The following is a 56,438-nucleotide window of genomic DNA, read 5'->3' on the forward strand; positions in this document are numbered from 1 at the left end:
ACACCCACTCAACACGCGGGCCGGTGCTCACTCAGCACTTGCCATGGTGATGCGGGAGGTCAGCGCTGGATGGTTTCCAGCACGGCACGCAGTCGCGGGGTGTCGGCGGCGGTCCAGCCCGGTGGCGCGGCCACGGCGGCCCAGGCGTCGGCGAAGAGCGTCCGGTAGTTGTGCCCGTGGCCTTGCGCGACGTCCTGCGCGTACGGCATGTCCGCGGTGATCTGCCAGAAAGTGAACAACGGCAACCAGCTCAGGTCTGGTGAAACGTCCGGCGCCCTCGGCTCGACCAGCCAGTCCGGCCGGTTAACGGCGATCTCGGGGTCCCAGAACACCACCGGGTCCGAGCCGTGCTGCAGGTACACCATCCGGGGCCACTGCCACCTCGCGTCGGGCGACCACAGGTCCCGTGCGGTGGACGCGAAACGCACTGTGCGGCCGGAGTCGTACACCGGCAGCCACTGCGGGGTTCCGGGGTCGCGGTGTCGCACCAGGAATTGATGCAGCGGGCTGGCCGACGGCGGCCCTGCCAGTACAACACCGTCGGTGCGGCTACGGACGTCGGCGAGGTTGTCGAAGGCGGCCTCGATGCCGAACGCGCCCAGGCTCGTCCCGGTCACAAGCAGCTTGGGCCGCTGGTCCTCGGGCAGCGCCGCCCATGCCCGGTGGACCTGGTCGAACAGCTCCCTACCGGTCTGCTGCGCCCGCTCCCGGTCGGTGACGAAGGAGAACCAGCTCGGCAGGAACGAGTACTGCATGCTGACCACGGCGGTGTCGCCGTTGTACATGTACTCGAGCGCCTGCACCGCCGCGGGGTCCACGGTGCCGCTGCCGCTGGCCTGCGCCACGACGAGCACCTTCCGGTCGAAGCCGCCGGCCCTGCGTAGGTCGCGCACCGCCAGTGCGGCACGGGCCGCGGTGTTAGGGGCCGAGTTGAGCCCGGCGTAGACCCGCACCGGCCGCTGGGCTGCTGCCCCGGAGAACGCCGACAGCCGCGCGATGCTCGGTGCGCTGGCGACGAAGCTCTTGCCGTGACGGCCCAGCGAGTCCCACGAGATCAGTGAGGCCGGGCTGCCGGAACGTTGCTGTGCCAATGGCCGGGAGACGGCCGCCTCGCTTACGGGGCGGTCAGGTGCGCCGAACGCGTCGCTCGACGCGTTCACCAACGCTCGCCACAGCAGGCCGTTGGCGAGAGCGGCCACCAGCACGAACACGACGGCGACGGCCAACGTCCTGGCGACGCGCGGCCGCATCCGGGGGGTGAGTCTGGCGGTAAGCGCGCGTACCAGCCAGCGCAGCAGCCGAAACGCCGTGATGATCACCAGCAGTACGGCGGTGGCCACCGCGAGCATCGGCAGCCACGCGTAGGGGTCGGGTGGCGGCATGCCCATCAGCAGGTGGAGCCTGCGCTGCCAGTCCTGCCCCAGCCACAGTGTCGAGGCCAGCACCGGGATGCCCAGTACGGCCAGCAGTATCCACCAGACGCGACGGGCCTTCGCAGAGGGGGACGTGCCTGCCAGCGTCCGCACGAGCCAGGCCAGCGACACGCCGACCCCGTAGCCCACGGCCGCCGTGATCCCGGTGAACGCACCCTGCGGCGCCCAGCCTCGTGGCAGCAGTGAGGGTGTGAACGAGACGCTCGCGAACGCGACGGTTGCGATGAGTCCGGCAAGGCTGTAGCGGGGCGGCCACAGCGCCCGCAGCCGCCGGGCCGCGCGCGAACCCAGGCGTTTCCAAACCGGCCGCTTCGCCTGCCGCCGGACGGTTACCGACCCCACCACGCCGCCATCATGGCAGCTCATGGGCAGTACGGGGTGCTGAGCGCGACGCGCGTCGCCTCTCCTGATCGGGTGGGGCGCTCAGGCAGCCAGTTGCCAGGCCACGAGACCGAACAGCACACCGAGCGAGTTGGTGGCCCAGTGCATTCCGGCGCTGGCGAGCACACTGCCACTACGTCTGCGCAGTTCGCCGGCCACGATGCCGCCTGCGGCGGTGAAGGCCACCGTCCCCGCCACCACCAGCACGGTGGTCCACGGGCTCTGGCTGGACACGACGTCGCTCAGCCCCTGGTTTGCGCCCGTGACCTGCAGCGACGGCAGCACGTGCCAAAGCCCGAACAGCGCGGAGGAGGTCAGCAGCACCCGCCACGCGGTCATGTGCCGGGAAAGCATGCCCCACAGCACCGAACGGAAGGCCACTTCCTCCAGCAGGATCGTGCCGAGCGGGATCAGCACGAACGCCGTCAGCAATGCCTGCGACACACCGGAGTGGTACCTGGCGTCGAGGAACAGCGACCGGGTCATCGGCAGCGACACGCCGACGACGTAGATGCCGACCACGATGGCGATGGCGGACAGTCCCCACAGCGCACCCGAGCGCAACCGGTCCCTGCCGAGCCCGAGCTGCGTCCAGCTGAGCCCGTGCCTTCGGGCGAAGAGCAGCAGCCCTGCCGCCGCGACGACGCTCACCGAGACCCCTGCCCAGGGCAGCAGGTTCTTGGCCAGGTTGAGCACCACGAGCGCGGCTATCACCACGGCCGTTCCGAGCAGGGCGACCTTGCGGGGCACGGGGCGGACATGCGCGTGTTTACCGGTCAGGTGCGCCAGTACCGACTTCACTCCAGCCATCGCAATCCAGTATGCGTCGCGGCCATGGTCGGGTGCCCTGCTCACACCGTGGCAAGGGCCACGAGCGGGTGTGGAATACCGCGGCGGCACGAGCCATGCGCCGGATGCGTGACACGAGGCCCTGGATTGGCGCCGTTTTCGTCGCCGATGCGCTCCAGCCCGATGCCAGACCGATCCACACCTGGCGCCAGCAGGGACGAGCGGGGCCTCCGCGACGGGGAGGGCCTCGTGTTTCGACCGCCGCCCCGATCCCGGCGAGCACATCGCCTTCGGAGCGGGCGTGCGCAGCTGCCCGGACGCTGCGCTCGCCAGCACCAGCGATTTCGCGGTTTCCGGCCGATCGTTGATGTCGAACTGGGCGGAGCGCCCCGCGGCACACCCCGTACCGCGGGGCGCTGGACCGCACGTTGCGGCGGCGGATCGCCGCGATGGAAGCGCCGCTGGCCGAGCACGCCCGGCGGGAACTGGAGCCGATGCCGCGGCGCCGGGAAGGCGACGTGGCGCAGGAGTTCGGCGCCCGGTTCCCGGCGTGGGTCATGGTGGAATGGCTCAACCTCTCCCTGAGGTCGCCCTGTGCCTGCCCGCACGGCGGCGTGGGGCTAGCGCACGACGCGCAGCCACAGATCCGTCGAGTGCGGGGTGTGCGTGAGGCTCAGCCGTTCCAGCCGCACCCTGGTGCCTCCTGGATGGTCGAACAGCCGCACGCCGTCGCCGAGCAGCACCGGCGCGACGAGTACCAGCAACTCGTCGAGTTCGTCGGCCGCGAGGCACTGTGCGGCGACACCGGCTCCGATGACGTTGACGTAGCCTTCCCCCGCCGCGGCCTTCGCCTTGGCGAGGCCAGTGTTCAGGTCACCGACGAACGTGGTGCCTGGCACGGGGTTGCCAGGTGGGTTGTGGGTCAGCACGAACTGCTGGCCGCTCCAGCCCCCTCCGAACGGCTTGCCCTCCTTCGGGGTCCCCCGGTGCGGGTCGTCGCCTCGGAAGCTGCGATGGCCCACGAGCAGCGACCCGATCCTGGCCATGAACCCTTCCACCGTCGGGTTGGGGCCGAGATGCTCGCTGAGCCAGGACATGTCGCCGCCGGGGCCCGCGATGAAGCCGTCCAACGACATCGTGCACGAATACAGCACCTTCGCCATGACACCTACCTCCCGCCAAGGTTCGCGCCTATTTCGGGTAGACCCCGCAAGGGGGGAGAACTCATCGTCGCGCGGAATTGTCGGTCCGAACTGGCAGCATCCGATCCGAGGCGACGGCACGGCAGGAAGGCGGTAGGCAAATGGCTGGCGGTTACGATCTGGCACCGGCGACCGAGGAGTTGGCCCGGCTGGTGCGGGGTGTGCGCGACGACCAGCTCGGCGGGCCCACCCCGTGCGAGCACATGAACGTGGGCGACCTGCTCGGCCATATCGACGGTCTGGCTCTCGCGTTCACCGGGGCGGCACGCGAGAAACCAGGCCACGTCGACGACCTACCACAGCCGCCGCGGCCGCCGTCTGCGGGGCTCGGCGAGGACTGGCGCACCCGCGTTGCGCAACGGTTGCGTGACCTCGCATCGGCATGGCGCGAGGAATCGGCGTGGTCGGGCGAGACCGAGGCGGGCGGTGTCACGATGCCCGGCGAGGTCGCCGGTGTGGTAGCGCTGGACGAGGTGATCGTGCACGGCTGGGATCTCGCGGTCGCCACCGGGCAGGACTTCCACTGCGAACCGGCCCTGCTCGCGGTGGCGCTTGAGTTCGTACGCTCGAGTGTGGCCGAACACCCCGACGGCAGTCCCGGGCTGTTCGGGCCACCCGCTGCGGTACCGGACAACGCGCCGACACTCGCGCGCCTCATCGCGCTGACCGGCCGCGACCCGTCCTGGCACAGCCGCGGATAACGGCACGTGCGGCTCGCGGTGGGTCAGCGTGCGGGCGGTTGAGCGGCGGTGGAGGCTCCCCGACCGTCGGGCCCCGGCCGTGCGCCTACCGTCAGCAGTGCGATGTCGATGTACCTGTGGGCCACGTCGGCTGGCGAGAGCGGCCCGTCGGGGCGGTACCACCTGGCGATCGACTGACACATCCCGAGCACGGCCCGCGCGGTCTCCTCGGGGACGGTGGCGGTGAACACGCCGTGTCGCACACCCGCCTGCACGATCCCGAGCAGCAGGTCCTCGATTTCCTTGCGCCGGGCCGCGTACCGCCTGCGGTTGCGCGTGGAGAGGTGCCTCAACTCCAGGTCGAGCGTTGACAGTTGCGGGCGCTGCGTGGTGTGCAGAACGATCGCCTCGACCACGTTGACGAACTGCTCCTGGGGCCGTTCGCCGCCCGCGGCGGCCGCCGCCCGCACCCGCCAGGCCACGTCGCCGGTGCCGAGTTCGAGCAGGGCGGTGAACACGCCCTCCTTGTTCTCGTGGTGGTAGTACAGCGCGGGCACGGTCAGCCCGACCCTGCGGGCGATGTCGCGCACCGTCGTGCCGTGGAAGCCGTGCTCGTAGAACGCGTCCAGCGCACCCGCCAGGATGGGGGTGAGGTCCAGCGGCTCGTAGTGCCGCCAGTCGACCTCACTCACCGTGTCGTCGCCTCGCGCCATCTCGCACCTACCGAACGTACTGCCGGGCGACCACGACCATACCCGGCGGGCGCGACCACCAAGTCATCGCGCCCGCCGGCCGAGCCGTCGCACCCGATCAGCGCGGCGCCATCCGGATGGCTCCGTCCAACCGGATCGTCTCGCCGTTGAGCATGGGGTTCTCGACGATGTGCAGGGCGAGCGCGGCGAACTCCGCGGGGTCACCGAGCCGGGACGGGTGGGGCACCTGCGCGCCGAGGGAGGCGATCGCCTCGTCCGGCAGGGTGGCGAACAACGGGGTGTGGAACAGTCCCGGTGCGATCGTGACCACCCTGATCCGCAGTGTGGCCAGGTCACGGGCGATCGGCAACGTCATGCCGACGATGCCGCCCTTGGATGCGGAGTAGGCGGCCTGCCCGATCTGCCCGTCGAACGCGGCGACCGAAGCGGTGTTGACGACGACACCGCGTTCCTCCCCCTCCGGCTCGGCCCTGGCCATGCGCTCGGCGGCCAGCCGGATGACGTTGAAGGTGCCGATCAGGTTGACGTGCACGACCTTGGTGAAGTCGGCCAGCGGGAAGGCACCCGACTTGCCGACGGTCTTGAAGGCGTTGCCGATGCCCGCGCAGTTCACCACCGCGCGCAGCGTGCCGAGCCGCTCCGCGGCGTCCAGCGCCGCCGCCACCTGTGCCTCGTCGGTGACGTCGGCAGGTGCGAACACGACACCGTCTCCGAGTTCGTCGGCGATGGTCGCGCCCTGCGACGACGGCAGGTCGACCACGACGATCTTCGCGCCTTTGCCGTGCAGTTCCCGCACGGTCGCGAGGCCGAGACCCGACGCGCCACCGGTGACCAGGGCGACCCCGTTGCTGATGTCCATCCCGCTCGTTCCTTCCTGGCTCAGCGCACCGCTGCCGCGAGCCGGTCGTTGATCAGCTCGCGTGCGCCGGTGACGATTCGGTCGATCAACTCCGCGACGGTCGGGATGTCGTGAATGATTCCCTGCACCTGACCCGCGGTCCAGATCCCGAGTTCGAGGTCGCCCACTTCGAGCACCTTGCGCCCGCGGGTGCCCGCGACGAGATCGCGCACATCCTCGAACGTGCCGCCCGCGGCCAACCGGGACACCACTTTGGTGCTGACCGTGTTGCGCGCGACGCGTGCGGTGTTGCGCAGCTGCCGAAAGATCAGTTCGGTGTCGCGCTCGGTGGCTTCGACGAGCCTGCGCTTGACGTTGTCGTGTACGGGAGCTTCCACGGTCGCGACGAACCGGGTTCCCATGTTGATCCCGTCCGCCCCCAGAGCCAGGGCCGCCACCAGTCCGCGTGCGTCACCGAAGCCCCCGGAGGCGATCAACGGGATGTTGATCCGTTCGGCCGCGGCGGGGACGAGCACGAGGCCGGGAACGTCGTCCTCGCCGGGGTGACCCGCGCACTCGAACCCGTCGATGGAGATGCCGTCCACGCCCAGTTCCTGCGCCTTCACGGCGTGCCGGACGCTGGTGCACTTGTGCAGCACCTTGACCCCGCCCTCGGCGAAGGCGGGCAGGTGCTCGGCGGGGTTGAAGCCGGCGGTCTCCACCACCGGCACGCCCGACTCGATGATCGCGTCGCGGTACTCGGCGTACGGCGGCGGGTTGATGGAGGGCAGGATCGTCAGGTTCACGCCGAACGGCTTGTCGGTCATGTCCCTGCATCGGGCGATCTCCGCGACCAGGTCCTCGGGCGAAGGCTGGGTGAGCGCGGTGATGAAGCCGAGGCCACCCGCGTTGGCGACAGCGGCCACCAACTCGGCCCTGCCAACCCACTGCATCCCGCCTTGGACGATCGGGTAATCGACCCCGAAGACCTCACAGAACCTGGTGCGCACCATACGCCTCGGGCACCTTCCTCTCGCAACGGCCAGCCCGAGACTAGCTATTTATCGAGCGCTAGGTATGTGGCCTGGGTCTCACCGTTGCGTGGTGGGCGGAGGCGGGTGGTGCAGCTGCGCGGTGCGGCGGGCGGAGCGACCTTACGGTCCCGCCGCTCATCGGTCACGGGTATCACCCGTCGTACCTCGCGTGCCCGTCCGGCGTCGGCGGGCGATGCGGCTTTCAGTGCCGGCTTCAGTGCCGGCTTCAGTGCCGGCTTCAGTGCCGGCTTCAGTGCCGGCTTCAGTGCCTGCTTTCAGTGCCTGCTTTCAGTGCCGGCTTCAGTGCCTGCTTTCAGTGCCGCGGCCCCTCGTCGTCGGAGGTTGGTGGCCGTGACGACCCGGTGAACCGGGTCGCGGAGTCGGCTCGGTCGGTGGTTCGCTCCTCGGCGCTCGGCGCGTCATCGAAGATGTCCGGCACCGGAATGCCGTACGGTGCCGTCTCCTCGTTGCGTGTGTCCTTCATGGATCGCTCCCTTCTTCGGTAACTGTTCGGATTCCCTGTCGGACACGCCCCAAACGAGCGGCGCCGGGTGCTGCTCGTCGCTTGTCAGAGTTCCGTAAGCAGCCACCCTCTTGTGACCCGGACGGGGGTTGGCTTGGCTGGTGACACAACCGAGCCAACGGAAGGTGTGCGATGAGTGTCCGGGTCGGACAACCGGTCGGCACGGGGCTGCCGTCACGAGTGCTCACTGCCGTGGTGCGGGTGGGTGTGGCGCTGCTGTGGGTGCAGAACGCGGCGTGGAAGGTGCCACCGGACTTCGGTGAGGACAGCAACGGCGGGCTCTACCACTTCACCCGGTTCGCCGTCGATCGACCGGTATGGGGACCCTACGCCTGGTTCGCCGAACACGTCGTGCTGCCCAACTTCGCCTTGTTCGGTTGGGTGACCCTTGTCGTGGAGGCGGGGCTGGGGGCGTTCCTCCTGGTGGGCCTCGCGACCCGGCTGTGGGCGGCGATCGGGGTCGGTCAGTCCGTTGTGATCACGCTGTCCGTGCTCAACGCACCGCACGAGTGGCACTGGTCCTACTACCTGATGATCCTGGCCCACCTCGCGCTGTTCGCCACCGCCGCTGGCCGCTGCTTCGGGGTGGACGCCGTGTTGCGCCCCGCGCTCGGCGAAAGCAGCGCGGCGCGAATGCTGAGGAGGCTGACATGACGCTGCGCCCAGCGGAGAAGGCGGCTGCGACGCTGGGAGTCGCGGCGCTGCTGAGCGCGTTGTTCGCGCTGTCCCCCGGCTCACACCTGCCCTACGACTTCGTACAGGTACGTGGTCGGGCACTGGTGCTGCTCGTCGTGGCCGGCGCGGTGGCGGTGGCGGGCGGACTGCTCGCCATCCGCGCCGTGGTGGTGGCGGCGGGCGCGGCGTTCCTCGCCGCGGCGATCGCACAACTGGTGCAACTGGGCGGTAACACGAACTGGCTCGAAGGCAACGGTTCCACCTGCTCCCTGCTGCTGGGACTGGGCGCCGGGTTGTTGGTGGTCGGCCTGGTTCCCAGCCGCGCGCCCGACGAATCCCGCTGAACGACGATCCGAAGCAACACACACGAGGAGCGCTGTGAACGCCGCGACCGAGAAGCTTTTCCCGCTGCTGGAACCGGTGCTGGCACTGGCACGCAGGCATGCCTCCGAGGTCGACGGCGAGGCGCGTTTCCCCACCGAGTCGGTGCTGGCACTGCGGGAATCGGGGCTGCTGGGGCTCACCGTGCCGGCCGAGTCCGGCGGGCTCGGCTGCGGGCCACTCGAGTTCGCCGAGGTGGTCAGCGCGCTTGCGGCCGAGTGCGGCTCCACCGCGATGATCTACCTGATGCACGTCAGCGCCACCATGCCGCTGGCGCGGGCCGCGCCTGCCGCCATGCCCGGACTGCTGTCCGATGTGGCCACCGGCAAGGTGCTGGCCTCGCTCGCCCTGTCGGAGCGTGGTTCGCGGTCACACTTCTGGGCACCGGTTTCTCGTGCGGTGGCCAAGGGTGGCATGTTACGGGTGCGCGCCGAGAAGAGCTGGGTGACCTCTGCCGGGCACGCCGACATCTACGTGGCCTCCACACTGACCGAGGGTGCCGACACCGTCGACCTGGTGACGATCCCGGCGACGACTCCTGGCGTCACCGTGTCGGGTGATTGGCATGGGCTCGGCCTGCGCGGCAACGCGTCGGCGCCCGTCACGCTGGACGTGGAACTGCCCAGTACCGCACGCCTCGGCGGGGCGGGTGGCGGGTTCGAGCTGCTGATGGAAACCGTGCTGCCGTGGTTCAACCTCGGCAACGCGGCCGTGTCGACAGGACTGGCACGTGCGGCCACCGACGCCGCGATAACGCACGCCACCGCGGCGACCTTCGAGCACCTCGAGCAAAGCCTTTCCGCACTGCCGACCATCCGTGCCCAGCTGGCGCGGATGTCGATCGAGGTCACCGGCATGCGAGCGATGCTGCGGCAGACCGCTGATGCGCTGGCACGGCAAGGCGAGGACACGATGCTGCACGTACTCGGCAGCAAAGCCGCCGCCAACGACGCCGCGCTGCGGGTGACCGACGCGGCGATGCGGGTGTGCGGCGGCGCCGCCTTCTCCCAGCACCTCGGCATCGACCGCTACTTCCGCGACGCCAGGGCTGGACACGTGATGGCTCCCACGGCCGACGCGCTCTACGACTTCTACGGCAAGGCCGTGACCGGCCAGCCACTCTTCTGACCCGGGAAAGGGGATCGACACCGTGAACGAGCCGCTTGTCGTCGGCGCTGTCGCCTACACATCGAACGTCGTCACGATCTGGGAGGGGTTGCGCGACTACTTCGCGGCGAGCCCCGCCCCCATGGATTTCGTGCTGTTCTCCAACTACGCGAGCCAGGTACGGGCGTTGCTGGACGGCACGATCGACGTCGCCTGGAACACCAATCTGGCCTGGGTGCGCACGGTCGGCCGCACCGAGGGCGCGTGCAGGGCGCTGGCGATGCGCGACACCGACGCGGTGTTCCAGAGTCTGTTCGTCGCCAGACCGGGCAGCGGGCTCGCCGGGTTGGCCGACCTCAACGGCAGGCGGCTGGCGCTCGGTTCTCGCGACTCGGCCCAGGCTGCGATCCTGCCGGTGCACTACCTGTCCGAGGCCGGTCTCGACGTGCGGGACGTCGAACTGCTGCGCAACGACAGTGACGTGGGCAAACACGGCGACACCGGCCGCAGCGAGCTGGACGCGTTGCGCGCCGTGCTCGACGACCGTGCCGACGCCGCGGTGGTCGGCGGCAACACCTGGGAGGCGATCGGGCGCGAGCGACTGATGCCCGGCGCGTTCGAGGTGTTCTGGGAATCTCCCACCTACTCGCACTGCAACTTCACGGCACTGCCCCACGTCGGTGAGGAGCGCACCCGACCGTGGGTGGAGTGGTTGTTCGCGATGGACTGGGACAACCCGGATCACCGGCCGATCCTGGAGCTGGAAGGGCTGCGCCGGTGGATACCGCCTCGGTTGGAGGGTTACGAGTCGCTGTTCGCGGCCGTGCGCGCGCAGGGAGTGCCACAGTGGTGGTGATCCTTGACCTGGTGCAGCGCATCGGCGCGGTGGCCGAAGGCGACACCGTCACGGTGCCACTCGACCCGGCGCAGGCCGGCACCGTCGCGGCGTGGTGCGCGCACACGGGCAACGAGTTGCTCGGCATCAGCGGTGGCGTCGCCACCGTGCGCCGCGGCCGGGCGCCGGACCCCATCGCCGAGCTGGCTCCGCAGCGACGGCCAGGGGTGCGGTTGTGGCTCTACACCAACTTCGACTGCAACCTGTCCTGCGACTACTGCTGCGTCCGGTCCTCGCCGCGAGCTCCGAGGCGGGAACTGGGAGCCGACCGGGTGCGCAGGCTGGCGAGTGAGGCGGCGAACGCGGGCGTGAGCGAACTGCTGCTCACCGGAGGTGAGCCGTTCCTGCTGCCCGATATCGACGAGCTGGTGGCGCACTGCACGGCGGTGCTGCCGACGACGTTGCTCACCAACGGGATGCTGTGGCGAGGCAGCAGGCTCGCCGCGCTGCGGCGGATGACGCGCGGCCGGTTGACGCTGCAGGTCAGCCTCGACTCGGCTGAACCAGAGCCGCACGACCACCATCGTGGTCGCGGTTCCTGGCAGCGAGCCGTTGCCGGAATCCGGCTCGCGCTCGCCGAGGGGTTTCGGGTTCGCGTCGCGGCGACGCTGCCGCCGCAGCGGCTGCGTTTCCAACAGCCGCTGCACGCGTTTCTCGACGACCTCGGGATTCCAAGGCACGACCAGGTGATCCGGCCACTCGCGCGGCGCGGGGTTGCCGACAGCGGCGTCGAGTTGACGATGGAGTCGCTGATTCCCGAGGTGACCGTCACCGCCGAAGGGGTGTACTGGCATCCGGTGGGCGCCGACCACGACGACCAACTCGTCACCACCGAGTTGTTCCCGATCGGAGCCGCCATCGAGCTGGTGCGTACCAGGTTCGCCCAGCACCGGTCGCGTGCCGACGCCGCTGCCAGGTGGTTCCCGCGCGCGTGACCTGCCCTCGCGGCAGCTACGCGTCCGGCCGACCGACCGCGTCGTCAGCTTTGTGGACGGTCGGTTGCTGAGGTGGTGCCGGTTCGGTTTCGGCGCGCGCGGCGGGTGGGGCCGCGGCCACCTCGGTGGGTGCGGTCTTGGCACGACGGTCACGGAAAACCCAGCCGCCGAGTACCCCGCCGAGGAAGCCGAACAGGTGCGCCTGCCAGCTGATGCCTGCCTCGCCGGGCACAAGGACAGAGAACTGGTAGGCGAAACACAGCGCCATCACCAGCCCGACGACGATGTCCACGCCACGCCTGTCGAACAGGCCGCGCACGAGGATATAGCCGAAGTAGCCGAGCACGACACCGCTCGCGCCGGCCCCCACGGTGCCGGGCGGATGGGTCAGCCAGGCACCGAGGCCGCTGACGAGGACGATCAGCGCGGTCACGCCGAGGAACTTGCGCACACCCCGCAGCGCGGCGAGAAAACCGAACACGAACAGCGGACCCGAGTTGCTCTCGATATGTCCCCAGCTGAAGTGCAGGAACGGTGAGCTGAGAACGGTGGGTAGCGAGTCGACGTCCCGCGCGAGGATGCCGTACTCGAGGCTGAGCCGGTAATCGTTGGCCCAGTTGACAACCTGCACGATCCACAGCACCGCGACGAAGGAGACCATGACCCACAGCGCGCGGCGCGCGTCGGCCACCAACGACTCCGCGTCCCTGGCACCCAGCACCTGACCACTCGTCGGGCCGTCGTTCATGGCTGGTGTTCCCCTTGTCGTTTCACTCGGTGCGGCGAAACCCTACCCGCGGCCGCGCCGGGTCTCGCCGCGCGTGACGCAACCGTGACGCGGTGGTGTGCCGCCGCACGCACCACTTCCCGCCCGCCGTGGCCGAGTTGGCGCACCGCGGTGTCGCCGATGGGCGCGGCTATGCTGCGAACGTGCCCGGCGTCGGTTCGCGCAGCCCGTCGTCCCCCGTGGTCCGCTTCCGGTGGTGGCGATGACGGACTTTTGGTGGGGACCGCTGGTCGTCTCGGCGGCGGCCCTCGTGGTGGTGTGGCTGGCGCTGGTGGTGGCGCTGGTGGTCGCGAACCCGCGCGGGCGGTCGCTGAGCGAGGCCATGCGGCTGCTGCCCGACCTGCTGCGGCTGGTGCGCAGGCTCGCGACAGACCGCGAGTTGCCGCTGGGAGTGCGGTTGCGACTGTGGCTGCTGCTGGCCTACCTCGCGCTGCCGATCGACCTGGTGCCCGATTTCATCCCGGTGCTCGGCCACGCCGACGACGCGATCGTTGTCACCGTGGTGCTGCGTTCCACCGCGCGAAGGGCGGGCTCACCGGCGCTTGCGCGGCACTGGCCGGGCACCGCGGCCGGGTTCTCCACGCTGTGCAGGCTCACCGGACTGAAGGAACCGTGACCCGCGCCACCGAATCGGGCGGTCAGTTACCACATCGTTACATCCAGCCCTGACCTGCGGTAAGGCTCACCTAACCACCGGCTTTGTCCGGTTGGTCCGGGCCCCGTCCGGGTCGATCACCCACGGGCACTGGACATTCAGGTGAGCCTTACCTAAAACTCCTCCAGGATCAATGACTCGGCAGGGAGGCTTCATGCTGTTCTCGAGCACCTTGATCGGGCTTCGCGAAGGGCTCGAAGCAGCGCTCGTGGTGAGCATCCTCGTGGCGTTCCTGGTGCGAACCGACCGCCGAGGCGCGCTGCGGTGGGTGTGGCTCGGCGTGTCGATCGCGGTCGTGCTCTCGATCGCGGTGGGAGCGGTGCTCACCTACACCACCGCCCAACTCTCCTTCGAGCAACAGGAACTGCTCGGCGGAGCACTGTCCATCGTGGCCGTCGCCTTCGTGACCGGAATGATCTTCTGGATGCGCAGGGCATCGAAGAGCATCGCCGCCGAACTGCGGGGCAAACTCGACGACGCGCTCAAGATCGGCCCAGCCGCCGTGCTGGTGCTGTCCTTCCTCGCCGTGGGTCGGGAAGGGCTGGAAACGGCCGTCTTCTTCTACGCGGCCGTGCAGACCGCCCAGGGCGGGACCAGCCAACCGCTGCTCGGCTTCGCGATCGGCATCGCGGTGGCCGTCGCCCTGGCCTACCTGTTGTACCGGGGCGCCGTGCGGTTCGATCTCGGCCGGTTCTTCACCGTCACCGGCGTGCTGCTGGTCTTCGTCGCCGCCGGGGTGCTCGGCTACGGCCTGCACGACCTGCAGGAGGCCCGATTCCTGCCGGGCCTTGACGTGCTGGCGTTCGACGCCTCCGGCGTGCTGCCGGAGGACAGCTGGTACGGCGCCCTGCTGAAGGGCGTCTTCAACTACTCGCAACAGACCACGGTGGTACAGGCGCTCGCCTGGATCGGCTATGTCGCCATCGTGCTGACGCTTTTCCTGCGGCCGGACCGCGAAACGCGGCGCGACACCGCGCCCACCGCCCCGGCCACAGGTTCGGCCAGCACAGTCAAGGAGTGAACGTGTCACACAAGTCCATCGCCGCGGCCACGGCGGCGGCCCTGCTGCTCCTGCTCGCCGCATGCGGCGAGCAGGAGGGTGCCGCCGATGCCGACGCGTCCGACGCCATCGCGGTCAAGGCAGGTGACTCGAGCTGCGAAGTGGCCACCACGACAGCGAAGGCCGGCAAGCTCACCTTCGAGGTCACCAACGAGGGAAGCAAGGTCACCGAGTTCTACCTCTACGGCGAGGGTGACCGGATCATGGGAGAGGTCGAGAACATCTCCCCCGGGCTGACCCGCAGGCTCATCGTCGACGTACGCCGAGCGGGCACTTACCAGACGGCCTGCAAGCCGGGCATGCGCGGCGAGGGAATCCGAGGCGACTTCGAGGTCACCGGCCAGGCGGGCGCACAGCAGGACCGCGGCGGGCACCTGGCCGCCGCGACGCGCAGCTACAAGGCCTACGTCGACGCGGAGGTCGAGAAGCTGGTGCCGAGAACCAAGGAGTTCGCCGAGGCCGTCAAGGCGGGCGACGTCGAGCGAGCCAAGAGTCTCTTCCCGGTGGCTCGCACCCACTGGGAGCGCATCGAGCCGGTCGCGGAGAGCTTCGCCGACCTCGACCCCAAGATCGACGGTCGCGAGGACGTGCTGGGAGAGGGCATGGCCTTCACCGGCTTCCACCGGCTGGAGAAGGATCTGTGGGTGAGCGGGCCGCGACCCGACTCCGCGCGCATCGCCGAGCAGTTGGTCGCCGACGTCGAGGAACTGGCGAGCAGGACGCGCGGCATCGAGTTGACGCCGGTGGCGCTAGCCAACGGTGCCAAGGAACTCCTCGACGAGGTCGCCACCGGCAAGATCACCGGCGAGGAGGACAGGTACTCCCACACCGATCTGTGGGACTTCCAGGCCAATGTGGATGGTTCGAAGGCAGCGATCGACGCGCTGCGCCCCGCGATCCTGCAACGCGACGCGCGACTGCCGGCCACGCTGGACACCAGGTTCGCCGAGCTGAACCGGCTGCTCGACAAGCATCGTGACGGCGACGGCTTCCGCCGCTACACCGACCTGTCGCGGCAGGAGGTGCGTGAGCTGGCCTCGGCGGTGGACGCGCTGGGCGAGCCGGTGAGCAAGGTGGCCGAGGTGGTGGCGAGCTGATGGCGGGCCTGTCGCGGCGGCGCCTGCTCGGACTCACCGGGGCAGGCGCCGCGCTCGCCGGAACCGGGGCGGCGGGCGGGTTGGCGGCGAAGCGCTGGCTGCTCACCGAGCCGGGCGATCAACCGCAGGAGCTCACCACCACCGTGCCGTTCGAAGGTGCCCATCAAGCGGGCATCGTCACCCCGGCGCAGGATCACCTGCACTTCGTCGCCTTCGATGTCACCACCTCCGACCGCGGCGACCTCGTGGAGCTGCTGCGGGAGTGGACTCGTGCGGCACGCCGAATGACCCGCGGACTGGAAACGGAGGGCGGCGGCGCGGTGGGCGGCTCGCCGTACGCACCGCCCGCCGACACCGGCGAGGCTCTCGGCCTTCCCGCGTCCGCGCTGACCCTCACCATCGGCTTCGGCCCCTCGCTGTTCGACGAGCGGTTCGGCCTGCGCGAGCGCAAACCCGCCGCGTTGGCCGACCTGCCGCCGTTCCCGCGTGATGACCTGGACCCTGCGCGCTGCGGTGGCGATCTGTGCGTGCAGGCCTGCGCCAACGACCCGCAGGTGGCGGTGCACGCGGTGCGCAACCTGGCACGGATCGGCTTCGGCAAGGTGGCGGTGCGCTGGTCGCAGCTGGGGTTCGGGCGCACCTCGTCCACCAGCCGCGCCCAGCAGACACCGCGCAACCTGTTCGGCTTCAAGGACGGCACCAACAACCTCAAGGCCGAGGACACCCAGGCCCTCGACGAGCACGTCTGGGTGCGCCCCGGCGACGGCCCCGACTGGCTGGTGGGCGGAACCTACCTCGTCGCCCGGCGCATCCGGATGCACATCGAGACCTGGGACCGCACGTCGCTGGGCGAGCAGGAACAACTCATCGGCCGCGCGAAGGGCAGCGGCGCCCCGCTCGGCCAGGCCGCCGAGTTCGACCAGGTCGACCTCCACGTCAAGGGCACGGACGGCGAACCGATGATCCCGCACAACGCACACATCCGGTTGGCCTCACCCGACTCGCTCGGCGGCGTGCGCATCCTGCGCCGCGGCTACAACTTCACCGACGGCTCCGACGGCCTCGGCCATCTCGACGCGGGTTTGTTCTTCATCTGCTTCAACCGGGACAGCCGCGAGCAGTTCGTGCCGATGCAACGTGCGCTGGCCACCGGGGACCCGATGATGGAGTACCTCGAGCACACCGGGTCGGCGATCTTCGCCTGCCCGCCCGGTGTGAGCCACGGCGGCTACTGGGGCGAGCAGCTGTTCGGCTGAACGAACTCCCTCGTGCTGGGTGGAGCGCGTGCCGCACCGGCCGTTGCGGGCGCGGGTGCGCGGGTGTCGATGCCGGAACGCAGCTCGCGTGAAGCCACGAGGAGATCCCCATGCCGGACAGGCAGCCAGGCGACCGGGTGAGTGAGGTTTTTTCTGAGCAGGTCGGCGCGCTCGCGCGCGACGAGCCGCGGGACGCGTTGCGGGAACCGCGCGCCAAGGCCGGGCAGGCGGGGATCGGCGGAGCGCTCATCGTGTTCGCCTGCGTGCTCGCCCTTTACGCGGGGGCCGCGTTCGTCGCCGGAATCGGCCTCGCGTTGAGCGGGGTGCTGCCGTCCTGGCTTGCGGCGGTGTTCACCGGGCTGGCGCTTTCGGGTCGTGGCCGCGCTTGCCGCCTGCGCGGTGCCGACCGGATTCGTCGGGCAGCTCCCCCGGTGCCGGAGCAGGCGCTGTCCGGCGTCCGCAGCGGCGGCGAAGCGGCGGGTAGGGCAGCCCGCGAGCAGTGACCGGCGGCCGAGCGCAGCGCCGGGTGGGCCCTGGGCAGGGCAGCTTGAGATTTTCGCCTCACCGTAGGCACAACTCGCTGCGGCGGCTGTGCCAGTCGTGTGCCAGTCAACTACCGTGTGTTCGCAGCACTTTCTCGACCAGCATGACTCTCGCTCCTGCTGGGCGCTGGTGCGGTATTCCCGCGCGTTACCGCGCGGCGATGTTGGCATCGCCACAGGTTTGGAACTGCGGAACGGCGGTCGGGCACCGGTTAGCGTGTTGACGCCCGGCCACCGACGACCGGTGCTGATGTCTGTTCTTCCGGGTCACCGCCGCGTCGGTGTGCCCTGCCCCGGCTGGAGGAAGCAGCTTTGCGGCGAGAACTGCCGCCCGTGTTCCGCGCACTAGGCAACCACAACTACAGACTGTGGGCGGGCGCTGACCTGGTCTCTGTCACCGGTACCTGGATGCAGGTGCTCGGGCTGAACTGGGTTGTGCTGGCCATGACGGGCTCCGCCACCTCGCTGGGCGTCTCGGTGCTGCTCAGCACCCTGCCCGCACTGCTGTTCGGGCCGTGGGCCGGTGCCCTGGCCGACCGGTTCCCGCCCCGGCGGATCGTGCTGATCGCGGAGAGCACGCACCTGGTGCTGGCGCTGCTGCTGGCGCTGGTGGTGTGGACTGGACTGCCGGTCGGCGCCATCTACGCCCTCACGGCACTGTCCGGGCTGGTCGGCACCTTCGGCGGGCCGGCGCTGGGTCGCTTCGCCAGCCAGGTGGTTCCCAGGAACGATCTCGGCAACGCGCTGGCGTGGAACTCGATCGTCAACTCGATCGGCAGGGTGCTCGGCATGAGCCTGGCCGGGGTGCTCGTCGCGGTCGGCAGCGAACCGCTGCTGTTCCTTGTCAACGCGGCGACCTTCGTCGCCGTCATAGCGACCGTCCTCGTGATGCGGCCCGGTGAGTTCTACCCGATCGCGGTGAGCGACCCCGAGCTCGCGGGTGTCAGGGCAGGACTGACCTACGTGCGCGGACAGCGGGCGCTGTTGCTGCTGTTCGCGCTGGGGTTCGTGCTGTCAAGCCTCGGCCGCAACTACCAGGTCACGATGGCCGCCATGGCGGAAGGACCGCTGGGAGCCGGTGCGGCTGGCTACGGTGTGCTGTCGTCGGTGTTCGCCGTCGGCACAGTGGTCGGCGGTGTGGTGACCGCCCGTTTCCGGGAGCTGACGATCCCGCTGCTGCTCGGTGCCGCCGCCTTCACCAGCGTGCTGCAGGCGATCAGTGGCTTCCTGCCCAACCTGGTCGGCTTCGCGGCGATGATCCTGCCGATCGCCGCGGGTGCCGTGCTCATCGACACCGCGAAGAGCACTCGCCTGCAACTGGATTCCGACGAGGGGATGCGCGGCCGGGTACTCGCCGTCCAGGGCACCGTCGCCGCGGCCGCCGGAGCCGTTGGCGCGCCGCTGCTCGGCTGGTTGGCGGAGCGGTTCGGACCGCCACAGGCGCTGCTGGTGGCAGGACTGACCACGCTTGTCGCTACCGCGGCGGCCGCGGCCGCTTTCAGATCGGCCAGGCAGCAGGCAGGCGAACCGGTGGGGGCGAATCCCGTCGCAGCCACGGCCGGGAGCTGAACCCCGGGCACGGACCGGTCGGCCCGGCCGTCGCACCCTGCGCGCCGCCCCACGACACTGGTTCGAGGTGCACCTGCTGCGGCAGCATGTGCACCTCGAACCACGAGCTGTCAGGACGTGCGGTAGGACTGGCGGACCTCCTGGACATACGGCGCGGGAGCCACCGTAGCCCTGATCTCAACCTGCCGGTGCCGTTCGACACCGGGTTTGGTGGAGTTGGGCTCCTCGCCCCACAGCACCGTGACGTCCGTGCCCGGCTCGGCGACCGCGGCATCGACCGTGGCCAGCGACACGAAAGCCTGCTCGTTGGCGATGTAACCCACGTCAAGCGACAGGCCCACCGCTGCCCCACCTCGCAGCACCGTGTCCACGTGGAAGAACGCGTAACGGGACTTCGGCAGCTCGATGTACTTCGCCGGGACACCCGGTTCGGCCAGAGACCGGAACACAGCGGCGACGTCGTCGGGGTTCCACACCAACGTCACCTTGGCGCGGCGGGAACCGGCAGCCATCCGTTCCAGCGCCTCCCGGCCCAGGAAGTCGTGATCGAACTTGACCGTGTGCCCGTAGCCGAGGTCGTACGGCGTGACGTAGTAGTCACTGATCTCCGGCGAGTTCATGCTGCCGCCCAGTGATCCGAGCGCATCGGCGCCCAGCCACTGGCGGTACGCGGTCAGCTCGGGACCGAAGATGGCCGGCACCGCCGTCGGGACCCAGCCCGATTCCAGGTTGGCCGTCGAATAGGCCTTGGCTCCAGCCCGCACGAGACCGAATTCCTCACCTGCCTCCAGGATCGCGGCGAGTACGTCGTCACCCTCATGCCACGGCCCGAACAGTTCGAAGCCGGGCCTGCCCGCCATGCCGTGCCGCAGCGCCCGCACCCGATGGCCCGCGATGGTGAATTCGGTCATGTGGAAGAACTTCACGGCGGGCAGCGGGCGGCCGGTCAGCCTCTCGACGAGGGGTTTCGCCGTCGGCCCCTGCAGTTCGTAGCGGTAGACCGTAGGAGGCCCGGACGGCCGGTCGGCGGAGTTCTCGTCCCGCTCGATAGTGACGTCGTAGCCCCCGGCCTCGGCGTTGTACTGCAGCCAGTTCGGCACGGTCGGGTGACCGACGAGGTCGAACAGCCCGTCCTCGAGGTGGAAAAGGATGGCGTCGCCGATGATGTGGCCGTCGGCGTTGACGGCGACGTACTGCTTGGCCTTGCCGGGGGTGAAGTTCGCGAACGTGTTGACCCCGAAGTCGGACAGCAGCCGCGGGGCGTCCGGACCGCTGAGGTAGAGATCGGTCATGTGGTGCGACTGGTCCAGCAGCGCGCACGAGGTGCGCCACGCCCGCTGCTCCGAGCGCCAGTTCGTGAACTCCGGCTTGACCGGGAACGTGTGCGGGCGAACGGTCGAGTGACGCAGTAGCTCCACCGGGGATCCCGCACGCTGGATCGCGGTCTCGAGACTTTGCGCTCCCATAGTAAGACGCCCTCCTGTGGCCGACTCGTCATTCGACAGCCGCGACGCTTGACGTGTTGTGGCGTTGACTCCGGTTCCGCTTTCGAAGTCCAATCAGGACATCAGAGCCCGCCGGCCGCCGGGTGAACCCGGCGGCCGACGAGCGAGCGAGCACTCAGAACTTGTCGGGCAAGCCCTCCGGCGCGTTGTACTGCACCTCCGCCGCCTTCAACCCGTACTTGTTCTCGGCGCTGGGCTTGAACTGGTACAGGGTGGTGGTGCGGGGCAGGATCCGGTTATCGGCGCCGAGCTTGACCTCACCGTTGAGCCCCTGGAAGGTCAGCGTGTCGGTGCTGGCGATCGCCTCACGGATGCCCTTACCGCTCAGGTCACCCATCTCGATGGCCTTCTCCAGGATCGTCGTCGTGGTGACCGCCTGCATGTAGCCGTAGACGTACTGCAGGGTGACCGGCTTGTCCCCGATGGAGTCCTTCAGGTTCTTGATGCCCTCCACCGAGGTGTCTTCCAGGTCGTTGCCGGGGCCGGTGAACACGAAGTTCGACTGCAGGTACTTGGCCACCTCCGGCATGTCGGCGAAACCGATGTTGTGGGCGATGAACTCCGACACCCAGGTGGGGTTGAAGTTGAGCTGGCTGGCCGCCGCCACCATCGAGGGCGTGTTGCCCTCCGCGCCACCGAAGGCCACGACCGAGCACTGGGCGCTCTTCAGGGCTTGCATCTGGGCGGTGAACTGGGTGTCGGTCGGGTTGAACCGCTGCACCTCGGTCACCTTGCTACCGAGCTTGTCGGTGATGTACTCCATGCCCTCGACGACGGCGTCACCCCAGTCGTTCTCCATGACCAGGGCGCAGTACTTCGCGGAGTCGGCCTTCGCGCGGCCGGAGCTGTTGAGGTAGGAGACGGCGTTGACGACGTTGGTCTGGTACGAGCCGAAGATCGGCACGAGGCTCGGCTCGTCCTTGATGTTCGCGTCCTGGTTGCTCGGCACGGCGTTACCGTCGTTGCGCATCATCAGCGGCACGAGTGCCTTCACCGACGGGGTGCCGAGGATGCCGGACAACATGACGACGTCGCCCCGGATCTTCTCGTACGCCTGCACCGCCAGCTGAGCGTTGTACTGGTTGTCGGCGGTGACGAGTTCGATCTTGTACTTGCCCGCGACACCGCCTTGCGAGTTCACCTTGTCGAACCACGCGTTCTGCCCGACCAGTTGCTCCTTGGCGCCCGCGGCGATGGGCCCACTCAGGGCCAGGATGTTGCCGACCTTGATGGTGCCCTGGTCGGGGTCGAACCCGGGCACGGCGGCCAACCCATCGGCTCCGCCCTCCGAGGAGCTGTCGGTACTCTGCGCGGCGCAGCCGGTGAGCGCCACGGCAAACGCTAAGGCCGCGGCACCGCTGGTGAGAAGACGTCGCTTCATAGTGTGTCCCTTTCGGATGGTAACAGCGCTGTTACGCTGGGTTTGCGGCGGATCGGCGAGCCTGGAGGGCTCGGCGCGCACGGCCGAGGAGCGCCACCAGGCCTTTGGACTCCAGCAGCAGGAACGCGACGATGAGGCTGCCGTACAGGATCAGGTTGAGATCCGTGGTGGACAGTCCATCGCTGCCCGGCGTCCCCATGAACGGCAGCTTGTCGGAGAAGTTGTCGACCAGAACCGGGACCATACTGACGAAGATCGCGCCCAGCACGGGACCGAAGGTCGAGCCAAGGCCGCCGATCACGATGATCGCCAGGTACTGAACGGACAGGTTGACATCGAAGTTGTCCGGGCGGATGTACTGCAGGTTGACGGCGAGCAGGCCACCGGCCAGCCCGGCGATGGCGGTCGAGAGGATGAAGGCGTTCGCCTGGGTGCGCATCATCCTCACGCCCAGCACCTCCGCCGCGATGTCGTGGTCACGCACCGCCTGCATCGCGCGCCCCCCTCGCGTGCGCATCACGTTGGCGGTGAACAGCAGCACCAGCGCCAGGCAGCCCCAGATGAGGATGAAAAGGCTCTGCTCGCGCAGGAAGTAGATCGAGCCGAGCTGCAGCTGCTCGAAGTCGATCGGGCCGAGGGTCGCGCGTGCCGAGACGACGGTCCCCTCGTTCCCGCCCGTGACCGACGGCAGGTTGCGGCCGAGGAAAACCCCCAAGAACACCAGTCCCAGCGACACGATCGCAAGGTAGGGGCCCTTGAGCCGCAACGCGAACGGCGCCACGAGCGCACCGCAGATCCCACCCGCGAGCGCGGCCGCCGGGAGCCAGACCACCATGGGAAGTCCCATGGTTCCCCCCACGTACTGGGTGGTGAACGCCCCGACGCTGACGAAGAACGCGTGGCCGAGGGAGATCTGCCCGGCGTAGCCGGTCAGCACATTGAGACCCACCGCGGCGATAGCGGCGGTACCGGTCGCGTTCAGCACGCCCAGCCAGTACGTGTCACCGAAGTTCATCGGGAACGCGACGATGAGCACCAGGAGCGCCACGAGACCCCACCGGGCCGAGCGGGAACCGACCAAGCGCGGGTTGGCCGCCTCACGAGCCTTTCCGGGCGCCTCGACAGGGTCGACGGATACTGCCTGCTGTGAGGTCATCACGCTCTCCTCACCTTCCGTGTCCCGAAAAGCCCCTCGGGGCGAACCAGCAGAATGGTGATCATGACGATGTAGGGCACCACCTCGGAGAAGCCCTTGCCGAAGCTCTCGGGGACCGTGGCAACGGCGAACTGCTGGACGATGCCCATGACGAGACCGCCAATGACAGCCCCCAGCGGGGACTCGATGCCACCCAGGATGATCACGGGAAGCGCGAGGAGGGCATACAACTCCAGGCCCGGCCGTGCGCCACCGCCTGCCGCGGTGGCGAGGAACATGCCTGCTACGGCGCCGAACGAACCCGCGAGCGCCCACGACAACCGGTGCACGAGCCGGTCGCTGATGCCCTGGGCCAGCGCCGCCTCCGCATCAACGGCCGTCGCCTGCATGGCCAGACCCAGGCGGGTGCGACGCAGGAACAGCGCGAGCGCCACCAGCAGCACGGCCGTCACCACCACCACCGCGATGTCGCGATGATTCACCGAGACCGGTCCCAACTGGAAATGAGCCAGGCCCCACGGATCGGCGATAGCCAAGGGTTTCGTGCCCCAGATGCCGTAGAAGATGGGCGGGATGAGGATCAACAGCCCGAACGTCACCAGGATCGGCGTGAACAGGTTCGAGTTCGCGATCCGGTGGACGATCAACGCCTCGAGCAGCACCGCGATACCCGCCGTGGCGAGCACGGCGAGCAACACCGCGATCGGGAACGGCAAATTCAACGTACGGCTGGCGGCATACGTGAAGTAGGCACCCATCACGACGAAGGCACCCTGTGTCAGGTTGAGCACCCCGGTCGATCGGGCGACGACGACGAAGCCGAGCGCGAGAAGCCCGTAGAGGCAGCCCAGCGTGATCCCTCCGACGAGGACCTGAAGTTGCTCGGTCACCGCCGTGCCTCCTTTCCCTGTTGCGAAGCGGCAACGGCCCCACTGCTCACGGCCTTGCGCACGACGTCCTCGTCGCTGCCGCCCAGGTAGGCGCGGATCACCCTGGGGTCGGAGATGGCCACCTCGGGTGGCTCGCAGCAGATGACCTCCCCGAAATCGAGCACCAGCACCCGGTCGGCATAGCGCCGGACGAGGGCCATGTCGTGCTCGATCATCACGACGGTGAGGTCAAGCCGCTCCTTTGCCTGCAGTACCCAATCGGCGAGTTCGCGGCTCTCGCCGGCGTTGAGTCCCGCCACCGGTTCGTCGAGCAGGAGCAGCCGGGGCTCCATGGCGAGGGCCCGCGCCAGTTCGATCCGCTTCTTGACGCCGTAAGGCAGATCGCGGACCTCGTGGTCGCGCAACTCGCCCAAGCCCATGATCTCCAGGAGTGGTTCACAGGCGACCCTCGCCTCGCGCTCCTCGCGCCTGGCCCGACCGAACCACAACCCACCACTGAGGATGCCCGCGCGCATCGTGTGGTGCCGTCCGAGGACGACGTTGTCCAGGACGGTCATCTCGTCGAAGAGGGCGAGGTTCTGGAAGGTGCGCGCGATGCCAAGCGACGCGATCGTCGGCGGCCTGCGCCCGATCAGCGAGCTCCCTGCGAACAAGACCTCGCCGTGGTTGGGTTGGTAGACCCCGTTCAGCACGTTGAGCATCGACGTCTTACCCGCGCCGTTGGGTCCGATGATCGCGAAGAACTCCCCATGGCGAACCTCGAAGCTCACGTCGCGAATGGCGTGGACTCCACCGAAGGAGAGCCCGACGTCGCGCACCTCAAGCAACGGCGGTTGTTGGGTCATGCCTGGCCTCCGCTCGGCGCCAAGTCCTGCGAGTCCTCGTCGAGTCCGAGGTAGAACGCCTGAATCTCCGGATCCTCGAGCAGTTCCTGACTGGGACCCGACTTGGTGACCCGGCCGTGCGACAGCACGTAGCCGTAGTCGGAGACGCCAAGCGCCATCGTCGCGTTCTGCTCAATGAGCAGCACGCTCGTGCCAGCCTCCCTGATCGTGGCGATGGTGTCTCGAACTTGGGAAACCACCTTGGGCGCCAGACCGAGCGACGGCTCGTCCAGCACGATGAGTCTCGGCGATTGCATGAGGGCACGTCCGATGGCGAGCATCTGCTGCTCACCCCCGGACAGGTACCCCGCGTGCTGGTCGCTGCGCTCCGCCAGCACGGGAAACATCTCCAGGATCTCCTCGGTCCGCCGCCGCAGCTCGGCGTCGTTGCGCTGCGTGATGCCGCCCACGATGAGGTTCTCGGCAACGGTCAGCTCTGCGAAGACGCGACGCCCCTCAAGGGTCTGGCTGATCCCGCCGCGCACGATGTCGCGAGGACCGCGCCCGGCGATGGATCGTCCCTCCCAGAGGATCTCGCCCGCGCTGACTACTCCACCGTGGAACGAGAGCATCCCCGTCACACTGCGTGCGAGCGTGGTCTTACCGGCACCGTTGACGCCCATGAGGGCGACCACCGTGCCGGGCGAGACCGAGAGACTCACGTCGTGCAGGGCCTGCACGTTCTTTCCGTAACGCACTGCCAGTCCTCGGACCGAAAGGCATTGTGAGGTGTCGGCTGGCGGGTGTTCCACCGGCTCTCCTTCACGTCGTCGTAGAAGGGATGGACGCGAGAACGTGTTCGGGTCGCTCGGCCCGAGGAACGGATGACCACCGGGTGCCGTGGGCGTACCGGACGGTTCGCGCACCGTCGGCATGGTCGCGACCGCCCGGCCACCGAGGTTCCTCGTCACGGTCGGCGTCGCGTGCTCAGCCAAGCACGGCCCCGCCGACGCGGGCACGGTCAGCGGTCGTAAGGCTCCTACGACATTTGACGTAGGCCGTGGCCGCTCCGGTCTTGCGCCGGTCGTCATTGGCCGGCCGCCGTGCGGCTTGCCGATGTGCCGCGCATCGGGAATCCGGGGCTGAGCGCGGTCGTCACCGGCGAGCCGCTGCCCTGGTCAGACATACTGGCGGACCAGACTCTGTGCGACGCATACGGGCTTTCCGCCTCCCTCGATCTCGAAGGTCACCGTGAGCTTGGTCTGCACCCCGCCGTCGATCTCCATCGCCTCGTCCACCACGGCGGTGGCACGCACCTTGCTCCCGACCGGGACGGGGGCAGGAAACCGTGCCTTGTCGAGCCCGTAGTTGACGCCCATGGAGAAGCCCTCGAAGCGCAGAATCTGCGGCAGCACCGTCGGGATCAACGACAGGGTCAAGAACCCGTGGGCGATCGTCGTCCCGAAAGGACCGTCCTTGGCACGCGCTGGATCGACGTGGATCCACTGGTGGTCCCCGGTCGCGTCGGCGAAGTGGTTCACCTGTTCCTGGGTCACCTCGTGCCACGCCGAGTAGCCCAGGGGTTGGCCGACCAGGGCCTTGACCCCCTCGACTCCGACGGCAACGGCGGGCTCGGTCATGCTCGGCTCCTCATCATGGGGTGGGCTGGTGCTGCGATTTCTCGGGGGATTTCTCGGGGGATTTCTCGGGAAAGTTCTCGGTGGCGATCGCGCGGGCCCACCGGGCGTCGGCTTTGCCGGACGGGCTGCGTTTGACCTCGTCGGTGACGACCAGCACGGTCGGACGCTTGTAGTTCGCCAGTTCCCTTCCCACGTGCTCCTTGAGCTGCTCAAGGGTCAGAGACTCGCCCTCGCGAAGGGAGACGACGGCGGCGACGCGATGTCCCCATCGCGCATCGGGCACCCCGACGACCATGGCGTCGCGAACGGCTGGGTGACGCACGACGACGTTCTCGACCTCCTCGGCGAAGACCTTCTCACCGCCGGTGTTGATGACCTGGCTTCCCCGGCCGTGGAAGGTCACCGTGCCGTCCTCGTCGATCGAGGCGAGGTCACCGGGGACGGCCCAGCGGCGGCCGTCGAACACCCGGAAGGTCTGGGCTGTCTTCTCCTCGTCGCCCTGGTAGTGGATGTACTCGTCGGTGGGTGCGGCGAGCATGCCAACCTGGCCCGAGCCGGGGACAACATCGCGACCGGTCTCGTCGACGATCCGGGCTCCGGGAACGAGCGAGAAACGGGAGGTGGTGACGTGATCGCCGCGCCGGGTCTGCGACACCGCGAACGGCCCGCCTTCCGATGCGGCGACGATGTCGCGGCAGAGGAAATCGCCGTGCTCGAGCAGCCGCTGCTTGCACTCGGCGCTCCACGTCACGCCAACGGAGAGCACACGCCGCAGGCTGGACAGGTCGTACGGCCTGCCGGCCTGGCGAGCCCTGTCCAGAGCGTCGGCAAGCGGCCGGGCGAAAACGTCACCCACGATCGAGACGGTGTCGGCGCGTTGCCGCTCGATCAGCCGCAGCAGTTCGTCGGCGTCGTAGGAGCGGCCGGCCAGGTAGGCGACCCGGCCGCCCGCTACCAGCGCGCCGAGGCTGGTGTAGCTCCCGGTCGCGTGCATGAGCGGCGGAGCCGGAATGGTCACGATCGGGTAGGTGTCGCTCGCGACCGAGGCGAGGTACTCCTCCAGCTCGGCAAGGGTCGCGGGCGCCCGCAGCCCCATGAGCAGGAAGCTGTTGGCGCAGATGACGTCGTAGAGCCAGGAATGGCGGACGAGGACGCCGCGCGGTCGCCCGGTGGTTCCGCCCGTGTACATGAGCCAGTCGTCGTCGCCCCGCTGGCTCGCGGCAAGCGGCGAACAGGTCCGCTGCACCTCGTCGTAGCCGATCCGCCCGTGGCCGGGGGTCTCGGTGTGCAGTACGACCGCGGTGCGTAGCGGCGTCGTCGCGACCGCTGCCGCGGGCTCGACGGTGCCCGCCAAGGCCGCGTCGTACACGGCGGCCTCGACGTGCGCGTCGTCGAACAGGGCGGTGATTTCCTCGGCCTTGTAGCGAAAATTGACGTTGACCGGCACGGCGCGCACTTTGAGAACGGCCCACAGGGTCGCGAGGTATTCGGGCCCGTTGTACTGAGCCACGGCCACGCGGCTGCCGTGGCCGATGCCCGCGTCCTTGAGGTGGTGTGCCAGCCGGGCGGCCTGATTCTCCAGCTCGCGCCAGCTCACATCACGCCCGGCGTGGGAGATCGCGATGGCGCCCGGCCGTGCGCGGGCCACGGTCTCCAGTACGGTCGCGAAACTTTCCTTCACGCCTGCGACCCCTCGCCGGTAGCGTCCGGTAGGGACTGCTTGTCGGGACCGAACGGATTGGCGGAACCGTCGTTGAGCATCACGTCGATGGCGGTCGGAGCGGCGGGATTGACAGGCACCGGTTACTCCTGGGGGCTGGGTGGTGGAGTGGGACGGAAGTCCTGCGGCTGGCTGCCGAAGGTGCTGGGGAACATCGCCGCGATGGCATCGGCGTCCCAGCCTCCGTCCTGGTAGGCGACCGCGACCTCCGTGGGGTGGGACCATAGTGAGATCCGGTCTCCACCGGCTCCGAGAACCTGGCCCGTCACTCCCGCGGCGGCGTCAGAGGCGAGGAATACCACCAGCGGCGCGACATCCGCTGGTGTTCCGAGCCCTCCGCGACGGATTTCCCTCGGGATGGGCTCCCCGGCATCCGCGCGTTCCACCAGCTCGCCCAGGCCGGGAATGGTGGCGACCATGCGCGTCAGCGCCACCGGCACGATTCCGTTCACCATCACGTCGTGACGTTCGCACTCCATGGCCCAGGTGCGTACCAGTCCGATAATGGCCGCCTTGGACGCTGAGTACGCCGTCTGACCGAAGCTGGCGCGCTGCCCCGCCGGGGAGCCGACGAGGATGAGCCGCCCGCCGGTCCCCTGCTCGCGGAAGTGGCGCACCGCCGCGCGACCGCACGTGAACGTCCCGCGTAGGTGAGTGTGGACGACGGAGTCGAAGTCGTCGTCCGTGGTCTTCGGCAAGGTCCGGTCGCGTAGAACTCCGGCGTTGGTGACTACGACATCGAGACGACCGAACGCGGCGACCGCCGCCTGCACGAGGGCGTCGGCGGACTCCGCCGTGCCGACGGCGGAGTGCTCCGCCACCGCGGTGCCCCCCGCCTGCTGGATGAGCTTGACGGCATCGTCAGCGGCGCTGCCGTCGAGGTCGTTGACGACGACACTCGCGCCTGCCGCGGCGAGCGCGGCGGCATACGCCCGGCCGAGTCCGCGACCTGCTCCGGTCACGACGGCCACCTTGCCGCTGAGGTCCACGCGCACCCACTCCTTTGTCGGGCCGCGCCGCCGGAAGACGGCGCGTGACTGAGATGGCGGGCACGTTATTCCAACTTGTGTCGGACGTCAACAAGGTGCCTCAGGAGCACTCCGCATTACTCCGCATTACTGCGCAGCTACTCCGTAACGGAAGGCCACCGCACCGGCATCACGTCTCGCGGGGAGGCACCTGGATGCTCTCGATCACCGACTCGGCGGCGCGACGTGCGCCACGAGCCAGGGACTCGCGCAGGCGGAGTGCGACGTGCTCGGCCCGGACCGCCGGCCAGTCCCCCGGCAGGAGTTGCACGGGAAGCCCCGGGTCGTGGCGTACCAACATGAGCCATTCGGCCAGCAGCGCCAGCTGCCGAGCCAGGTCGTCCTCCGCCTGCGGCAATGGGTCGGCCACGTCCCACCGCGCCAGGAAGCCCTCGTAGGCGCCCCGCAGCGCGGTGAGGTCCCAAGCATCCCTCACCAGGGTGGACACCTCCGTGGGGTCGGCGACCGTGGCGTGGAACACCTTGAGGCCGTCGTTGCCGGGCACGCCGTCGAGCACCTCGCGGACGTCGACGACGCGAGGCGCGATCCACAGGCCGTTCTGGAGCATGCCGAAACCCGCCCAGACCAGCCGTGACCGCAACAGGTGGCGGTCGGCTCGGCGTTGCTCGGGAAAGGAGAACCCCAGCAGTGTCCAGCGACCGTCCCAATCCCGGTTCACGGCCGAGCGCCACGCCCGGTGGCCACCCTCTTCCAGCGTGTCGCGGGTGTGCTTGGAGGGGCGCAGGTAGATCCGCTTGCCTCGGCGCACCTTCTCCAGCGTTCCCCTGCGCAACATCCGGCTGATCGTGGATCTGGCCGCATACTCCCCGACACCGACCTTGCCCAGCGTGGTGATGTAGCTTCCCGAGAAGACCGCCATGCACGGATCGCCGACGTACTCCGCGCAGAAGAGCAGGATGTAGGTCTGTGGCCGGATTCGTGGTGACGACTCCTGGCTGCCCACCTCCTCGGCGCCCTCGGTGGCCGGTGTTTCGGTCGGCATGGACTCTCCTCGTCGGCTCGGCTCACGGTGATCCGGCAGGCCAGCCACCGAATGCGACCGCAGGCGACCGCAGGCGACCGGCCAACCTCACCAGGTTAGTCACCATCATGACGACCGACAGGCATCTGGTGAAACATGGCCCCGTCGTGGCGAGCGCGGATGCCGCCGAGCTCGTGGAGCGAGGCGGCCCGCACAGGCGATCAGACCCACGAGGTCGACCAGCGCACCGCCCCGAATCGCCGCGATCGCCACGGTGGTCGGGCACCGAGGTTCGGCGGCCGCGAGTGCCAACCTCGTCGAGCGGTCGTACGAGGGGGTTCCCGGTCGCCGGAGACAACCGCCGGGTCACGGTGGCCCGCACCTTACCTACGGGTGCGAGCGAGCTTTCGGAAACTTCCGGTCCACTGTGGCCGAATCGCTGTCGGGCGACACGGGTGGCTGCACGAAACCCACCTGGCCACACCACGCTTTCCCCGCCAGGCACTCAGCGGATCCGGTGTGCTGAAGCGCGCACACGCGAATTGTGGATCGTCGTGATGGGTGCCCGGCCCCGAGTGGCGAGGAATATCGAAGCCGCACCGGCGTTCCCGGTGGGAACCCCGCACCTGTTGTGGGGGGACGTGGACACCGCCTCGCCCTCCCCCTGCCGCGGTGATCGTGCGGGTCATGCCGGGCTGGATATCCAACGGAGTCTTGCTTGCCTGTGAATCTGGTCGACACCGTCGTCACAGGAACTGTCACGGGAACCCCGTCTCTCATTCCAGAGGGTTGGCACACCGCCTCACACCTCAACTACCCGGCCTTGCGTCTAGTGCCCGTGCGGCTCACCCTCGGAGTGCCTGTCCGGCGCGGGCTCCCCGGAGGGCGGATCGGTTCGCTGTGGACCGGATCCGTCCGGCTGCTCCGGCTGCTCCGGCGGAGTGGAGGGGTGGTCGTGCTCCGCGCCCGTCTCGGGATGTTCGCCGCCCTCGTCGTGGCTGCCGCCCCCGCCTTCGTGGGAGTGGCTGAGTCCGGCGAGCATGCCCGGTGCCGCGGTCACGGCGACCAGCACGGCCGCGCCACCGATGACCAGCCGGTAGGGCAGGGGCGAGAAGCGGGAGCCGTGCTCGCCCGACAACAGCCGCCATGCGCCCGTGACCAGCACGACGCACTCCAGCAGGGTCGCCAGGATGTCGGCGGTTCCCGCCGCCTCTGCTTCGCCCGCGTGGGGTCCGAACGGCAGGCCGACGGCGCGGGTGAGGACCCACAGCCCGATGGCACCGAGGTTGGCCGCCACGCCCACCGCGACGACGGCGCGGCTGGGACGTCTGAGTACCGCCGCTGCCCAGCCGAGCTGGAACACGGCAAGGCCGCCGAAGAACAACCCGGAAAGCGCCCATTCCCGCCAGTGGCCGGGTATCACCGCGAGATGGATCAGCGCCGCGCCGGCCGAGGCCAGGGCGGCCACCGCCGTGGCCAGCCGGATGTCGGTTCTGCTTCGCATGTTCATGAACTCCCTGTCTGCTGCCGTGGTCGCTGCCGATGAACCGCAACGGCACGGACTAGACCCGCATGACCTGGAGTTCGCGCACCGGATCGGGCGGTGCGCGGCAGGCGTGACGGCGCCGCGGAGCGGCTGGGGCCGGTGGTGCGGGCAGCGGGACGGCCTCGTCGCACCACCCCGTCAGTGCCCCCGCCGTGCCGTGGTCGTCGCCACGAAGGCACAGGTAACCGCAGGGCGGGTCGCTCGCGGGATCATGGTGTTCAGACCGCTCGGGATGCTCTACCGACTCGTCGGCGCCGTGCCACAGCCACGCGGGCGCCCGGCCGGCGGTGGCCTCGGAGGCGATCGCGTGGCCTCCCGAGTGTGGCCCGAGCAGGTGCCCTACCAACATGAGCGCGGCACCGAGCGCGAGCAGCGCGCGCCACCCGGGCACGCGCCCTGCGCGCGTCACCACTCGTGCCATCGAACCCACCGAGTCCGCCGCCCTTGCCATGTCGGCGCGCATGCTACCCAATCACCCGTGGCCACGAGGAGACAGCTCGATATCTGTCCATTGTGGCCATACGGTCCCTCACGGCGCGTGAGGTGGCCACTGGAGTATCGTCGCCGCGGACGGACCTGGAGGAAGGGAGCGTGGCATGGTGGCTTCGCTCGCGGGGGGTCGCTGGTGGTCACGCCGCGCTGCGCTGCTCGTGGCCTGCACGGCCACGCTGTCGCTGGTGGCCTCGTGCGCGCGGGAATCGCACGAGGACGACCACGGCGAGGCGGCCACCTCCCCGGCGCACGTGCACGCGTTGGCGATCAACCCGGCCGATGACACGTTGTACGTGGCCAGCCACGACGGCCTCTTCCGCGTCACCGGCGAGACCGGGACCGAGCAGGTGGCGGGCCTGACCCAGGATTTCATGGGCTTCGCGATCGCGGGCCCCGACCGTTTCCTCGGCAGCGGCCACCCTGGGCCGCACGACACCGACCAGCCCTCCCACCTCGGGTTGATCGAGAGCACCGACGCTGGACAGACCTGGCACTCGCTGTCGCTGGCAGGTGAGGTCGATTTCCACGCGCTGGAGGTCGAACACGACCGGGTGTACGGCTACGACAGCGTGTCCGGAACGCTCATGGTCAGCGGAGACGGCAAGACGTGGGATCGGCGCGCGCGGGTGGGCATCGCCGACCTGGCGGTATCACCGGAGGATGCCGAACACGTCGTGGTCACCACCGAGGACGGCCCAGCCCACAGCACGGACGGCGGCCGCGGTTTCGCACCCACGTCGGGCGGGCCCGTGCTGGCGTTCCTCGACTGGCCGAGCGCCGACCGGCTGGTCGGCGTCGGCACCGACGGCACCGTTCACCACAGCGCCGACGGTGGCCGCACCTGGCAGCCACGCGGGCGGGTGCCGAGCCGACCGCAGGCGATCACCACACACGGCGAGTCCGAGGTGTACGTGGCAGCCGAGGACGGCATCTACCACTCCGCCGACGACGGCGGCACGTTCACACTGTCGCGGCGCCTGTGACGGTGCCGGGCCCGGCCCAGCGGGCCCACCAACCACTTCGGCTCGATCGTCTACAACACGTCTCGTCGCGAGTTCGACTTCGTCCGCTCCCATCCGACGTGACGGCGCGCGGGACGGCAGGTACCGCGCCGGTTCATCGGTTACACGTTCACCGCGCTCGCGGGTGCGAACCGCCGACGACATTCGCGGCGGCGGCTGATCCGCCACCCGCCACCGCACCGGTTGCCCGTACCGGCGCTCAGCTCAGCGTCAGGTACAGCAGCACCACGTTGAGCGCGCTGATCACACCGGCGACCACCCAGGCGAGCATGGTGGTGAACCGATGGTTGGTGTCGGCGCCCATCAGCGTGCGGTCGCTGGTGAGCCGGACCAGTGGCGCCAGCGCGAACGGGATGCCGAACGACAACACCACCTGTGACAACACGAGTGCCCTGCTGGGGTCCACTCCGGCCGCCAGCACGACCAGTGCGGGTGTCAGGGTGATCAGCCTGCGCAGCAACAGCGGGATGCGCTTACGAAGCAAACCCTGCATGATCATCGCGCCCGCGTAGGCACCGACCGAGGTGGACGCCAGCCCGGAGGCCAGCAGACCGAGCGCGAACAGCAGGGCGATCACCGGCCCGAGCGCGTTCTGCACCGCGCCGTGCGCTCCCTCGATCGAGTCGACGCCGGTGAGTCCCTGCAGGTTCGTCGCCGCGAGCAGCAGCATGCCGAGGTTGACCGCGCCCGCCACCAGCATCGCGAGGGCGACGTCGAATCGGGTCGCTTTCAACAGGCTGCGCAGCCGGCCACCGTCGGCATGGCCGTGCCGGTCCCGGGAGAGCCCGGAGTGCAGGTAGATCGCGTGCGGCATGACAGTGGCACCGAGCATGGCCGCCGCCAGCAGGATGCTCTCGGTTCCGCTGAATCGCGGGATCAGGCCTTCGGCGGTAGCCGAGGCCGACGGCGGCTCGACGAACAACCCGACGAGGAAACCCACGGCGATCACCGAAAGGAACCCGATGATCACCCGCTCGAACCGGCGCGGGCCTCCCCTGTCGTACACCGCGAGCAGCAGCATCGAGATGGCACCTGTGATGAAACCGCCGAGCAGCAGCGGAAGTCCGAACAGCAGGTACAGCGCGATCGCGCCGCCGACCACCTCGGCCAGGTCGGTGGCGATGGCCACCAGTTCCGCCTGCGCCCAGTACGCCAGCCTGCTCGGCCTTCCCAGCCGGTCGCGTAGTGCCTCCGGCAGGGAAAGGCCGGTCACGAGACCGAGTTTGGCCGACAGGTACTGCACGACGCCCGCCATCAGGTTGGCGGCGACGATGACCCACACCAGCAGGTACCCGAACTGGGCGCCCGCGCTGACGTTGGACGCGACGTTGCCAGGGTCCACGTAGGCGATGGCGGCCACGAACGCGGGCCCGAGCAGCAGCAGGCCCGACCTGGCGCGGGCGATTCTCGGTCGTACCGATGTGCCCGAAGCCATCCCGCCCGCCTCTCGACCAACCGCGTTCGTTCCTGCGAAGACAAAGTTTAGGCGTGGCGAAGTCGTTTGTCAGTTGTGCCGTACCTCACGCGGAGGGAACGGAGGTGGCGGAAGGTCTTTCGGCCCTTGTTCACAGCTGGTACCACGGCAAACGGTTCAGGGCATGCGAGGAGCCCAGCCACGCGACGGCACGGAGCAGGGCATGCGCCCGGGTTGGGGTGTGATGCTCGCGGCATGCCTTTCCACGTTCGTTGTCAACGCCAACAGCTCCGCTGTCAGCATCCTGATCCCGCCGATCAGCGCCGACCTCGATGCGCCGGTCGGGCTGCTGCAGTGGGCGGTGACCGGTTACCTCCTGGTGGGGGCCGCCGTGATCGTCACGGCGGGGGCGCTCGGCGACGTGTTCGGCAGGCGCAAGCTGTTCCTGCTCGGCTTCGGGTTGTTCGTCGTTTCCTGTCTGATCATCGCGCTGGCCGGGAGCGGGCTGATGGTCGTGTTCGGCAGGCTCATCCAGGGGGCGGCCGGCGCGACCCTGCTGGCCAGCGGGCTGAGCCTGCTCTCGGTGAACGCCTCCGGTGACGCGCAACTGAAAGCGGTCTCGCTCTGGGGGGCCGCGGCCGCCGCGGGTGCCGCGGCGGGTCCGGTGGTTGGCGGCGTGCTCAACGAGTTGACCGGGTGGCAGGGGCTGTTCTGGGTCGACGCCGCGATCGCGGTGGCGTGCATTCCGCTGGTCGTGCGCCTGGTGCCGGAGTCGCGTGATCCGAGCAGGCCTCGCAAGATCGACGTGGCCGGGACCGTGCTGATCGCCGCCGTGCTCGTGCCGTTCGTCCTCGCGATGACCGAGGGTGCTTCCTGGGGCTGGCTCTCGTTGCCCACGCTGGCCTGCTTGGTCGCGTCCGTGCTGTCGGTGCTCGGCTTCGTGCTGGTCGAACGCCGCGTCGCCGCACCGCTGCTCGACCTGCGTCTGCTGCGCAACACCGCGCTCGTCGGCGCCACCGGCGCGATCCTCATCGGCGCAGGAGCGATCGCCGCGCTGAGCTTCGTGGTGAGCCTCTACTTCCAGCAGCCACAAGCACTCGGCATGACAAGCCTGCAGGCGGGCCTCGCGACGCTGCCCCTCGCCGCGGCGGTGGTGCTCATCGCGCCGCTGGTCGCGCCGCTGGCCCACCACTTCGGCTCCCGAACGGTCATCGGCACCGGGTTCGCGCTGCTGACCGCCTCGTTCGCCGCGCTCGCGATGGTGCGCCCGTCCTGGGACTACGGCATGTTCGTCGTTCCGCTACTGGGGGTGGCCATCGGACTGGCGTTGTCCAACTCGCCCGCCTCCTCGATCGCCACCGCGGCCGTGTCGCCCGAGCAGGTAGGGGCGGCCTCCGGGATATCCAACATGGCCCGCTATGTCGGCGGGGCGGTCATGACGGCCGTGGTCGCGGGCATCTACACGAGAGTCACCGAGCGGCGCGAGGGCGGTGGTGAGACGGCGGCAGAGGCGCTGGCCACGGCATTCTCCGGGGCATCGATCGCGATGGCGGCGTTCTCAGCGGTCGGCGTTGTGCTGGCGCTGCTCGCTGCTCGTCGCCCTCCACCGCCACGACTGGCCGACTACGCGGCGGCCGCGTCCGCGACCACCCATACCCTGCCGCTGAGTGACCGCACCGGCACGGCTTAGCAGGCGCTAGCTGCCGAGCGCGTCGAAGCTGACCACCACATCGTCGGAGTCTGGCCTGCTGCGGCACGCGAGCAAGACCCTGTCATTCGCTCGCCCACCGCTGCCCGCACCGTCGCTCACCTCGCCCTCGCAGGCGACGGCCCTGCAAGTGCCACAGACTCCGGAGCGACACGAGTACGGCAGGTCGAGCCCCGCGCGCAAACCCGAATCGAGAATGGTCTCGCCAGCGCTTACTCGCACCCGCGTGGCCGAACCGGCGTGCACGATCGTCATGCTCCTGTTGAGCTGCCCACCCTCCTCGACGACGGGGACCGGCGGCGGCACGAAGTGTTCGATGTGGATTCCTTCGGTGGGAGTCCCCATGGCCGACAACGCGTCCCGAAGTTCGGCGGTCATCGAGGCGGGACCGCAGAGGTATGCCTCGTCGACCGTACGGAGGCCGATCCGGTCCGCCAGTTCAGCGAGCACACCGGCGGTGAGGCGGCCTGGAATCGCGGGCGGCTTCACCGGTTGCCGACTGAGCAGATGCACGACCCGCAGTCGGGGCCAGTACTGTCGCTCCAGCCGCGCCAGTTGCCTGCCGAACATGATGTCGGCCACCGTCCGGTTGCCGTAGAGCAGGGTGCAGTGGCTACGCGGTTCGAGGGCCAGCACGCTAGAGACGATCGAAAGTACGGGCGTGATCCCACTGCCCGCCGCCACACCGAGCAGGTGCCGATTCGCACGCGGCGCGATACTGGCGCCGAACGTACCCGTCGGCGTCATGACTTCGACCACATCGCCCACCCGCAGGTCCGAATTGACCCAGGTGGACATCAGGCCGCCGCTGATGTGCTTCACAGCCACCCGCAGCTCGCCGTCGGCGACACCGCTGCAGATCGAGTAAGGGCGACGGACCTCGGTGCCGCCGATGCGGGCGCGCAGCGTGACATGCTGGCCTGGCCTGAACCGGTAGGCGCCGGCCAACTCGCGCGGAAGCCGGAACGCGACCGAGACCGCCGAGTGCGTCTCCCTCCGCACGTCAGCAACCTCGAGCGGGTGAAACCGCGCCAACGCGGCGCGTGGTTGCGGGTCAGGGGAAAGGATCCGCAACAGTGTCAGGAACAGCACGGACGCCACCGAGACAGCGACGGCAGCCACCATGGCCAGGTTCGCGGCGTCGGTGCCCGCGGTGACCGCGTGCGCGGTCGCGACGGCGAACAGCACGTAGCTGCTCGAGTGGATGAGCCACCACAGCCCGCGCGGCAGTAGCCGCATCAGCGCGGACGTCCCTACCACGGCCAACGACAGGTACAACCCGAGAACGCCAAGCGCGACCGGAAGCGGCCGCCACTGCGAAGCGAACGGCACGAGCACGTCGGAGGGGCCGAACGTGATGTAGCTGTCGGCCAGGATTCCTGTCAGGTGTGCGGCGGTGAAAGCCACGGCCAGACCAGCGATGAAGCGGTGCCACTCCAGCAGCGCCCGGGGATGGACCGCGGGCACCAGCCGGGTTCGCAGCAACAACCCCCAGGTGACGGTCAGTGTGAGGAGCGCCCATGCCACCAGACCGCCCGCGCGAGCGAGATACCACCACAGCTGCGGGCTCATGACCCCGCCCATCCCCTCAGGCCCGGGCTGGCCAGTCGCTGCCCGTCGGCCGTGACGGCGCACACCTCGGCATCCGACGTGTGCGCCGCCGCGATGTCGTCGGCGACGAGCACAGTCTTGGCCAGTACCTCGGCCCGCCAGGCAGAGGCTGCGAACACTGTCGCCGCCACGATCCTGCCTCGGGTCGGCAAGCCGGTTCGCGGGTCCAGCACGTGATGCACCTCCCCCTCGGCAGACATCCACCGCCTTCGCAAGGTGCTGCTGGTCACCACGGCACCGACCCTGACGGCGGCCCGGAAGAGCTCCGCACCCACCCGCCACGGGTGCTCCACCGTGATCGGCCAGCCCTCAGGATCCGGCGCCACACCTCGCACTCGAATGTCGCCGCCCACGTTGAGCAGGACTCCCCTCGCACCCGCCTGCCGCAGTTCCCCGGATACGAGATCGGCGGCGAGCCCCTTGCCGAGCCCTCCCGGGTCGAGGCCGACGCCGGTGGGAAGGCACACGGTCGAGGCCGCGAGGTCGATCTCGACGCCGCCGCATCCCGGCGCCCGGCTCGGCCGCCGGGCCGACACTTGCCCCTGGGTGGACGAGCGGACCAGAGCGAGATCGCGGTCGTAGCCATGCGCGAGCATCGCGGCATGCACCGTCGGGTCGAACAACCCCCCACTCGCCCGCCAGCCCCGCACCGCCCTGACGACGAGCACGAGAGTGTCCGGCGAGACCGCGCTGGGCCGCCCCGCGGCAGCGTTCAACTTGTTGATCTCGCTGTCGGCGCGGAACCTGCTCCAGTGGCGCTCCAGCTCGTCGAGCCTGCGCCGGGCGGTCTGCAGTAGGTCTGGGGCGTTCCGCGCCACGACGATCACGTGCGCATCGCTTCCCATGACGGGGAAGCTCGCCTCAGCTCGCATGGCTGGTGCTGACCGGTGGCGCGGTCGTCGGTGCGGGAGGCACCGCTTCACCGGGAGCGCCGACGCCGGTTGGAGGCGGGAAGGGTCGCTCGGATTGAACGGCCGTACCGGTCGCCGACGTCGGCGGCTGATCAGGCTGGTTCGCGGCCATCAACGCCATCAGGCATATCGCGGTACTCACGCTCACACCCAGCGCCACCACGCGGGCGGCGTCAATCGTCATCGTCGCCTCCAGGGGCGTGAGCTGTTTCGGCTTCCTCTCGTTCGTGGTCTTCGCCGGGTTCCTCGCCGGATCGCCGGATGTCCCGCGAAAGCGGGCCCCTGTCGTCGGCACCGGCCGGGGAGGTGAGCACCGGGGAGAGCCTGCCCGCACCTACCTCGAATCCGCTGCCGAACAGGCCGGACGCCGCGACGAGCGCTGTACTGCCCCCGGCAAGTGCCAGGCCGACCATCACGGCCACCACGAGCGCGGTATGGCGTCGCATCACACCTCCATGGATTCAAAAGCCAGGGCAGGCTCGCCCGCGGTGCGCACCAGCCGGATCACTCGTCGTGATCGGTGGCGTAGGCGTGCTCACCCTCGTCCTCGTCGTGGTCCCCGTGTTCGTCGTCCCCGTATTCGTCGTCGCCCCCGTGTTCGTCGTAGGAGCCGTCGCGATCCCGGGAAGAGTCGTCGCTCGACGGCGAGTCGCCGTAGGAGCCGGTTACCGGCCCAGGGCGGGATTCCGTCGCGGTGGCGGGAGCGACCTGCTCGGTCTGCTCGACGCTGTTCCCGCCCGTCCCGTCGAACAGACCGGAAGCGGCGGCGAGTGCCGTGCTGCCGCCCACGAGGGCGACGCTCACCCCCGCGGCGAGAACGATTCCTGCACGGCGTCGCATGAGAACCTCCTTGGTGGTTGGTGGCCGGGCGACCATCGGCAACCACGGCCTGGACCTACCAACGACGTTAGGAGCAGGTGGCACAGCGGCCGGTGCGCCGGAGGTTAGCCAAGGTAAGCCCGGGGTTAACGTTCGCCGCCGCGCGTGCGTAGTCGCACTATCGCCTGCAATCCCGAACCGTGCGGCGCTGGAACCAGCGTCACCGAACCTCCGGCGAGCTCCGCGAGGCGGCGAGTGATCGCCAGTCCCAGCCCGAAACCACCGCCGGAACGCGCGTCCTTGGCACGCCAGAACCGCTCGAACGCCCGCGCTCGCTCCTCCTCGGTCAGGCCCGGCCCCTGGTCTACGACCCGCAGCACGACCTCACCGGTCGCTGTGCCCGCCGCCGTGCCCTCCGCTGTGCCCGCCGCCGTGCCGGAGGTTTCGGGTGCGACCGAAACGGTCACGGTGCCGCCCTCGGGGGAAGCGGTGATCGCGTTGGACAGCAGATTGTCCAGCATCTGCTCCACCGACCCGGTGACCGCCCACGCGGGCGGGCAGGGTTGCACCCGCACTTCGAGGTGTACATCGCGTTCCAGGGCGACCGGCGTCCACGCATCGACGCGCTCGGTGACCACCTCGGACAGGTCGACCGCGGCCAGCTGTGGTTCGGCGGCGTCGGCACGGGCCAGCACCAGTAGCGAGTCCACCAACCTGCCGAGCCGGCTCGCCTCGGCCAGTGCCGCGTCGAGCCGATCGCGCTGGGGTGCGGGCAGGCCACGATCCAGCATCTCCAGCCGCAGCCGTAACGCGGTGAGCGGGGTGCGCAGCTGGTGAGCGGCGTCCGCGACGAACACGCGTTGCGAGTCCACCAGGCGCTGGAGTCGATCGGCCATCAGGTTGACGGTTTCCCCGAGCGAACGAAGTTCGGGCGCGCCCGAACGGGTCGACGCTCGTGCGTCCAGCTGGCCGGTGCTGAGCCTCTCCGTGACTCGCCGCAGATCGCGCACCGGCCGGGTCACACCTCGGGCGAGGAGGAAACCGACCGCCGCGACCATGACGAGCGTTCCGGCGGAAAGCAGGCCCAGCCGCAACCAGTACTGCCGCACCCGGCTGTCCAACTCGGTCATCGGGTAGCTGATCCGGACAGCACCATGCACGACACCGCCGGAGGTGACCGGTATCGCCACATACATCAGATTGTGTCCGAGGGTGTCCGACCAGCGCACACCCTCCGCTCTGCTGCCCGCGAGGGCGTCCCGTATCTCCGGCCGGGTGGAGAAGTCCCGGGGAGCGCCACCGATGCGCTCCGAGTCTGCCACGCTCAGCCCCCGGTTGTCGGCCACGACGATCCGCCCGCCACCCGACGCGTAATCCGCCAGCACGCCGTCGACGCTGGGCCGGATCCCGGCTTCCAGGTCGTCCTCCACGAGTGACGACACCGAGTGCGCGTCCCGTTCGATGCCCGCGAGCAGCACATCGGTCTCGTGACTGGCGAAAGTGAACCCGAGCGGAAGCACCAGCATGGCGAGCACCAGGAACGTGATGCTGAGGTAGGAGACGAGCAGACGTCGAGTCATGCCGGTTCGTTCAACCGGTAACCGACCCCGCGCAGCGTGCTTATCCAGCGGGGGTCGCCCAGCTTCTTGCGCAGCGACGCGATGTGCACGTCCAGCGTCTTGGTGGGTCCCCACCAGTTCTCGTCCCACACGGCGGCGATGATGTCCTCACGGCGACGCACCGTGCCCGGCTCCTCTGCGAGGTAGGCCAGTAGGTCGAACTCCCTGCCGGTCAGCTCCAGTTCCCGGTCCGACAGATGTACCCGCCTGGATGCGCGGTCGATCCTGAGTGTGCCGACGGACTCGGTGGACCGCGACCGGTGGCTCACACCCTCACCGCCCGCCCTGCGCAGTACCGCACGGACCCTGGCGACCAGTTCCCGGAAACCGAACGGCTTGACCACGTAGTCGTCGGCCCCGAGCTCGAGCAGCAGAACCCGGTCCAACTCGTCACCTCGGGCGGTGACGACGATGATCGGTGCGGACGTTCGCGACCGCAGCTGCCGGCACACCTCGCCGCCGTCCAGATCGGGCAGCCCGAGGTCGAGCAGGACGAGATCGGCCGAGGGATCGGCCAGCGCTTCCCGTCCGGTGCGTACACCGCGCACCTCGAAACCGGCGTACTCCAGCCCCTCGATCAACGGTTCGGCGATGGTTTCGTCGTCTTCCACCAGCAGCAGTCGGGCAGCCACCCCGGTCGCCTCGCCGACGCCACCCGGCTTCGACTCCGCTGTCACCGGCACACCCTTCCTCGAGGCACTCTCCGCATTGCCCGAATGCCGCCCGAACGTCGCCCGAATGTCGCCGGAATTCGGCCACCACCGGCACCTTCCGGACCTGCCTTCAACGTTACCCCAGCTCCATGACCTCCTCGGGCCGCTGACTTCGGGCCGCTGACTTCGGGACGGTGGCGAGCCGGTCGGCGGGCGGTTTCCGTGCCTGCCGCCATCCCGCGGTGTGCGGGGCCATACCGATACACCCAGGTGTCCCACTCCCCCTCATCGACATCGCCGCGTGTCATGGCGCACACGAGGTGTCCGCACGCCCGTTGGTAGGCGTCGTCGAGTGGGGGAATCGCCCCGCGGCCCGCGGTCCGGCCAGCTCCCCATCGGTGAGGCGGGCGGGGCGCCCCACACGCTCGTGCGCGAAGCGCCCGTAGGCGCAGTCCCAGCGCGCCGCGACGAGCAGGATCGCGAGCTCCCGGGCTCGCCGGGTGAGCGTTGAGCGGCACCGAGCAGCCGCCCAGAGTTCCTGCACTGCGGCGCCGAGCTCGGGCGAGAGCAGGAACGCGTTGAAGGTCCGTGCGGCTCGCCGTGCTATCCGGTCAGTGGGATGTGGCACCCGGCCGCACGCGGCCCGTTCGTGATCGCGTCCTGGACCTCGACGCCGACTGCCGTCGGGGTCTTGCGGAAACCTCGGTTCGAGCCTGCTCATGGTCTTGCCGTGGCCTCTCACATCGCGATGTCACCTGGTATCGACGCGGGCCGACCCGGTACGGCCTGGCAACTGGAAATCGGCTCCGGTAGAGGCGTTCCGGGTAGCGAGGACCGCTGTCCACAACGGACATCTCGCGGCGGATCGCGTCGCGGCGGCGGCACGGTAACGATCGCGGTAAGCGTGCTCGCGCACCGCCGCTCCGCCCGCCATCCGGCCCACCGGATTGGTGCCATCCGCACCATTGCGAAACCCGGCAAACACGGCATGATCACATCGCGCGGCAGCGGCGCTACGAAAGGGCGAACCGGCGATGATTGGCTTCACCGCGCTGATGGTTCGCGACTTTCCCACCACACTCCTCTCGCGCCAGCTCCCGACCGTCCGATGAGGAGTGTCATTCCGGTGTCCAGATAGACGAACCTGCTCGCGAGCGCAGGCATCCCTGCCGTCGCCGTGACGATCGTGAACCTTCCCTCCGCGAGCGCGCAGGATGTCGCCAGCACCGGGTACGACTCGCCCGACAACAGCTACTGGCCCACCCGCTACGGATGGGTGGCGCGGCTGGCCCGAAACGCCAAGGCCGAGTGGGGGACCGTCACCGACGTCTACGCCAAGAACGGGGCAATGATCAAGCACTTCCCCGGGGTCGTTGGGCGATCATCGCGGAGGCGATCGACAGCGTCGCCGCCACCCAGCCTGACCTGGTCATCATCGGTGGAGCGCTGGTCAACGAGTACGTGAACAACGTCGATCCCGCCACCGCCGAGGCGGACCTGCGCAGGCTCGTCACGGGTCTGCGAGAGGCGCGGCCCGGTGTCGGCATCCTGATCGTCACCTACCCCGACATCAAGTGGCCTACCTCGGGCAGGCCGTGGTCCGACAACACCGCCATCAACCACAGCGTCGCCGTCGAATTGGGTACCGGCCTTGTGGACATGCGGCAGTACATCGACGACCCATACACCGACTCGGCCGGCCTGTGCAACAGCGACAAGCCCACCTCAACGACGCGGGCCAAGCTGTGGAGGGACACCTGTGGACGCTGTTGTGGTCGTGGGCGATCCGATGCTCATCCCGATGCTGATCCCGATGCAGGCCCCGATGCCGGCAAGGCAAGGCCGCGCCCGCAGGCAGGGAAGCGTCCACTGTGTGCGGCCGCGGCCCACTCCGGCGAGCGGGGTCGCAGGCGGATGGCGATCATCGCGGTGGTGGCGGCCCGAGCAACTCGATTCCGTGCCGGGCGGCGGCGTGGCCGAGGACGGTCGGGTCCAGTCGGGCGGCGGCGGGGAGTTCCCTGACCGAAGCCGGCTCGCCGACCTCTGCGGCAAAGTCCTCGAGCCCTGAGGGTGTGGTGATCTGCAGCGTCCGCTGTGGTTCGTCGGAGGCCACCAGGAATGTGTGTGGCAGCCCGGCGGGTAACAGCACCAGGTCACCTGGTCCCGCCGGAAGCGAGGAGCCGTCGCAGCGAAACTCCGCGCGCCCGGAGAGCACGTAGAACAGTTCGTCCTCGTCGAGATGCCGGTGGAGTGGCGGCGCGAACCCGGGCGGGTTGAGGAACTCCACCACCGTGACCCTGTCACGGGTTTGCGCGCCGACAGCCTTCGTGGTGACGAGGCTGCCAAGAAACCAGATCGCTTCGCCCTCACCATCACGCCGGACGAAGGGCTTGCTGGAGCCTGTCCGTGTCATCGTCGCCTCATTTCAACAGACTCTAAGTCTGGTCAATATTCTGTTAGTATGACTCGACGGTGAGCGATGTCAAGGAAGGTCGGCCACGCCGGCAGTACCGGTCCCAGGTCCGGGAAGAGGGAGCACGGCGCACCCGCCTGGCGATAGCGAAGGCGGCGACGGAACTGTTCGTCGAGCGCGGCTACGCGGGAACGTCCCTCACCGAGGTCGCTCGCGCCGCGGGGGTCGCCAGGCCCACGGTCTTCGCCGCCTTCGGCTCCAAGTCCAACCTGCTCAAGCACGTGCTCGATCAGGCTCTCGCAGGCGACGACGCCCCGGTCGCCGTCGCCGACCGGCCGTGGTTTCGACCGGTGTGGGAGGCTACGACACCCGCGGACGTACTCCGGGCCTACGCCGACGTGTGCCTGGTTATCGGCGGACGCGCCGCGGCGCTGTTCGAAACGGTTCGCAGGGCCGCCGACGACTCGCCCGAGGTGGCCGAGCTGTGGGCGACGCTGCGAGCCAACCGCAGGACCGGCGCCGCCATGGTGATCACGGCGATCACGGCCGTCGGCGACCTCGCCCCTGGTCTTGGTGAGGAACGGGCCGTCGACATCCTGTGGGTGTTCAACGACCCTGGCCTCTACGCGACGTTGGTGAACGATCGCGGTTGGTCCACCGACGGGTTCCGGGACTGGCTCGCCGAAATGATGCGGCATGCGTTGCTCGCGGACTGAGTGCCACGCGGGGGCAGTCCGCAGCCCGGCCAGTGGTCGAGTCAGTGGTCGCGTCAGTGGTCGCGTCAGTAGTCGTCGCGCCCGGTGAACTGTTCTTCCAGCAGTTCCGCCGAGCCGGTGACCAGTTCCAGTGGATCGACGAACTCGTTGATGTCGAGGTTGACCAGTGGCAGCGAGTGCCGCAGCACCAGGTATTCGCCCATGAGAACGGCACCGCCCACCACGGTGGTGTTGCCTATCTCGCTCAGCACGGCAGGCAGATCGACCTGGCCGAGGCGCGCGAACGGAGTCGCGATCTGGACCCATTCCTCCTTCCTGTCCATAATCTCCCTGGCCACGATCACGGTCTGGGCTCGTCTGGGCGAGTACTCGTCCTCCCCGTAGCCGATCTTGATCCGGATCTCGTCCGGTTCCTCACGTACCACGTCGTACTCGTGGTGGATGTAGGCGACGAGGTCTTCCCACGATGCCACTGACGGCCTTCCCTTCCGGCTCGCGTGAACGGGTTCGATCCGCTTCGCGGACCAGGTGAGCGTACGATCCCGCGCACCCGGCTGTGACCTGTTCGCCAGGTTCGGGCCGTCCGGTCGTTCGACCGGGTCGCTGACCGGCCGTGGGGGTCTGGCGCCCCATTAGAACGTGTTCTACTCTAAGCGCTGAGTTGCCGACGGCCGGAAGGCGTCCGGTCAGCATGGAGGTGGACAACGATGCGAACCCGTGCCGCCGCGCTGCTTGAGCAGCCCGGCAAGTGGCAGATCGTCGACGTGGATCTGGACGAGCCCTCGTTCAACGAGGTCCTTGTGCGGTTCGAGGCCGCGGGGCTGTGCCATTCCGACGATCATGCCGCCACCGGGGACATGCCAGTGGGCAAGCTGCCGCTGATCGGAGGGCACGAAGGCGCGGGCGTGGTCGAGGCCGTGGGGCCAGGGGTCAGCTCACTGGCGGTCGGCGACCACGTGGTCGCGCAGTTCGTGCCGTCCTGCGGGCGCTGCGTGGCGTGCTCCTCAGGACGCGGCAACCTGTGCGATCTGGGCATGTACGCACTGGCCGGATCGATGGCCGACGGCACCTACCGGGCTCACCTCGACGGGGCGGACGTCGGGCAGATGACCATGGTCGGCACGTTCGCCAGGCACGCCGTGGTGTCGGAGTTCTCCGTCACCAAGATCGACGACGACATCCCCTTCCACGTCGCCCCGCTGCTGTCCTGCGGGGTGCCGACCGGCTGGGGCTCGGCCGAGTACGCCGCCGAGGTGGAGGCCGGGCAGACGGTGATCGTGATGGGCGTCGGCGGCGTGGGCATGAACGCGGTGCAGGCGGCCGCCGCACGGGGAGCCGCACACGTCATCGCGGTGGACCCTGCACCGTTCAAGCGTGAGTCCGCTGCCAGGTTCGGCGCCACCCACACCTTCGCCGACATCGACGAGGCCGCAGATTTCGCCCGGTCGGTCACGGGAGGGCAGGGCGCGCACTCGGCGATCGTCACCGTCGGTGTCACCACCGGCGAACACGTGGCGCAGGCGGTGAACGCCATCGGCAAGTTCGGCACCGTCGTGGTCACCGGCATCGGCGACATCCAGGCCGAGGGCCTGCCGATCAACCTGTGGATGCTGTCGATGATGCAGAAGCGCATCCAGGGAGTCATCTTCGGTATGGGCTCCCCGACCTACGAGATCCAGCGGCTCGCGACGATGTACAAGGCCGGACGGCTCAAATTGGACGAGCTGGTCACCAAGACGTACCGGCTGGACGAGATCAACCAGGCCTACGCCGACATGCACGCCGGCAGCAACGTGCGCGGCGTGATCCTGCACGAGGACTGACGCCACGCGCCGAGCGAAGGCGCCCATCGCCCGACTCGGGCGGTGGGCGCCTTCGCTCGGCGCCGGTCAGCGCCGGTCAGTGGGGTCAGCGGGAACAGCGGGAACGCAGTACCCGGTCCTCGAGTTCCCTGATCAGCGTGTGCAGCCGGGTGTCACGGACGAGCAGCCGGTCCAGCGCCGGGTTGAGCAGCCCACGCAGCAAGGACACCGGCTCCCAGGCCGCCGGCGCCGTCGTCCGTGCTCGGCGTCGCTCCACAGCGGTCACGACGGCCTGGGCCGCCTCGTGCGCGGTGATACGCCCGCGCAGCGGTGAAGGAAGCATGGCGTTCAGTGCCTCGCCGAGCGGGTCGCGATCGAGGGTGGCATGAGCCAGCCGCGTGTCCACCACCCCGAAGTAGCACACGGTCGCGGTGACACCGTGCGGTGCGAGTTCGAGCCGCAACGCCCGTCCCAACTGCTCGACGGCCGCCTTGCTGACCATGTAGGACGAGCCACCGACCGGTGGGCAGAACGCGGCGGCCGAGGCCACCACCGCGATGTGCCCTCGACTGTGCAGCAGCGGCTCCACCGTCGCCTTCGCCGTGTTGAGCACACCGAACAGGTTCACCGAAACGACCCGCTCGAAGTCGGTGGGATCGCCGACCCGCACGGTAGCGGGTTCGGGGGTGACGCCCGCGTTGGCCACCACTACGTCGAGCCTGCCCCAGCGTCGCAGCACCATCCGCACGGCCTCAGCCACGGCATCGCGGTCGCGGACATCAGCGGCCACACCGACCGCGCGGTGTTCCCCGACCTCGGTGGCGACCTGCTTCGCCGCGGCCTCGTCGGCGTCGAGGACTGCGACGAAACAGCCGCGGGCAGCCAGCGAGTGCGCCGTCTCCCGCCCGATTCCGTTGCCGCCACCGGTGACCAGAGCCACCTTCTCGTCGAGTTCCAGCCGCCTCGAGCCGGGCGGAAAGAACTTCAGCGGGTTCATCGCGACACCTCGTAGTTCTCGACGTCGAACCGGCGGGTACGACGCCGGTACTCGAACGACCAATTAGGATAGAGTCCGGCGTTCAGGCCCGCGCCGTTGGTGTAGTAACTGGTGCAGCCACCGCCCAGCCAGGTGCCACCCGCGCTGCGTTCGTGAACCTCCTCCACGAAGGCCTGCTGTGCCTCAGGGCGCACCTCGACGCGCCGGAAACCGGATTCCCGCATCCGGCGCACGGCGTCCACGATGTAGGTCAGCTGGCTCTCGATCATGAAGATCGCCGACTGGTTGCCCGCGGCACCGAACGGACCCAGCACCGTGAACAGGTTCGGGAAGCCGGAGTAGGCGGTACCGAGGTAACTCTGCGGCCGCTCGCGATACACGTCGCCGATGGTGCGGCCATCGACGCCCTTGACGCGGTCGAGCAATCCGGGGGTGGCGGTGAAACCAGTGGCGAGGATGATCGTGTCCACGCGATGTTCGGCACCGTCGCCGGTCACGACGGCGTGCGGGCCTACCTCGGTGATGCGTTCGGTGACCAGCGTGACGTTGTCCTGGCACAACGCCGGGTAGTAGTCGTCGGAGAAGATCGCGCGCTTGCAACCGATCAGGTAGTCGGGGGTCAGCCGCGCACGAAGCTCGGGGTCCCGCACCTGCCGCAGCAGTTGCAGCCTGCCGAGCAGCTCGAACGGATGGCGGAACCTGGTACTGACGAACCCGGGCAGGCCGAATGACTCGATCGCGGCGTACCAGCCACCCCTGGCCAGGCGTTGCAGCGGCGGCAGGGCACGGTAGGTCATCCGCTCGACACCGCTGATGGTCCGGTCCAGCCGAGGCACGATCCAGGGTGACGTTCGCTGGAACACCAGCAGTTCGCGTGCCACCTTGCGGACCTCGGGCACCACCTGCACGGCGGTGGCCCCGGTTCCGATCACGGCCACCCGTTCGCCGGAGAGGTCGTGGTCGTGGTCCCAGTGCAGGGTGTGGAACCGCGTTCCCCGAAACGTCGAGAGGCCGGCGATGTCGGGTATGGCCGCCTCCGCGAACGCGCCGACGGCGCTGACCAGGATGTCGGCGCTCAGTTCGCCGTTGTTGGTGGTGATGCGCCAGCGTCGGCTGTCCTCGTCGAACACCGCGTCGAGTACCTCGGTTCGCAGCCGCAGGTGTTCCACGACCCCGTGGGATTCGGCTGTCCTTCGCAGGTAGTCCAGGATCTCCTGCTGCCTGCCGTACTTGCGCCGCCACCCGGGGTTGGGTGCGAACGAGTAGGAGTACAAACTCGACGGCACGTCGCAGGCTGCGCCGGGGTAGGTGTTGCGGCTCCAGGTGCCACCGAGGTTGTTCGTCCGTTCGAGGATCACGTAGTCGTCGATTCCGGCCTGTCGCAGCCGGATGGCGAGTCCCAGGCCGCCGAATCCGGCGCCGACGATCACCACGCCGTGATGGGTCATCGCGGTGTCCTTCACAGGTCGAGTTCCAGTGTCGTGTGGCCGCGCGACAGGCAGGGCAGCATCGTGTGCTGCCGTTGCGACGGTCGCAGGATGTTGTCACGGTGCTCGACCTCGCCTGAGAGCACGGTCACCCGGCAGGTACCGCAGAAACCTTGCTGGCACGAGTACGCGATACCGGGCAGCTCACGCCGCAACGCGGCGAGTGCCGATTCGTCGGCCGCGACCTGAACCGCCCGCTTCGATCTGGCGAGGCGGATGGTGAACGGCTTGCCGTTTCGCACGGGCGGGGCGGAGAACCGTTCGCTGTACAGCCGGGCGGTCGGGCTGTGTTCGCGCAGGGCCCGCCTGGTCGGCTCGAGCAGCGGAGGTGGTCCGCAGAAGTACACGGCTGTCCCCTGCCCTGCCTGCGTGACGATCTCGACCGGGTCGACCGGCCCATGGACGTCGTCGGTGCGGACCGACACGTTGCCGCCGTAGCGGCACAGCTCGTCGAGGAACGGCAGGCTGTCACGGGAACGTCCGAGGTAGTTGAGCCGCCAGCGGGCACCCCACCGGGTAGCCTGCTGAACCATCGGCAGCAGTGCCGTGATCCCGATGCCGCCCGCGACGAAGAGATAGGACGGCTCGCGAACCAGGGGGAACGCGTTGCGGGGGCCGCGCACCGTCAGCACGTCGCCCTCACGCACCCGCTCGTGGATCTCTCGCGAGCCTCCTCCGCCGTCCCGGATCAGGCGGACCGCGATGCGGTAGCGCGCCCGGTCGGCCGCGTCGCCACACAGCGAGTACTGCCGAAGCGCTCCGGACGGAAGCCGGACATCGAGGTGTGCACCAGGCGTCCAGGCGGGCAGACTCGCACCGCCGGGGTCGGCGAGGGTGAGCGCGACGACGTCCTCGGCCACCATGGTGCGCTCGGCGACCGCGAGCGCGAGCTCGAAACCGGTCCGGCGTACCGGTTTCGGCCTGGACAGCACCGGTGCGGCCCGGCTGGCCGCGAAGAGCCTCAGGTAGCCCCGGTATGCGGCCACGACGGCGTCGACGCCGGGATCGACGACGGCCTTCACCGTGCCGTCGCCTTGATGGGGGCGGTAGCCAGGTAGCGCACGGCCAGCTCCGTGCCGCCGAGTGGGACGGGTGGAAGCCGGGTTTGAGGTAGGTGGGAAGCTCGGTGAGGAAGCTGGTGACGTTCGGGATGATCCGGCGCCGAGTGGCGGCGATCCCGCTGAGGACCGGTGCCAGGTAGCGCCGGATCGGGTTGCGGGCCTTGCGCAGCTCCGGATCGTTCACGACCAGCCACGCCAGCGTGAGCATGCCGGTGGCGAACAGCGCGACGCTGCCGAAGACCGCCATCCGGGCTCGGCGCGCGTAGCCACCGTCGAGGTGCAGGTACGCGTCGAAGACCACGCTGCGGTGCTCGACCTCCTCCGCACCGTGCCAACGCAGCAGGTCGAGCAGCATCGGGTGGATGCCCGAGTTGGCCAGCCCCTCCGACTCCAGGAAGAACTTGCCCCACACGGCGGTGTAGTGCTCAAGCGCCGAGAACAGCGCGAGCCGCTCACACAGCAACTGGTGCCGCGCGCGCTCGTTGCCGAAGTCGGTCGTGATCACGTCCAGGATCTTGCCCAGCCTTGTGAGCACCGGTGACGGGTCCAGCCCCAGCTCGACCAACCGGTCCAGCACGCCCCGATGGTTGTCCGCGTGGGTGGCCTCCTGCCCGATGAAGCCGATCACCTCCTCGTGCAGCCTTGGGTCGTCGATGTAGGGCAGTGCCTGCGCCAGCGCCCGCGACATCACCTTCTCCCCCTCGGGGAGCAGCAGGTGCATGCAGTTGTAGACGTGCGTGGCCACGACCTGGCCGGGGATGTAGTGCATCGGCACGTCGTCCCAGGTGAAGTCCATGTCACGCGCACGGATGGCGTGAGCCTCGGCGTCGTAGCGCTGCCGCCCGACGCTGTCGTGTGACCGTGCCTTCTGCGCATACCCCATGCCGTCGGTCCTCCATAGGAAACAGGCGTTTCCTGTGAATCGTTGCGTTACGGTTGGGGACATGTCAAGCGCAGGCAGCGAAGTCGACGAGAGACCACGCTGGCACGGCAGCACCGCCGGCGAGCGCTGCGCCCGCCGTAGGCGCCAGCTCCTCGATGCCGGTTTCCACCTGCTCGGCACACAGGGAGCGGCCGCGGTGACCGTGCGGGCCGTCGCGAGACACTCCGGGCTCAGCCCGCGCTATTTCTACGAGAGCTTCCCCGACCGCGAGGCCCTGTTGCTCGCCGTGTGGGACGACCAGTACGCCGCCGTGAGCAGCCGCGTGGAAGCGGCCATCGCCGACGCGCCGCAGGACTTCCTCGGCCGGATGCGTGCCGCGCTCGACGCCGCGGCGGCATGGCTGGAGCAGGACCCACTTCGCACGAGAGCCATGCTGCTGGAGACCATTTCGGACGCCCGCCTTCGACTACACGCGCGCCGCAAACTACCGGAACTCGTCCTGGAGACGGCGATCCGGTCGGTAGACAGCGGGGCACTCGATTCCCTGCCCGAGAACAAGCTCGCGACCACCGTGACAGCGACGTCCGGCGCCATCGTCAACCTGTTCCTCGAATGGGGCAGCGGTGGCCTGCGGGTGAACCGTGACGAACTGGTCGACAGCGTACTCGACGTCGTCACCGCCATCGTGTCGGCTGCCCTCGACCAACGCTGAACGCACAGCCTGCCGGACGATTCGGTTCTCCTCCTCGCGCCGACCGGCCGTTTGACCGTCGTCGACGGCCTGAATCGAGCGACCAGGTCGGGCTCCGGTGTCGAGAGCCAGTTTCCAGGGCGAACTTCGAGGCCAACGCAGACGGCAGGGCGGCGACTGCCGGCCGGGCAGGCGGGAGCGCCGGGTTGGCGGCCCAGCCTCTCGACGACGGTCCCACGGCCCTTCGACCTCGACGGGTCACAGCATCGACGTCGCATGATCGGGCATTGTCGGAAAAATGGTGGCACGAATGGGACATTCGTAAAGCAGTTCACCATTTCCGGTAAAGACGAAGGGGAAGGGAATGGGGTACGGTCGAGGGCATGGGGGAAAGTGGAAACAATTCTCATGAAGCTGCCATGGACCGAGTCCGGTCGCTGCAGCAGGAAATCTGTCGGCTCCAAGCGCGGCAACTACGTGAGATCGCCGCATATCACCGCGACCGCGGTGGCTCCGGCGATGTGGTTTCCGAAGTCGCGTTGGCGCTCGCGATCGGCGAGCTAGCCGCACGGCGCCAGCTCGATCTCGCATGCGCATTGGTCGCCAGGCTGCCCAACACCTTGGCAGCGATGGAGAACGGGATCATCGATTCCCACAAAGCATCGAAGATCGCCGAGCCCACCGCCTGCCTGACCGACGAGAAAGCCCGCGATGTCGACGCGCTCCTCGCCGACCGAATCGCAGGGCGTGATCCGGCTTCGATACGCAGAATGGCCACCACCGCAGTGCATCGAGTGGACCCTGACGGCGCGGCCGAGCGTGCGCAACGCCGCAGGCTCCACCGACGAGTAGAGCTGTTACCCGGCGACGACGGGATGGCCGCGCTGCTGGCGCACCTGCCCGCGGAAGTGGCCGGTGCCGCCTACGCCCGAATCGACCGCCACGCCCGCGCGCTACGCGCCGCCGACGAGACGCGAACAACCGACCAACTCCGCACTGACGTGCTCGCCGACCTGCTGCTCGGTTCCGGTGCCGGCACCACGGCCTCGAAAGCGGAAGTGTTCGTCTACGTTGACCTGCGTACGCTCATGCAACTCAACAACGACCCCGCCGAGCTTGCCGGGCATGGTCCGATCCCGGCGCACATCGCCAGACAGATCGCCATGGACCCCACCTCGGTCTGGCGCCGAATCGTCACCGACCCACTCACCGGCAAACCCGTCGACGCCGGCCGACGGCGGTACCGACCGCCCGCGGTCACCGACGACTACGTGCGAGTGCGGGACCGTGAATGCCGATTTCCCGGTTGCCACCGGCCGAGCCAACGCGGTGACCTCGACCACGTGACCGCCTGGAACGACAACGGGCAGACACACCAGGCGAACCTCGTAGGCCTTTGCCGACGACATCATCGGCTGAAGAACGTGCCCGGGTGGAAGTACCAGTTCGACAAGTACACACACGAGCTCACCATCACGACGCCATCCGGGTACGTCCACACCAGCCCACCCGACTACTTCCACGAGCCGATTCCGCCGCCACGTTGAGAGCATCTTCTACACATCGGCGGCCGGTTCGGCGGTTCGTGAGCGCCTGCGCAGGTAGCCGGCGAGCAGCGGCCACAACACGACCACAGCGATCACGGCATAGACCACGTACGACACGGACTCCGAGCAGGCCGGCCAGCTGCACCGCGATAGTCAAGCCGATGCGGACCACATACTCGCCAGGGCGACGGCGCGCACCAGCACCGCTGTGCTGCCCAAAGGGCTCAGTGTCGAGACAGCGAGGCGTGTTGCGCACTGCCGAGGGCACGCATTTCGCTGCGGTGTGTGCAGAGCGGGCGGGCGTCTCAAGGGTCAGCGCCCGCCGCTACCTGGAGCACCTCCGGGAGACCGGCAGGGCAGAACTCACTCTTCGCTATCGCGCGGCTGGACGGCCCGAGCGACGTGACGCCTGGCTCGGTTGAGAGGCCGCCGGGCAGTGGCGGGCCCGCTGGTCAGTTGGCCGCCCGGATTGCGTGGCGAGACCGTCCCACGCCATCGGCTACTTCGCAGCGGCGCGCCGCTCGCTCCACGGCTTCGCGCCACCACTTGTGGCCCTCGTCATGTTCCTTCTGCTCGTGCCACCACAGCGTTTCCACGATCGGTGGAGGGTCGCCGGGACATTCGAGCACGCGGAGGTCGGCGCGGTTGGCGAACAGCCGGGCGAGCCTGCGCTGCATGATCGCGATGCGGTCGGTGCCTGCGACGAAGTACGGGGTGGCCTGATAGCTGTCGACCCGGACGGCGACCTTGGGACGGGTGCCGAGGCGGGCCATCAGCGGCCCCAGTGGCGAACTCGGCGGGTAGCCACCGTCGGGGTGGTGTGGCACCACCCACGGCAGCCGTTCGAGGTCGGAAAGCCGGAGGTGGTCGCTGACCGGGTTGTTCCTGTCGACCAGGCACACCCACCGGTCGCGGAACAGCTCCAGCGAGCGGATGCCGGGCACGCGGAACTCGGCCTTGGGTGCCGAGATCATCCCGTCGATGACGCGGAGCGTCTCCAGCGGGTCACTGGGCAGGTGCTGCTTCACAACCTGGACGTACAGCCTGATTTTGGGCCCCGCCTGGTACATCTCACGGGAGAGTTGCTCGCCGAACGCCGCGAGCACGTAGTCGACCGTCAGCAACTTGAACTCGCGCTCCGATTCGAGGGGATCGAACTCGGAACTCGTGGAGAACAGCCGCTCCAGGCCTGCGCACACCGGCTCCACCTGCATGGCCAGTTGCACGGCCAACGGTGACAATGTGAACGCTCCACGGGAGCGGATCAGCAGTTGGTCGTTGAAGTGCCTGCGCAGCCGCGACAGCGCCGCGCTGGCCGTGGGTTGGCTGACTCCCACCCGCTGCGCGGCGCGAGTGACATTGCGTTCCCGCAGCAGTTCGCGCAGGAACACCAGCAGGTTCAGGTCCAGGCTCGCCAGCGAGGCAGGACGGCGAGCCGCGGTGCCCCGGGAAGTCATCTCCTTATTAGGCGTCGCCTCTAGCCCGGTGTCAAGAAACCAGTTCATGTCACGGAAACGAACTTGCGCAGCTCACGGGCGGTCTCAACCGGGCGTTCCTCCGCCAGGTAGTGCCCGCAGTCGAGGCCGCGCCCGGTGACCGTCACCGACCACCGGCCCCAGATCCGAAGCACGTCGGGCACGGTCGCGAGCGGTCCACGCTCGCCCCACAACACCAGGGTCGGGCACTGGATCACTCGGCGGCCGCGATCGGCCTCGTCATCGGCGCGGTCCACGGTGGCGCCCGCGCGGTAGTCCTGGCACATGGCGTGGATGACCGAAGGCCGATGGAAGGCCCCGCGGTAGGCGGCCAGCGCCTCCGGTGCGAACAACTCCCCACCGCCGCGGAGGAAGAACGCGTCGGGATCGGCCGAAATGAGCCGTGCCGGCAGGTCGCCGGGCTGGGCGAGGAAGAACCAGTGCCAGGCCGACAGTGCGAACGAGGCGTCGACGCGGGCGAGGACGTCGGCGGTGGGCAGGATGTCCAGCACCGCCAACGCCGTCACCGAATCCGGGTGGTCGAGCGCGAGCCGGTACGCGCAGCGCGCGCCCCGGTCGTGCCCCACCACAGCGAATCGTTCGAAGCCGAGCGCGGCCATCACCGCCACCTGGTCCATGGCCATGTTGCGTTTGCTGAACGTGGCCGGGTCCTGTTCCGTACCCGGCGGTGGCAGGCTGGCCCCGTACCCACGCAGGTCGGCCAGCACCACCGTGTGCTCGGTGGCCAGTTCCGGCGCCACCAGGTGCCACATCGCCGACGTCTGCGGGTAGCCGTGCAGGAGCAACACCGCGGGGCCGCTGCCACCGACCCAGGTCCGGATGCGCGCACCGGACGGTGTCGACACGTCCCGTTCGGTGAAACCGGGAAGCAGGACCTGGGGCGGCGGCACGGCAACCACGTCAGTCGATTCCGTACCAGCCGGCGGGGTTGCCGCCGCAGATGGCCTCGGTCTCTTCCGGGGTCAGTGCGGCAAGCAGTCGATCATGTCCGCCGCCGTGATCGTGTGGGTAGTCGCTGGCGTACAGCAGCATGGACTTGGCGTCGACCAGGTCGAGTACCTCCCGTGCCTGTGCCGGGTCTCTGGGCAGGTGTGAGGGTGAGGTGGTCAGCCGCAGGTGCTCGCGCACGATCTCCGACGGCTTGGCCCTGACCCACGGCACCTCGCGCCAGACCCCCTTCCAGTCCTTGTCGAAGCGCCACAGCAGTGCGGGTAGCCAGGAGAAGCCGCATTCCAGCAGGCTCACCCGCAGGTTCGGCAACTCGGTGAAGACGCCTTCGGCCACCAGGCTCGTCACCTGCGCCTGCGCGACGACCTGCGAGTTGCCCAGATAGTCCTCGAGGTAGGTGTGGGTGAGCCCCGTTGAAGACGCCGCGTTGGCGATCCGGCCCCACGCGTGCAGGCCCACGACGAGACCACGTTCGGCCGCAGCGCGCAGCAGCGGCCGGTGTCGCCGGTTGCCCCATGGCGCGTCGGTACGCACCGGCAGCAACACCTGCACGATGCCGGGGTGGTCACCGATCCGCTCGATCTCGGCGACCGCGGCATCGGTGTCCAGGGTCGGCACCACCATGCTCGCTCGGAGCCGGTCGTCGCTCGCAAGCCACTCCGTTGCCAGCCAGTCGTTCACCGCACGGGTCAGCGCGGTCTCGTAGTAGGGGTTGCGGTTGCACGGGAAAGTCGAAGTGCAGGTGAGCACTGCTGCCCGCAGACCCCGCGCGTCGAGCACCTCGGCACGCAGCCGCTCGACGTTCCTCGGCGGGAACACCCCCGCCGCCCGCGCCGACGCGGTCGCGCTCGTGGGCGCCTGCGGAGGGTACGCCCCGCCCTGTGTCGGGGAGAGCGAAAGCCCGCTTTCCACCACATAGTTGCG

At 69.0% G+C, this 56,438-nt stretch carries 55 protein-coding genes and 2 pseudogenes (1 of these 57 running past the window's edge); 19 read left to right on the top strand and 38 right to left on the bottom strand.

Annotated elements, in window-relative coordinates; all coding sequences use genetic code 11:
• Positions 1 to 59 precede the first annotated feature (59 nt).
• The 3 genes from FHU38_RS14035 to FHU38_RS14045 all read right to left on the bottom strand — a co-directional run bounded on the left by FHU38_RS14035 (position 60) and on the right by FHU38_RS14045 (position 3,766).
• Entirely contained in the window at positions 60 to 1,778 is a 1,719-nt protein-coding gene (locus FHU38_RS14035) for an alpha/beta hydrolase (protein ID WP_313886772.1), read from the bottom strand.
• 78 nt (positions 1,779 to 1,856) lie between these two features.
• Complete coding sequence (locus tag FHU38_RS14040; RefSeq protein ID WP_167171306.1) at positions 1,857 to 2,624, bottom strand: CPBP family intramembrane glutamic endopeptidase; 768 nt, start codon at positions 2,622 to 2,624, stop codon at positions 1,857 to 1,859.
• Positions 2,625 to 3,223: 599 nt separating this feature from the next.
• The gene (locus tag FHU38_RS14045; protein ID WP_167171309.1) at positions 3,224 to 3,766 is read right to left on the bottom strand and encodes a dihydrofolate reductase family protein; all 543 of its coding nucleotides are present in this window, start codon (positions 3,764 to 3,766) and stop codon (positions 3,224 to 3,226) included.
• Between the two features lie 140 nt (positions 3,767 to 3,906).
• Here FHU38_RS14045 and FHU38_RS14050 point away from each other — a divergent pair, with 140 nt between their 5' ends.
• Complete coding sequence (locus FHU38_RS14050; protein WP_167171312.1) at positions 3,907 to 4,506, top strand: TIGR03086 family metal-binding protein; 600 nt, start codon at positions 3,907 to 3,909, stop codon at positions 4,504 to 4,506.
• 23 nt (positions 4,507 to 4,529) lie between these two features.
• On the opposite strand, the gene FHU38_RS14055 is transcribed toward FHU38_RS14050, so the two are convergent.
• The 4 genes from FHU38_RS14055 to FHU38_RS14070 form a co-directional block, all read right to left on the bottom strand.
• Positions 4,530 to 5,198, bottom strand: coding sequence for a TetR/AcrR family transcriptional regulator (locus FHU38_RS14055; protein ID WP_167171315.1), 669 nt, complete (start codon positions 5,196 to 5,198; stop codon positions 4,530 to 4,532).
• Positions 5,199 to 5,295: 97 nt separating this feature from the next.
• Positions 5,296 to 6,057 (bottom strand): 3-hydroxyacyl-CoA dehydrogenase, encoded by a 762-nt coding sequence (locus FHU38_RS14060; RefSeq protein WP_167171318.1) that lies wholly within the window; start codon positions 6,055 to 6,057, stop codon positions 5,296 to 5,298.
• Between the two features lie 20 nt (positions 6,058 to 6,077).
• Positions 6,078 to 7,049 carry an NAD(P)H-dependent flavin oxidoreductase gene (locus FHU38_RS14065; RefSeq protein ID WP_167171321.1) on the bottom strand — a complete coding sequence of 324 codons (972 nt, stop codon included), beginning with the start codon at positions 7,047 to 7,049 and terminating at the stop codon, positions 6,078 to 6,080.
• Positions 7,050 to 7,383: 334 nt separating this feature from the next.
• On the bottom strand, positions 7,384 to 7,554 hold the full coding sequence (locus FHU38_RS14070) for a hypothetical protein (protein WP_167171323.1): 171 nt from the start codon (positions 7,552 to 7,554) through the stop codon (positions 7,384 to 7,386).
• A 171-nt stretch (positions 7,555 to 7,725) separates the two neighbouring features.
• On the opposite strand from FHU38_RS14070, the gene FHU38_RS14075 reads away from it, so the two are divergent.
• Genes FHU38_RS14075 through FHU38_RS14095 form a run of 5 tightly spaced genes read left to right on the top strand, consistent with a single transcriptional unit; the run spans position 7,726 to position 11,586 of the window.
• The gene (locus FHU38_RS14075) at positions 7,726 to 8,247 is read left to right on the top strand and encodes a DoxX family protein (RefSeq protein ID WP_167171326.1); all 522 of its coding nucleotides are present in this window, start codon (positions 7,726 to 7,728) and stop codon (positions 8,245 to 8,247) included.
• Positions 8,244 to 8,612: an Rv1678 family membrane protein gene (locus FHU38_RS14080; protein WP_167171329.1), complete on the top strand. Its 369-nt coding sequence runs from the start codon at positions 8,244 to 8,246 to the stop codon at positions 8,610 to 8,612. The genes FHU38_RS14075 and FHU38_RS14080 overlap by 4 nt, the downstream gene beginning before the upstream one ends.
• 34 nt (positions 8,613 to 8,646) lie before the next feature.
• Entirely contained in the window at positions 8,647 to 9,777 is a 1,131-nt protein-coding gene (gene fadE16, locus FHU38_RS14085) for an Rv1679 family acyl-CoA dehydrogenase (protein WP_167171332.1), read from the top strand.
• 22 nt (positions 9,778 to 9,799) lie between these two features.
• Positions 9,800 to 10,612, top strand: a complete 813-nt coding sequence (locus FHU38_RS14090; RefSeq protein ID WP_167171335.1) for an Rv1680 family SBP-like protein — start codon at positions 9,800 to 9,802, stop codon at positions 10,610 to 10,612.
• A complete protein-coding gene (locus FHU38_RS14095) occupies positions 10,603 to 11,586 on the top strand; it encodes an Rv1681 family radical SAM protein (protein WP_313886773.1) in 984 nt (327 codons plus the stop codon). The genes FHU38_RS14090 and FHU38_RS14095 overlap by 10 nt, the downstream gene beginning before the upstream one ends.
• Before the next feature lie 16 nt (positions 11,587 to 11,602).
• Here FHU38_RS14095 and FHU38_RS14100 read toward each other — a convergent pair whose 3' ends face one another.
• Positions 11,603 to 12,334: a rhomboid family intramembrane serine protease gene (locus FHU38_RS14100; RefSeq protein WP_167171338.1), complete on the bottom strand. Its 732-nt coding sequence runs from the start codon at positions 12,332 to 12,334 to the stop codon at positions 11,603 to 11,605.
• Between the two features lie 241 nt (positions 12,335 to 12,575).
• Here FHU38_RS14100 and FHU38_RS14105 point away from each other — a divergent pair, with 241 nt between their 5' ends.
• From FHU38_RS14105 to FHU38_RS14130, 6 genes are all read left to right on the top strand, one after another.
• On the top strand, positions 12,576 to 12,989 hold the full coding sequence (locus FHU38_RS14105) for a YkvA family protein (protein ID WP_167171341.1): 414 nt from the start codon (positions 12,576 to 12,578) through the stop codon (positions 12,987 to 12,989).
• A gap of 193 nt (positions 12,990 to 13,182) precedes the next feature.
• The gene (efeU, locus tag FHU38_RS14110; protein ID WP_167171344.1) at positions 13,183 to 14,049 is read left to right on the top strand and encodes an iron uptake transporter permease EfeU; all 867 of its coding nucleotides are present in this window, start codon (positions 13,183 to 13,185) and stop codon (positions 14,047 to 14,049) included.
• Entirely contained in the window at positions 14,046 to 15,185 is a 1,140-nt protein-coding gene (gene efeO / locus FHU38_RS14115; protein ID WP_390623285.1) for an iron uptake system protein EfeO, read from the top strand. The genes efeU and efeO overlap by 4 nt, the downstream gene beginning before the upstream one ends.
• Positions 15,185 to 16,441, top strand: coding sequence for an iron uptake transporter deferrochelatase/peroxidase subunit (gene efeB / locus FHU38_RS14120; protein ID WP_167171349.1), 1,257 nt, complete (start codon positions 15,185 to 15,187; stop codon positions 16,439 to 16,441). Before efeO ends, efeB begins: the two co-directional genes overlap by 1 nt.
• 110 nt (positions 16,442 to 16,551) lie before the next feature.
• Positions 16,552 to 16,944: a phage holin family protein gene (locus FHU38_RS14125; RefSeq protein WP_167171352.1), complete on the top strand. Its 393-nt coding sequence runs from the start codon at positions 16,552 to 16,554 to the stop codon at positions 16,942 to 16,944.
• Positions 16,945 to 17,295: 351 nt separating this feature from the next.
• Positions 17,296 to 18,552: an MFS transporter gene (locus tag FHU38_RS14130; RefSeq protein WP_167171355.1), complete on the top strand. Its 1,257-nt coding sequence runs from the start codon at positions 17,296 to 17,298 to the stop codon at positions 18,550 to 18,552.
• Between the two features lie 110 nt (positions 18,553 to 18,662).
• Here FHU38_RS14130 and FHU38_RS14135 read toward each other — a convergent pair whose 3' ends face one another.
• From FHU38_RS14135 to FHU38_RS14190, 13 genes are all read right to left on the bottom strand, one after another.
• On the bottom strand, positions 18,663 to 20,018 hold the full coding sequence (locus tag FHU38_RS14135) for an aminomethyl transferase family protein (RefSeq protein ID WP_167171358.1): 1,356 nt from the start codon (positions 20,016 to 20,018) through the stop codon (positions 18,663 to 18,665).
• Positions 20,019 to 20,172: 154 nt separating this feature from the next.
• Positions 20,173 to 21,438 (bottom strand): ABC transporter substrate-binding protein, encoded by a 1,266-nt coding sequence (locus FHU38_RS14140; protein ID WP_167171362.1) that lies wholly within the window; start codon positions 21,436 to 21,438, stop codon positions 20,173 to 20,175.
• 31 nt (positions 21,439 to 21,469) lie between these two features.
• Positions 21,470 to 22,594: a branched-chain amino acid ABC transporter permease gene (locus tag FHU38_RS14145; RefSeq protein WP_167171365.1), complete on the bottom strand. Its 1,125-nt coding sequence runs from the start codon at positions 22,592 to 22,594 to the stop codon at positions 21,470 to 21,472.
• Entirely contained in the window at positions 22,594 to 23,484 is an 891-nt protein-coding gene (locus tag FHU38_RS14150) for a branched-chain amino acid ABC transporter permease (RefSeq protein ID WP_167171368.1), read from the bottom strand. Before FHU38_RS14150 ends, FHU38_RS14145 begins: the two co-directional genes overlap by 1 nt.
• Entirely contained in the window at positions 23,481 to 24,329 is an 849-nt protein-coding gene (locus tag FHU38_RS14155) for an ABC transporter ATP-binding protein (RefSeq protein WP_167171371.1), read from the bottom strand. Before FHU38_RS14155 ends, FHU38_RS14150 begins: the two co-directional genes overlap by 4 nt.
• Positions 24,326 to 25,120, bottom strand: a complete 795-nt coding sequence (locus FHU38_RS14160) for an ABC transporter ATP-binding protein (RefSeq protein ID WP_167171373.1) — start codon at positions 25,118 to 25,120, stop codon at positions 24,326 to 24,328. The genes FHU38_RS14155 and FHU38_RS14160 overlap by 4 nt, the downstream gene beginning before the upstream one ends.
• 366 nt (positions 25,121 to 25,486) lie before the next feature.
• On the bottom strand, positions 25,487 to 25,948 hold the full coding sequence (locus tag FHU38_RS14165; protein ID WP_167171376.1) for a MaoC family dehydratase: 462 nt from the start codon (positions 25,946 to 25,948) through the stop codon (positions 25,487 to 25,489).
• Positions 25,949 to 25,961: 13 nt separating this feature from the next.
• Entirely contained in the window at positions 25,962 to 27,629 is a 1,668-nt protein-coding gene (locus FHU38_RS14170) for an AMP-binding protein (protein ID WP_313886774.1), read from the bottom strand.
• The gene (locus FHU38_RS27760) at positions 27,626 to 27,748 is read right to left on the bottom strand and encodes a hypothetical protein (protein WP_279590181.1); all 123 of its coding nucleotides are present in this window, start codon (positions 27,746 to 27,748) and stop codon (positions 27,626 to 27,628) included. Before FHU38_RS27760 ends, FHU38_RS14170 begins: the two co-directional genes overlap by 4 nt.
• Before the next feature lie 3 nt (positions 27,749 to 27,751).
• A complete protein-coding gene (locus tag FHU38_RS14175) occupies positions 27,752 to 28,657 on the bottom strand; it encodes an SDR family NAD(P)-dependent oxidoreductase (protein WP_167171379.1) in 906 nt (301 codons plus the stop codon).
• Positions 28,658 to 28,826: 169 nt separating this feature from the next.
• Entirely contained in the window at positions 28,827 to 29,699 is an 873-nt protein-coding gene (locus FHU38_RS14180; RefSeq protein WP_167171382.1) for a PaaX family transcriptional regulator, read from the bottom strand.
• Positions 29,700 to 30,507: 808 nt separating this feature from the next.
• The gene (locus FHU38_RS14185) at positions 30,508 to 31,182 is read right to left on the bottom strand and encodes a hypothetical protein (protein WP_167171385.1); all 675 of its coding nucleotides are present in this window, start codon (positions 31,180 to 31,182) and stop codon (positions 30,508 to 30,510) included.
• 58 nt (positions 31,183 to 31,240) lie between these two features.
• Complete coding sequence (locus tag FHU38_RS14190) at positions 31,241 to 31,687, bottom strand: hypothetical protein (RefSeq protein WP_167171388.1); 447 nt, start codon at positions 31,685 to 31,687, stop codon at positions 31,241 to 31,243.
• 133 nt (positions 31,688 to 31,820) lie between these two features.
• On the opposite strand from FHU38_RS14190, the gene FHU38_RS14195 reads away from it, so the two are divergent.
• On the top strand, positions 31,821 to 32,699 hold the full coding sequence (locus tag FHU38_RS14195) for a F510_1955 family glycosylhydrolase (protein WP_167171391.1): 879 nt from the start codon (positions 31,821 to 31,823) through the stop codon (positions 32,697 to 32,699).
• Positions 32,700 to 32,937: 238 nt separating this feature from the next.
• Here FHU38_RS14195 and FHU38_RS14200 read toward each other — a convergent pair whose 3' ends face one another.
• Positions 32,938 to 34,173 carry an Nramp family divalent metal transporter gene (locus FHU38_RS14200; protein ID WP_167171393.1) on the bottom strand — a complete coding sequence of 412 codons (1,236 nt, stop codon included), beginning with the start codon at positions 34,171 to 34,173 and terminating at the stop codon, positions 32,938 to 32,940.
• A 163-nt stretch (positions 34,174 to 34,336) separates the two neighbouring features.
• Here FHU38_RS14200 and FHU38_RS14205 point away from each other — a divergent pair, with 163 nt between their 5' ends.
• Positions 34,337 to 35,842, top strand: coding sequence for an MFS transporter (locus tag FHU38_RS14205; RefSeq protein WP_167171395.1), 1,506 nt, complete (start codon positions 34,337 to 34,339; stop codon positions 35,840 to 35,842).
• Positions 35,843 to 35,848: 6 nt separating this feature from the next.
• Here FHU38_RS14205 and FHU38_RS14210 read toward each other — a convergent pair whose 3' ends face one another.
• The 6 genes from FHU38_RS14210 to FHU38_RS14235 all read right to left on the bottom strand — a co-directional run bounded on the left by FHU38_RS14210 (position 35,849) and on the right by FHU38_RS14235 (position 41,497).
• Positions 35,849 to 37,432: an FAD-binding oxidoreductase gene (locus tag FHU38_RS14210; RefSeq protein ID WP_167171398.1), complete on the bottom strand. Its 1,584-nt coding sequence runs from the start codon at positions 37,430 to 37,432 to the stop codon at positions 35,849 to 35,851.
• Positions 37,429 to 38,316 carry an FAD:protein FMN transferase gene (locus tag FHU38_RS14215; RefSeq protein ID WP_167171401.1) on the bottom strand — a complete coding sequence of 296 codons (888 nt, stop codon included), beginning with the start codon at positions 38,314 to 38,316 and terminating at the stop codon, positions 37,429 to 37,431. Before FHU38_RS14215 ends, FHU38_RS14210 begins: the two co-directional genes overlap by 4 nt.
• 239 nt (positions 38,317 to 38,555) lie before the next feature.
• Complete coding sequence (locus FHU38_RS14220) at positions 38,556 to 38,828, bottom strand: hypothetical protein (protein WP_167171404.1); 273 nt, start codon at positions 38,826 to 38,828, stop codon at positions 38,556 to 38,558.
• A 58-nt stretch (positions 38,829 to 38,886) separates the two neighbouring features.
• Entirely contained in the window at positions 38,887 to 39,222 is a 336-nt protein-coding gene (locus FHU38_RS14225) for a hypothetical protein (protein WP_167171406.1), read from the bottom strand.
• A 125-nt stretch (positions 39,223 to 39,347) separates the two neighbouring features.
• The gene (locus FHU38_RS14230; RefSeq protein WP_167171409.1) at positions 39,348 to 40,781 is read right to left on the bottom strand and encodes a sensor histidine kinase; all 1,434 of its coding nucleotides are present in this window, start codon (positions 40,779 to 40,781) and stop codon (positions 39,348 to 39,350) included.
• The gene (locus FHU38_RS14235) at positions 40,778 to 41,497 is read right to left on the bottom strand and encodes a response regulator transcription factor (RefSeq protein WP_313886775.1); all 720 of its coding nucleotides are present in this window, start codon (positions 41,495 to 41,497) and stop codon (positions 40,778 to 40,780) included. The genes FHU38_RS14230 and FHU38_RS14235 overlap by 4 nt, the downstream gene beginning before the upstream one ends.
• A 1,153-nt stretch (positions 41,498 to 42,650) precedes the next feature.
• Here FHU38_RS14235 and FHU38_RS14240 point away from each other — a divergent pair.
• On the top strand, positions 42,651 to 42,938 hold the full coding sequence (locus tag FHU38_RS14240) for a hypothetical protein (protein ID WP_167171412.1): 288 nt from the start codon (positions 42,651 to 42,653) through the stop codon (positions 42,936 to 42,938).
• 456 nt (positions 42,939 to 43,394) lie between these two features.
• On the opposite strand, the gene FHU38_RS14245 is transcribed toward FHU38_RS14240, so the two are convergent.
• Positions 43,395 to 43,886: a cupin domain-containing protein gene (locus FHU38_RS14245; protein ID WP_167171415.1), complete on the bottom strand. Its 492-nt coding sequence runs from the start codon at positions 43,884 to 43,886 to the stop codon at positions 43,395 to 43,397.
• Between the two features lie 59 nt (positions 43,887 to 43,945).
• Between FHU38_RS14245 and FHU38_RS14250 the strand changes: the two genes are divergently transcribed.
• On the top strand, positions 43,946 to 44,602 hold the full coding sequence (locus FHU38_RS14250; protein ID WP_167171418.1) for a TetR/AcrR family transcriptional regulator: 657 nt from the start codon (positions 43,946 to 43,948) through the stop codon (positions 44,600 to 44,602).
• Positions 44,603 to 44,667: 65 nt separating this feature from the next.
• Here FHU38_RS14250 and FHU38_RS14255 read toward each other — a convergent pair whose 3' ends face one another.
• Entirely contained in the window at positions 44,668 to 45,075 is a 408-nt protein-coding gene (locus FHU38_RS14255; RefSeq protein ID WP_167171420.1) for a hypothetical protein, read from the bottom strand.
• 234 nt (positions 45,076 to 45,309) lie between these two features.
• Here FHU38_RS14255 and FHU38_RS14260 point away from each other — a divergent pair, with 234 nt between their 5' ends.
• On the top strand, positions 45,310 to 46,425 hold the full coding sequence (locus tag FHU38_RS14260) for an NDMA-dependent alcohol dehydrogenase (protein WP_167171423.1): 1,116 nt from the start codon (positions 45,310 to 45,312) through the stop codon (positions 46,423 to 46,425).
• Between the two features lie 85 nt (positions 46,426 to 46,510).
• Here FHU38_RS14260 and FHU38_RS14265 read toward each other — a convergent pair whose 3' ends face one another.
• The 5 genes and pseudogenes from FHU38_RS14265 to FHU38_RS14280 form a co-directional block, all read right to left on the bottom strand.
• Positions 46,511 to 47,401, bottom strand: coding sequence for a short-chain dehydrogenase/reductase (locus tag FHU38_RS14265; protein ID WP_167171426.1), 891 nt, complete (start codon positions 47,399 to 47,401; stop codon positions 46,511 to 46,513).
• Positions 47,398 to 48,849: a flavin-containing monooxygenase gene (locus tag FHU38_RS14270; RefSeq protein WP_167171429.1), complete on the bottom strand. Its 1,452-nt coding sequence runs from the start codon at positions 48,847 to 48,849 to the stop codon at positions 47,398 to 47,400. The genes FHU38_RS14265 and FHU38_RS14270 overlap by 4 nt, the downstream gene beginning before the upstream one ends.
• Before the next feature lie 11 nt (positions 48,850 to 48,860).
• Entirely contained in the window at positions 48,861 to 49,535 is a 675-nt protein-coding gene (locus FHU38_RS14275; RefSeq protein ID WP_313886878.1) for a PDR/VanB family oxidoreductase, read from the bottom strand.
• Between the two features lie 12 nt (positions 49,536 to 49,547).
• Positions 49,548 to 49,751, bottom strand: a pseudogene (locus tag FHU38_RS28010) (oxidoreductase); the annotation flags it as partial.
• A gap of 280 nt (positions 49,752 to 50,031) precedes the next feature.
• Positions 50,032 to 50,895: pseudogene (locus FHU38_RS14280) on the bottom strand (metal-dependent hydrolase); the annotation flags it as partial.
• Here FHU38_RS14280 and FHU38_RS14285 point away from each other — a divergent pair.
• Positions 50,894 to 51,544, top strand: a complete 651-nt coding sequence (locus FHU38_RS14285) for a TetR/AcrR family transcriptional regulator (RefSeq protein WP_167171434.1) — start codon at positions 50,894 to 50,896, stop codon at positions 51,542 to 51,544. The pseudogene FHU38_RS14280 and the gene FHU38_RS14285 overlap by 2 nt on opposite strands.
• 398 nt (positions 51,545 to 51,942) lie before the next feature.
• Positions 51,943 to 53,070 (top strand): HNH endonuclease, encoded by a 1,128-nt coding sequence (locus FHU38_RS14290; RefSeq protein WP_243852253.1) that lies wholly within the window; start codon positions 51,943 to 51,945, stop codon positions 53,068 to 53,070.
• Between the two features lie 452 nt (positions 53,071 to 53,522).
• Here FHU38_RS14290 and FHU38_RS14295 read toward each other — a convergent pair whose 3' ends face one another.
• The 3 genes in view from FHU38_RS14295 to FHU38_RS14305 are tightly spaced (at most 10 nt apart) and all read right to left on the bottom strand, a layout consistent with a single transcriptional unit that may run on beyond the window.
• Entirely contained in the window at positions 53,523 to 54,575 is a 1,053-nt protein-coding gene (locus FHU38_RS14295) for a LysR family transcriptional regulator (RefSeq protein WP_243852254.1), read from the bottom strand.
• Positions 54,572 to 55,456 (bottom strand): alpha/beta fold hydrolase, encoded by an 885-nt coding sequence (locus FHU38_RS14300; protein WP_313886776.1) that lies wholly within the window; start codon positions 55,454 to 55,456, stop codon positions 54,572 to 54,574. The genes FHU38_RS14295 and FHU38_RS14300 overlap by 4 nt, the downstream gene beginning before the upstream one ends.
• A gap of 10 nt (positions 55,457 to 55,466) precedes the next feature.
• Positions 55,467 to 56,438, bottom strand: partial view of an amidohydrolase family protein gene (locus FHU38_RS14305; RefSeq protein WP_167171440.1) — the 3' portion only. The gene runs 99 nt beyond the window's last position; 972 of the gene's 1,071 nt are visible here — the last part of the coding sequence; its start codon lies off the right edge, out of view; it ends in the stop codon at positions 55,467 to 55,469.

The organism is Saccharomonospora amisosensis (assembly GCF_011761185.1).
In the GTDB taxonomy this organism is placed as follows: Bacteria; Actinomycetota; Actinomycetes; order Mycobacteriales; family Pseudonocardiaceae; genus Saccharomonospora_A; species Saccharomonospora_A amisosensis.

Coding starts and splice junctions, on each gene's coding strand:
- FHU38_RS14290 (WP_243852253.1), top strand. CDS start 51,943: ATGGACCGAGTCCGGTCGCTGCAGCAGGAAATCTGTCGGCTCCAAGCG.
- FHU38_RS14125 (WP_167171352.1), top strand. CDS start 16,552: ATGCCGGACAGGCAGCCAGGCGACCGGGTGAGTGAGGTTTTTTCTGAG.
- FHU38_RS14190 (WP_167171388.1), bottom strand. CDS start 31,687: ATGCGCGCCGACATGGCAAGGGCGGCGGACTCGGTGGGTTCGATGGCA.
- FHU38_RS14245 (WP_167171415.1), bottom strand. CDS start 43,886: ATGACACGGACAGGCTCCAGCAAGCCCTTCGTCCGGCGTGATGGTGAG.
- FHU38_RS14070 (WP_167171323.1), bottom strand. CDS start 7,554: ATGAAGGACACACGCAACGAGGAGACGGCACCGTACGGCATTCCGGTG.
- FHU38_RS14050 (WP_167171312.1), top strand. CDS start 3,907: ATGGCTGGCGGTTACGATCTGGCACCGGCGACCGAGGAGTTGGCCCGG.
- FHU38_RS14060 (WP_167171318.1), bottom strand. CDS start 6,057: ATGGACATCAGCAACGGGGTCGCCCTGGTCACCGGTGGCGCGTCGGGT.
- FHU38_RS14220 (WP_167171404.1), bottom strand. CDS start 38,828: ATGCGACGCCATACCGCGCTCGTGGTGGCCGTGATGGTCGGCCTGGCA.
- FHU38_RS14100 (WP_167171338.1), bottom strand. CDS start 12,334: ATGAACGACGGCCCGACGAGTGGTCAGGTGCTGGGTGCCAGGGACGCG.
- FHU38_RS14080 (WP_167171329.1), top strand. CDS start 8,244: ATGACGCTGCGCCCAGCGGAGAAGGCGGCTGCGACGCTGGGAGTCGCG.
- FHU38_RS14165 (WP_167171376.1), bottom strand. CDS start 25,948: ATGACCGAGCCCGCCGTTGCCGTCGGAGTCGAGGGGGTCAAGGCCCTG.
- FHU38_RS14200 (WP_167171393.1), bottom strand. CDS start 34,173: ATGGCTTCGGGCACATCGGTACGACCGAGAATCGCCCGCGCCAGGTCG.
- FHU38_RS14205 (WP_167171395.1), top strand. CDS start 34,337: ATGCGAGGAGCCCAGCCACGCGACGGCACGGAGCAGGGCATGCGCCCG.
- FHU38_RS14225 (WP_167171406.1), bottom strand. CDS start 39,222: ATGCGACGCCGTGCAGGAATCGTTCTCGCCGCGGGGGTGAGCGTCGCC.
- FHU38_RS14040 (WP_167171306.1), bottom strand. CDS start 2,624: ATGGCTGGAGTGAAGTCGGTACTGGCGCACCTGACCGGTAAACACGCG.
- FHU38_RS14055 (WP_167171315.1), bottom strand. CDS start 5,198: ATGGCGCGAGGCGACGACACGGTGAGTGAGGTCGACTGGCGGCACTAC.
- efeU (WP_167171344.1), top strand. CDS start 13,183: ATGCTGTTCTCGAGCACCTTGATCGGGCTTCGCGAAGGGCTCGAAGCA.
- FHU38_RS14285 (WP_167171434.1), top strand. CDS start 50,894: ATGTCAAGCGCAGGCAGCGAAGTCGACGAGAGACCACGCTGGCACGGC.
- FHU38_RS14215 (WP_167171401.1), bottom strand. CDS start 38,316: ATGGGAAGCGATGCGCACGTGATCGTCGTGGCGCGGAACGCCCCAGAC.
- FHU38_RS14140 (WP_167171362.1), bottom strand. CDS start 21,438: ATGAAGCGACGTCTTCTCACCAGCGGTGCCGCGGCCTTAGCGTTTGCC.
- FHU38_RS14145 (WP_167171365.1), bottom strand. CDS start 22,594: ATGACCTCACAGCAGGCAGTATCCGTCGACCCTGTCGAGGCGCCCGGA.
- FHU38_RS14260 (WP_167171423.1), top strand. CDS start 45,310: ATGCGAACCCGTGCCGCCGCGCTGCTTGAGCAGCCCGGCAAGTGGCAG.
- FHU38_RS14195 (WP_167171391.1), top strand. CDS start 31,821: ATGGTGGCTTCGCTCGCGGGGGGTCGCTGGTGGTCACGCCGCGCTGCG.
- FHU38_RS14295 (WP_243852254.1), bottom strand. CDS start 54,575: ATGAACTGGTTTCTTGACACCGGGCTAGAGGCGACGCCTAATAAGGAG.
- FHU38_RS14155 (WP_167171371.1), bottom strand. CDS start 24,329: ATGACCCAACAACCGCCGTTGCTTGAGGTGCGCGACGTCGGGCTCTCC.
- FHU38_RS14180 (WP_167171382.1), bottom strand. CDS start 29,699: ATGCCGACCGAAACACCGGCCACCGAGGGCGCCGAGGAGGTGGGCAGC.
- FHU38_RS14270 (WP_167171429.1), bottom strand. CDS start 48,849: ATGACCCATCACGGCGTGGTGATCGTCGGCGCCGGATTCGGCGGCCTG.
- FHU38_RS14185 (WP_167171385.1), bottom strand. CDS start 31,182: ATGCGAAGCAGAACCGACATCCGGCTGGCCACGGCGGTGGCCGCCCTG.
- FHU38_RS14135 (WP_167171358.1), bottom strand. CDS start 20,018: ATGGGAGCGCAAAGTCTCGAGACCGCGATCCAGCGTGCGGGATCCCCG.
- FHU38_RS14265 (WP_167171426.1), bottom strand. CDS start 47,401: ATGAACCCGCTGAAGTTCTTTCCGCCCGGCTCGAGGCGGCTGGAACTC.
- FHU38_RS14105 (WP_167171341.1), top strand. CDS start 12,576: ATGACGGACTTTTGGTGGGGACCGCTGGTCGTCTCGGCGGCGGCCCTC.
- FHU38_RS14075 (WP_167171326.1), top strand. CDS start 7,726: ATGAGTGTCCGGGTCGGACAACCGGTCGGCACGGGGCTGCCGTCACGA.
- FHU38_RS14210 (WP_167171398.1), bottom strand. CDS start 37,432: ATGAGCCCGCAGCTGTGGTGGTATCTCGCTCGCGCGGGCGGTCTGGTG.
- FHU38_RS14045 (WP_167171309.1), bottom strand. CDS start 3,766: ATGGCGAAGGTGCTGTATTCGTGCACGATGTCGTTGGACGGCTTCATC.
- efeB (WP_167171349.1), top strand. CDS start 15,185: ATGGCGGGCCTGTCGCGGCGGCGCCTGCTCGGACTCACCGGGGCAGGC.
- FHU38_RS14065 (WP_167171321.1), bottom strand. CDS start 7,049: ATGGTGCGCACCAGGTTCTGTGAGGTCTTCGGGGTCGATTACCCGATC.
- FHU38_RS14230 (WP_167171409.1), bottom strand. CDS start 40,781: ATGACTCGACGTCTGCTCGTCTCCTACCTCAGCATCACGTTCCTGGTG.